Here is a 57,671-nt window from a genome sequence, read left to right as displayed (position 1 = left end):
AATTAACGTTGAGGCAACCGAGCGTCAGGCTCCCGTCTTCCGCAATTTTATTGGGCAATCCGAGAATTCTAATCATCCGAAAAAGAAAAAATATGGTCGCATTGAAATTTTGGGACCTTTTCCTATCCGAGATGGCGAAGATCATTACCAAATTTATCTTGTGAGGGCAGCGAGCAGCCCGCAATCAGACTTTATTAATTTAATGTTTGACCGCCCATTTTTGCTACCTGCTGCAACTATGCTCATCAGCGCCCCACTACTATTATGGCTGGCATGGAGTTTGGCAAAGCCTGCCCGCAAATTAAAAAATGCCGCCGATGATGTCGCAAGAGGAAACTTACGGCAGCATCCAGAGCTAGAGTCTGGCCCACAAGAATTTTTGGCTACGGGCAGCAGCTTCAACCAAATGGTCAGTGCACTGGAAAGAATGGTTACCGCCCAGCAACGGCTAATTTCCGATATCTCCCACGAACTTCGCACCCCCCTGACCCGCCTGCAATTGGCAACCGCCTTACTGCGTAGACGTCACGGTGAAAGCAAAGAGCTGGAACGTATTGAAACGGAAACCCAACGCTTAGATGGGATGATTAATGACCTGCTCGTACTTTCCCGCAACCAGCATAAAAACGAATTGCTCCGCGAAAATATTAAAGCTTGCGATATATGGCACGACATTCTGGATAATGCCAAATTCGAAGCTGAGCAGATGAACAAAAAACTGGATATTGTCTCTCCTCCCAAGAACTGGATCATTTACTGCAACCCGTCAGCACTTGGCAGCGCGCTGGAAAACATCGTCCGAAACGCCCTTCGCTACTCCAGCAGCCATATCGCCGTTGCATTTAAGGCTGATAATCAAGGTGTCACGATTACTGTTGACGATGACGGCCCTGGTGTAAGCCCAGAAGACCGAGAGCAAATTTTCAGGCCGTTTTATCGGACAGATGAAGCAAGGGATAGAGAATCCGGAGGTACTGGGCTGGGATTAGCGATAGTTGAAACAGCAATCAGCCAGCATCGTGGATGGGTAAAAGCTGAAGATAGTCCTTTGGGCGGGTTACGGTTGGTGATTTGGCTGCCATTACATGGGAGGTAGACGGCTTTCAGCTTGAGATTTAGTTAGTTACAGGGTGTAACAATTAAAGAAAAAAAGCTATTATACTTGACCTCTGGATGTCGAGGGACTAACCTCGTCGCAGCTTAACATAAATCGTTTACATGTTAGTTTTTGTTAGATGGAAAAATCCTTTTATCCTAAGAGGATAAGCAAAATCATTGGACGTAGCTGGCGCTCTGGGAGCCATAACCTAGTGCGGTAGCTTTGATCAAATATAACAATATTTATCCCATAAAAATTAACTGAAAAACTCCAAAAATGAAGTCTATTTAAACTCTTGTTGGTAAAAATACAATCAACATTACGTTAACATATGGCTTTTCTGTACGAACCATTTTTCATTCTACAATCAACATCCTGAAAGAAAAATATCTTATCGGGAAATAGTTTACTCAACGCATATACCCAATAAACTTGAAGGTGGATGAGTAACCATTGCTTATCAAGTTGATTTATAACAATTAATTATAGAATCAATCATGCATCCTGAAGTGCGATGAGTATAGAAAGTGCTAATTAGAATCCTGCGCACAATTAAAAAAGCTGAAGAGAAGAACACCTATCCATTCCAAGTCAGAAGAAATGAATAACTGGGCAGTTTTATCAAACGCGAATACTGAATTTTGTAAAGCATCTAATTTTTAAAACATAACTATTTCATGGAATATTTCCAAAATATTTATGTGTAGCTCTGGGTATATCCATTTATTTTTTTAACCGTGAAATAGTCATTATATCTTAGAGTGTTTCAAAAGCTACTATTCTAGCTAACTAGGCGTGCTGATGTTTAGTATTCATAAATTAATCATATACAGTATCTTAAGAATTAAGCCGTTCATAACACCCATCCAATATATTGTTTTTACATTATTTCTTTGCGGTGTTTTGAACTCGTTCTAGTATAAATAGATTTTTTCTTTTTCCAGCCCAAAAAACGTTTCCGACCAGACCCCTTGGAAAAGATTTTCTATTATTGACTTTAGCCAGATTTCAGTATTTTGAGCTGCTTTAAGTAATGAAACCGCAGAAAATAGTCGATTTCCCAGTGAATGTCTGAGTAACAAAGCCAGCAAGCTCAGCCAGATAAGTCCTGTGACTAACGTTTCTTGCCGGGTGGTAAATTCGTGCCAGTTCGTGTGCGATTTTAACTCTTTGAACAGCAACTCGATTTGCCAGCGGCAACGATAAATATCCATAATGTCGTGGGCCGTAAATGTCTCCACCGATAAATTGGTCAATCAGAGGCAAAAACGTTTTTCTTCAGCAAACCAGCGACGGATAAGGTGAAGTTCATAGCCATTACGTCGCCAAAAATTCAGAGCGGTTGATTCTCTGGGTCACTGATTTCAGCGGGTTACCGGACAGTTTGAGCAATAATTTTCCCTGACCGTTGCGCGCCATCGCTATTGAGGATTAAGCGATCCCCTCCGGGCAATAAACGAATCGCCTGAGCGTGAGATTTACTCAAAATAATCAAAATCGACATAGCTCGCATCAGCCAATAATAATTAGTCACGTAATGCCTCCGGTGCAGGCAGATAAGCGCGTTCAGGCGCAGTATCGGCAGAAACAACCATATTCACGGGAGATTGGGGGAATAATGACAATGTCATGTGACATTCCGCCGCCGAGCTCGCCTTAAATCGATAAGAAAAAAAACCCAGAGAGGGCAGAATGGACTTTGAATGAACAGCCATTCTGTAAAATCATATTTTGAAACATCGATAATTTTTGAGGCTGAGAGAGGGTTTTCTCTACCCATTGTGCCATGACAAACTTGGTCAATATTTTGACAAATTCGACAAAGGCCTCTTTTCACGGTTGGTTATAAAAGGGTTGGTAACTGACTTATTGCTTTTGATCGGGGCACAGGCCATTAAATTTTTGATGTGGCTGCGCAATAGACGTACTCCTACCCGAACTCAAACTCAGCGCGGCGATAAGACCGAGGATGAGTGCATGGGGCTCGATATTTCTCACGCGTCGAATAACTCCACATCGAAAGGCCATCTTTTTCAAAGAAACGTCACTGAAGAATTGCATTAACTGGTGTTTTATAGCGATAATCGTCACAGGCTTCATCCGTGGTTTTGGTATGCGTTTGGCGACGATTATCAGATCATAAATGAAGCTTTTTTTCTATCTAAAATAAACGGTTATTGCTTAAGAATGTAATGAACACATCCCAACCACTTATCCCACAGCAGAGTGCTGGAATTGAGAGATGAAGCGTGGATCCTCTCAGATTTTCGGCCTTATAGTACCTAAAAGTGGGAGGTTGTTGCTCTCCGATGACTGGAGAATCCACTCATGAAATATACTCCTTATTGGCATTGATATTGCGAAACATTTGATGCAGATTCATTTTGTTAATGAATTTACCGGAGAAATCATTGATAAGCAGCTACAACGGAATGATTTTTTCGCTTTTTTAGTAATCGCCAACCTTGCCTGATTGGGATAGAAGCCTATGGCGGGTCGCATTATTGGGCACGGGAACTGAGAAAACAGGGGCATGAAGTGCGTTTACTTCATACCCGGTTTGTCCGGGCATTCCGAATGGGCAACAGAAACGATGTTCAGGATGCACGAGCCATCTGGATGGCTGTTCAGCAACCCGGTAAATCGGTGTTTGCCAAAAATGAAGAACAACAGGCCATTCTGTCATTACACCGGATACGCAGCCAGTTAGTGAAATTCCGAACTGCCCAAACCAATGCACTACATGGTTTGTTGCGCGAGTTTGGTGAAACCGCGCATAAAGGGCGGACTTCTCTGGATAAAGCGATGCCTGAGGTGCTTGAGCGACTAAGGGAAAAACTGGCACCTTTCCTGCTCAGTCTTCTTGAAGAACAGTACCATCGTCTGAGTGAAATTGATGCTCAAATCGCACAGGTAGAAGACCACCTGAAAGCGTGGGCGAAACAGAATGCCGATTGCCAGCGAATTATGAAAATTCCCGGTGTCGGTGTCCTGATTGTGACGGCTACCCTTGCCACAATGGGCGACCCCGGCGTTTTTCGGTCAGGCAGAGAATTTTCCGCCTATCTAGAGCTGGTGCCGAAGCAGACGGGAACGGGAGGTCGAGTCAAGTTATTGGATATCAGTAAACGGGATGATGTTTACCTGAAAACCTTATTTATCCACGGTGCAAGAGCGACCACTTTACTCACGAAAACGCCGTCGCCTTGGGTAACGGAACTAAAAAAACGACGTCCGCTCTGTGTAGCCATAGTCGGAATGGCGAATAAACTGACTCGAGCGGTTTGGGCACTGGTCGCCCACCAACGGAACTGGACTACCTGCAAGATTACGTCAGTGTCAGGCCTTATTGAGGTGTTTCGCTGGTTAACTTTAAACGCTTAACGACAAGGATGGATACAGAAAGATTGCTGAGGCAAAGAGTAACGATGACAAAGGCAGGTTAGACCGTGACTTGCTAAACCTGAATACAGGTGTGAGCGTAAAACTCGTTCTAAGAATGAGCCGCAGGCCAGCGGATTACATCGAGACCCGCAGTGCTGTGGCTGCAATAAGGCCTAATATAGAGCTGCAACCTACCGTCGAGTCAACGTGATTTTTGTCTTGCAACCAGGATGTGTTCATATAGATCCTGTATATGATAAATCAATAAATTGTTGTCACTACCCAATTTTCGTACACAAGCAGCACTGACAGCTAATAAATTTGTAATCAACAATTATTCACATCTGTATAAACAGATTATTTTAAATTAAAACGCGCAATAGGAAATTACTTATGACTAAAGTCGCTCTCATTACTGGCGTAACCGGACAGGATGGTTCTTACCTGACAGAACTTCTGCTGGAGAAAGGTTACGAAGTTCACGGTATTAAGCGTCGCGCGTCATCTTTTAATACTGAGCGAGTGGATCACATTTACCAGAATCCGCACACCAGCAATCCGAAATTCCATCTGCACTACGGTGATCTGACGGATTCATCAAACCTGACCCGCATCCTGCAGGAAGTGCAGCCAGATGAAGTCTACAACTTGGGCGCAATGAGCCACGTTGCGGTCTCGTTCGAATCACCAGAATACACCGCCGATGTGGATGCGATGGGTACGCTGCGTCTGCTGGAAGCAATTCGTTTCCTAGGACTAGAAAAGAAAACCCGTTTCTACCAAGCCTCCACTTCTGAATTGTACGGTCTGGTGCAGGAAATCCCACAAAAAGAGACCACTCCGTTCTACCCGCGTTCTCCGTATGCTGTTGCCAAACTCTACGCTTACTGGATCACCGTTAACTACCGCGAATCTTACGGTATCTACGCCTGTAACGGCATCCTGTTTAACCACGAATCCCCGCGCCGTGGCGAAACTTTCGTGACCCGTAAAATCACCCGCTCTATTGCCAACATCGCTCAAGGTTTGGAGTCCTGTCTGTACCTCGGCAACATGGATTCCCTGCGTGACTGGGGCCATGCCAAAGACTATGTCAAGATGCAGTGGATGATGCTGCAACAGGAACAGCCGGAAGATTTTGTTATTGCCACCGGGGTGCAGTACTCCGTACGTCAGTTCGTGGAAATGGCGGCGGAGCAGCTAGGTATCAAACTGCGTTTTGAAGGCGAAGGCGTGGAAGAGAAAGGAATTGTAGTTTCCGTGACCGGGCATGATGCACCAGATGTGAAGCCGGGTGATGTGATTGTCGCTGTTGACCCACGTTATTTCCGTCCGGCGGAAGTGGAAACCCTGCTGGGTGACCCGAGCAAAGCACATGAGAAACTGGGATGGAAACCGGAAATCACGCTCCAAGAGATGGTTTCTGAGATGGTCGCGAAAGATCTAGAAGCGGCGAAGAAACACTCATTACTGAAATCTCACGGATTTGATGTCAGTTTATCTCAGGAATAATTAATGACTAAACAACGTATATTTGTGGCGGGCCATCACGGGATGGTGGGCTCTGCCATAGTGCGTCAGCTGGAACAGAGAAGATCCGTGAAACTTGTGCTGCGCACCCGCAAGGAACTGGATTTACTTGACAACAAAGCTGTACAGGAATTCTTTGGGACAGAGCGCATTGATCAGGTCTATCTGGCCGCAGCGAAGGTTGGCGGTATTGTCGCTAACAACACCTATCCGGCAGATTTCATTTATGAAAATATGATAATTGAGAGCAACATCATCCACGCCGCACATCTGCACAACGTGAACAAACTGTTGTTCCTCGGGTCATCCTGTATCTATCCGAAGCTAGCGAAACAACCGATTGCGGAAAGCGAACTACTGCAAGGAACGCTCGAGCCAACCAATGAACCGTATGCTATCGCCAAGATTGCCGGTATTAAACTGTGCGAGTCCTATAACCGTCAGTATGGCCGCGATTACCGCTCGGTGATGCCAACCAACCTGTACGGCCCGCATGACAATTTCCACCCGAACAATTCGCACGTTATCCCGGCGCTGCTGCGCCGTTTCCATGAAGCGACCGAGCAAAACGCGCCAGAGGTAGTAGTGTGGGGCAGCGGGATGCCAATGCGTGAGTTCTTACATGTCGATGATATGGCTGCCGCCAGCATCCATGTGATGGAGCTGGATCCCAAAATTTGGCAGGAAAACACCCAGCCAATGCTCTCGCACATCAACGTAGGAACTGGCGTAGACTGTACTATTCGTGAGCTAGCGCAAACCGTGGCGCAAGTAGTGGGCTATAAGGGTCGTGTTATCTTCGACGCTACGAAACCGGATGGTGCCCCTCGTAAGTTGCTGGATGTCACACGCTTGAATAATCTAGGATGGCGATACAGTGTGTCGCTGGAAACGGGGCTTACTAAAACCTACCAGTGGTTCCTTGAGAACCAGCACCAGTTCCGAGGGTAAACATGTTCTTACGTCATGAAGATTTTGCCACCGTAGTGCGTTCCACACCGCTCATCTCCATCGATTTGATCGTAGAAAACGCGCGGGGGGAATTTCTGCTGGGTAAACGTCTGAACCGGCCGGCGCAAGGCTTTTGGTTTGTCCCCGGGGGGAGGGTACAAAAAGATGAGCCGCTGCATGTGGCTTTCGAGCGCCTGACGCTAACAGAGTTAGGTCTGCGTTTACCACTGTCCGCAGGTAAGTTTTATGGTGTCTGGCAGCACCTTTATGACGATAACTTCTCCGGGGAGGAATTTTCCACCCATTATGTCGTGCTCAGTTTTCGTATCTGCTTGCAGGAAAACGACCTGCAGTTGCCGAATGCGCAGCACAACACCTGGATGTGGTTAACACCGCAGGCGCTTCTGGCGAACAGCGATGTGCATGATAACAGCCGCGCCTATTTTCAAATCGGGAAGACTGATGTTGTTGGTTTAGACAAAAAGGGAATCAATTATGTCTAATGTGCCGCTAATACCTGTAATTATGGCTGGAGGCACGGGTAGTCGTTTATGGCCACTATCGCGTGCGCTTTATCCAAAACAATTTTTACAACTTTCTGGTGACAATTCTTTACTACAAACGACCTTGCTAAGATTATCTACGCTTTCCTGTAAGGCTCCTTTGGTCATAACGAATGAACAGCATAGATTTGTAGTTGCAGAGCAATTGCGGCAGATTAATCAACTTAATAATAATATTATACTTGAGCCATGTGGGAGAAACACTGCACCTGCAATCGCCCTTTCCGCGTTTTCAGCACTTAAGCGGAATGAACAAGAAGACCCATTATTATTAGTGCTCGCAGCAGATCATATTATAAAAAAAGAAGATGTTTTTTGTAACGTCATTCAAAAAGCAATGTCAATAGCTGACGCAGGAAATATTGTAACCTTCGGGATAATTCCCGAATATGCTGAAACAGGTTACGGTTATATCGAGCGTGGTCAGTCTCTAATTCAAAATACAACTTCATGCGACACCATATTTTATCATGTTAATAAATTCGCGGAAAAACCAAATCGTCAAGTAGCAGAGAAGTATGTCGCATCTGGAAAATACTTTTGGAATAGCGGAATGTTTATGTTTAAAGCCTCTGTATATTTGGATGAATTAAAAAAGTATCGCCCAGATATTTACACAGCTTGTGAACAAGTAATGTCGTCATCTTTTCATGATTTAGACTTTATCCGTTTGTCTAAGAATATGTTTAAAGAATGTCCTGCAGAATCTATCGATTTTGCAGTAATGGAAAAAACAGATCGTTGCATTGTGGCTCCTATTGATATCGGCTGGAGTGATGTTGGTTCCTGGCAATCGTTATGGGATATTAGTGAGAAGACACAAACAGGTGATGTCTGCAAAGGGGATATACTCACTTACGGTACAAAAAACAATTACATTTATTCTGATTCGGCATTGGTTGCTGCCGTAGGAATAGAGGATATTGTGATTGTACAAACGAAGGATGCAATTCTAGTCTCAAAAAAATCTGAAGTGCAGGATGTAAAAAAAATTGTTGATATGCTCAAATCCCAGAAACGCTCAGAGCATATCACTCATCGAGAAGTATTTCGCCCTTGGGGCAAATTTGATGCTATAGATCAAGGCGATAGATACAAAGTCAAAAAAATTGTAGTGAAGCCTGGCGAAGGTCTTTCATTGCGTATGCACCACCACCGCTCAGAGCACTGGATTGTTCTTTCAGGTACGGCAAAAGTAACTTTAAATAATACAACAAAATTATTAACTGCTAATGAGTCAATTTACATCCCTCTGGGGGCGACCTATAGCTTGGAGAATCCTGGACTCATACCCTTAAATCTTATAGAAGTAAGCTCTGGGGATTATCTTGGTGAAGACGATATCGTACGGCAGAAAGAACGTTATAGAAAAGATGATTAACTTATGCAGAGATTAACCTGTTTTAAAGCCTACGATATTCGCGGCAAGCTGGGTGAAGAGCTGAATGAAGATATCGCATGGCGTATTGGACGCGCGTATGGCGAATACCTGAAACCGAAAACCATTGTACTGGGCGGCGACGTGCGTTTGACCAGCGAAGCTCTGAAACTGGCACTGGCAAAAGGATTGCAGGATGCGGGGGTTGACGTGCTGGACATTGGAATGTCGGGCACCGAAGAGATTTACTTTGCTACCTTCCACCTTGGCGTGGATGGTGGCATTGAAGTGACCGCCAGCCACAACCCGATGGACTACAATGGCATGAAGCTGGTGCGCGAGGGTGCGCGCCCCATCAGCGGCGATAACGGCCTGCGCGACGTGCAGCGTCTAGCAGAAGTCAATGACTTCCCACCAGTGAATGAGATGAAGCGCGGTAGTTATAAGCGAATTACTCTGCGCGATGCTTATATCGACCATCTGCTGGGTTACATCAACGTCAAAAACCTTAACCCATTGAAACTGGTGATTAACTCAGGCAATGGCGCGGCTGGTCCGGTGGTGGATTCCATTGAAGCCCGCTTTAAAACTCTGGGTGTACCGGTCACGTTCATTAAAGTACACAACACCCCGAACGGAAACTTCCCGAATGGTATTCCTAACCCTCTGTTGCCGGAGTGTCGTGATGATACCCGCAATGCGGTGATTAAACATGGAGCAGATATGGGGATTGCCTTTGACGGCGATTTCGACCGCTGCTTTCTGTTTGATGAAAAAGGCCAGTTTATCGAGGGCTACTACATCGTCGGCCTGCTGGCGGAAGTGTTTCTGGAAAAACACCCGGGGGAGAAAATCATCCACGATCCGCGCCTATACTGGAACACCGTTGATGTGGTCACCGCTGTAGGCGGCACACCGATAATGTCAAAAACTGGTCACGCCTTTATCAAAGAACGCATGCGCCATGAAGACGCCATCTACGGCGGGGAAATGAGCGCTCATCACTACTTCCGTGACTTTGCTTACTGCGACAGCGGGATGATCCCATGGCTGCTGGTGGCGGAACTGATATGCCTTAAGGGTAAGTCGCTGAGTGGGCTGGTATGCGACCGAATAGCGGCATTCCCTGCTAGCGGGGAAATCAACAGCAAGCTGGCGGAGCCGGCGGCGGCGATTGATCGCGTGGAACAATACTTTGCTGGCGAGGCACTGGCGGTGGACAGAACCGACGGTATCAGTATGTCGTTTGCGGACTGGCGCTTCAATCTTCGCTCCTCCAACACCGAACCAGTAGTGCGTTTGAATGTAGAATCACGCGGAGGCAAAAAAATCATGCTTGAGAAAAAAGATCTAATTATCAGTATATTAAAAGAAAAATAATTTAGAAATTATCCATATCTTAATAACATTAGTATCATTTGAAATGCTGAAAATACTCTTTAGTGCATCTTTTTTTAAGATAATAGTGATTTTTTTGAATTTAATTATCCCTGCAATAGTTATAAGATTTTACTCTGCATATGATTTTGGTATTTATTCATATTTTTTAGCATACGCGATTGTAGTATCTATTTTGCAAAATGGGATGACTGCTAGTTTTCGAAATGTGATTTCAAATCTTCCAGAGAAAGAAATTCTTTACTATTTACTATTTACTGTCAAAAAAATATCACGTCCTATTATTTTGACAATGATTTTGGTCGGTGGAGCCACAATTTTAATTGTTGGATATAATTCCATTTATGCAAAAATAATAATTTTTATATTGTCATCCTTAGTGAATTTATTTTATCCTTTGGTGTCTTCATATTTTGATACAAAGGGCTCTACGGTAAAATTTGTTTTATATGAGATTCTGTTTTCCATACTATCATTACTGGTGGTGTATATATTAAGTTTCCTTGGGTTAGGGATTTTTTTAATTTGTATTATCACTGTAAATTATCGAGGGGTGTATGCTATATCAATACTAATTTATAACGCTGTTAAGTTATATAAAACAAGGGAAAAATCGGTAAACTGTGGTAATTATATTATATTTGGGTTTAATGATATCCTTTTTTCTGCAATTCAAATAGTAAATGTTCTTAACTCATTGCTATTTATGAACATGCTTGCTCGACACTATGGCATCATTGCTTTTGGTATTTTTTCATTATATTACAGGTTTGTTTCTTTTCCGCAACAAATTGTTGGTTTTTCATCATCGTTAATTTGGATTAAGTTTAGGCAAGTATATTTTTCTAATATTGAAACGTCTCGAAGTTTTATTAAAAAATTATTTTCTTCATTTATTATTTCATTGATGCTTTGGGCTATCTTAGTCCATTTTTCAATGGATAAAGTAATTCAGATTTACTCATCAAAGGATTTGGTATATCCAGGACATTTAGCCTTATTAAATGTAATGATTTGCCTTATCTTGTTTAAAGACTTTTCAAGTATAATTTTAAATGCATTGAATATCTATAAGATTCAGTTGATTTTAAATTTTATATTACTATTATTAAATTTTTATTTTTGGAATCTAGTTGATACAACATCATTTGACTCTCTATATATAATTGCGATATCTGCTCTGAATTTTATATGTGTAATAATGAATTTATATCTAATTAAAAAAAAGGTTTTCAATAAATGTTAATAAATATTTTATATATTTGTACCGGTGAGTATAGGAATTTTTTTGATAAGTTTTATGATTCATGTGAGAAACATTTTATTCCAAAGTGGAATAAAAAATATTATGTTTTTACAGATAGCGAAGATTTTTATTTTAAAAAATATCCAAATGTTGTAGTAATATACATTGAAAAAAATTGCTGGCCACTTAATACGTTACTCAGATTCTCTTATTTTTCAAAAATTATTTCAGATTTAGAACCTGATACCTATACCTTTTTCTTTAATGCAAATGCGTTGATTGTTAAAGATGTATCATTAGATATTTTTCGTGATGCCAAATTAGTAGGAGTTGAGCACCCTGGGTATAAAAATAAATTATCAATATTTTATCCCTGGGAGAGAAGAAGAAAGTCCTCTTGTTATTTAAGCCACATAAAAACTGGTACGTATTTTCAAGGGTGTTTTAATGGTGGTCGAACTAATTATTTTTGCGAATTAATTAATTATTGCAATACAATGACAATTAATGATCTTAAAAGAAACATTATAGCAAAGGTTCATGATGAGTCATATCTGAATTATTATTTCCATTTAAACGAGCCTATGTGTCTTTCCGAATTATATGCTTGGCCTGAAAAATATGGTGATAATCCTGAAGCTATAATTATTATGCGTGATAAGGAAAGGGAAAATTGGTATGCAAACCTCAAACATTAAAGTGAATTCTAAAATTGCTATTTTTATTGCATACATACTTGTTCTCCTAAATATAATTTCAATTTTAACATTTAATATTTTTGATAATAATTATAACGTTAGTTTTTCAATACTAGCCACGGTTACTATTATTTCTTGCCTTTTTGTAATCTTTTATGAAAGAAAAACCGGATTTATAAATCCAATTTCGTTTTTTATTATCTCAATGTTTTTCTTTATATTGGTTAGGCCAGTTTTTTATTCATGGAATATATCGACTGAATTGGATAAGGTTATTACAGCAGGTTTTAAACCAGATAAAGACTATGTTTTTTTTTCCTTTTTTATAATAAACATATCCTTGGTGTTGACATTATTATTCTATTTTATCTGCAAGCCATTAAGTTATTCTATAGCGAAATACGTACCTAGCGTATATTTTTACAATAAACATCTATGTGGTTTTTTTTTAATTTTAGGAATATTTTTTACTGGTATTTTTCTAATAAAATCTTATTATAAATTTATTTTGCTGGGAGAGGTTTCAGTCTTTGAAGCAGAAAAATATGGGTTACATGATGGGCTTTATTGGTTTGTGCTTGCAAAATATTCATATATAGTTTCTTTATTGTTGTCGAAGAATAAGAATTTTATCTTATACTCTTTTTTAATATTTATTGCATCTATAGGTTATATCTTAGTTGGATTGCGGGGATATACTATTGCATATTTTTTTTTATTATTGTTTTTTTTTGATTTTAAATACACATTAAAAATAAAACATTTGCTATGCATAGTTATTTTAATAACCACAGCATCATCATTTATTTTAAACTATAGAATAGGCATTGAGGTAAATAAAGGTTTTCTTGAGATGATCTTTAATCCAATGTTGCAGCAAGGTGCGTCTTTCGAAACAGTTTATGGCGCTTTAAAATATAAAGAAAGCTTAACAGCATGTATTTCATATTTCGATTATTTTTTTTCTAATAAAGATATAGGCTCTTGTATTGATAATGTTAGAGGTGTTTATTTTTCTGAGGGTGGAAGTTTTGCAACAAGTTTTTATAGTGAGATGATTTTTTTTGGTGTTATTTTTGGGGGAGGGATATTATTTCTCTTTTCATTTGTATTGTCTTTCGTGCAAGTATGTTATGATCAGACTATAAATAGTTCTGGATCTTCGTCTTATTCGTTTAAGCTAATTTTATTTCTATCGATCCCCAATTTAATATATTTTGCAAGATCTTCCATTTTTGATTTTATTATAAAAGTGATAATGGTTGTTTGCTTTATATATCTACTATTATTTTTTAAAAAATGTTTAACCATATGGAATAATAGCATTTGATTTTAAAGGAGGAAAAATGATATCGGTTGTTATGGCAGTAAATAGATACGATAAACATGTCGATTTATCAATACAAAGTATTTTACAGCAAACTTTCCAGTCGTTTGAGTTAATAATTGTAGCGAACGGTTCAAACCACATTGAAATAACTAATAAATTAAATTTCCTGTGTAAAATGGATAGTAGGATTAAGGTTCATTTTTCTCCAATAGGGCAATTAGCATTTGCACTAAATTATGCAATTTCAAAAAGCAGTTATGATATTATTGCAAGAATGGACTCTGATGATATTTCTGTGCCAGAAAGACTTGAAAAACAGTTTGCATATCTTGAGAAAAATCAACTCGACTTAGTTGGTTCGGCAATCAATTTGATTGATGATAATGATAACTTCTTGAGAAAAAGATTATATCCTCATAAAGATAAAATAAAAAAACAGTTACCATTTAAAAATTGTTTCGCTCATCCATCTTTAATGTTCAGAAAAGATTTTTTTTTAAAATTTAGAGGTTATAATGGTGGATTCAATTCGGAAGATTATGATCTTTGGTTAAGAATGCAAGAAGCCAATCCTAGCTGGGACAATATGGACGAAGCTTTATTAAATTATCGGATACACTCAAACTCGACACAAAAATCAAAACTTGCTTATTATGAATGTGCAGGTTATTCGCTACGAGAATTCTTGAAAAATAAAAAACTTAGCAATTTCATTGCGTGTGTTTATCATTTTGCTAAAGCATTGTTCAAATAAAAAGGTGAGATAGTGTATAGTTGTTTATCTGGCGGTTTGGGAAACCAAATGTTCCAATATGCTGCTGCTTACATTCTTAAGCAATACAGACCTGAGGTAGAATTAGTACTTGATGATAGTTACTACCATTATCAACCTAAAATTGATACTCCCAGAAACTTAGAACTAAATCAATTTAACATTGTATATGACAGGTTCACCTCTGTTGAAGAAAAGAAAAAAATTAATTCATTAAGGAATTTTAAAAAAATTCCACTTCCTGCTAATATATCAAACTTTATTGCTCTTTCGTTGTTTAATAAATATGTTTTGTCCGACGATTTGCTTTACTACCCACAGTTAGCTAACAAGCTTGAAAAAGCATGTTTATTTTCATTTTATCAAGATTCAACTTTACTCAATAAATATCGAGAATTGATTCTCCCATTGTTTGATATTCGTGATGATCTTCTTTTATTATGTAAAAATTTAAATGTTTATAAATTAATTGTTGGGCAAGATAATATTACAGCGTTGCATATCCGTCGTGGTGATTATGTGACTAATTCCCACGCCGCAAAATTCCATGGCACACTAAGTATGGATTATTATAATAAAGCCATGGATTATATTGAACAAAAAAAAAGCAAACAATTATTTGTTGTTTTTTCAGATGATGTACAATGGGCTTTAGAAACTTTTTCTAACCGTGAAAATTGTTATGTTGTTAATAACCAAGAGTGTGAATTTAGTGTAATAGATATGTATTTGATGTCATTGTGTAATAATATTATTATAGCTAATAGTACGTACAGTTGGTGGGGAGCCTGGCTAAATAAGTCTGAAGATCAAGTAGTTATTGCTCCTCAGCAATGGTTTGCTAATAACAATAAAACAACATTGAAAAATGAAGACTGGGTTTATATTTAATTATTTCTTGGATTCGTCTAAATAAGAGTTCCTAATAGTAGATCACTTAAAGGGGAGTTAGTCTGATTTTTACGATTTGATTAATGACTAAAAATCACAAGTCACCAAATAGACGGTCATGATTCCATAGTGCTGAGTTAACATATTAAGTGCAATCGGCGGGATATTAAAAGGCGTGAGTCAACTGTGGTACATTTCATGGTTCTCACACCTGAAATCATGGTCTGATATGCATAAACAAACCAGACACTACCGACAGTTAACTTCCGAGAAAAGATATCAACTTCAAGTCCTGTATAACAAGGATTTTCCACAATATCAGATCGCTCAATCGTTTGATGTACATTCCAGCACGATTTCACGTGAGCTGAAACTGAAACGGAATGCAAACAATCATCAATATTGTGCAAAGTCTGCTGAAATATTGAAGAATAGTCGAAAAAAACGGCTTTTAAGTGTAAAAAGTACCCTCCCAGCATGAGAATATCTTGTCTGAGGGATTATCAATGGGTTGGTCGCCAGAGAATATTCACTACCGAATGCGTCTGGAGTATCCGAAGATAGCCCTTAGCCACAGCACGCTTTATCGGCGTATCCATAAAGGTCATGACGCCGGTGGTTCGCTTCACAAGCGGTTACCTCGCTTTGGTAAAACGCACTGGAAAGTGCGGGGAGCGTAAGGCTGACCAGAGCCACATCCGCGGGTGGATATCAGTCAACGTCCTGCTATTGCGGATAAACGTGCTCGCCTCGGCGATTTTGAAGGGGACACGATATACGGTCAGAATGCCTATCTGGTCACGCGGGTTGATCGGAAAAGTCGATTATTGTTAATGGCAAAAACACGGGATAGAACGGCAGAAACGGTATCCAACGTTGTGAGTACATTGTTAAATCGTGTTTCGTCGGTTCACACGGTTACACTGGATAACGGTGACTAATTCGCCCGGCATAAAAAGGTCTGTCAATCAACGAAGGCTCAAATCTACGTTGCCTGACCTTATGCCAGTTATCAGCGAGGAGCGAATGAAAATACCAATGGTTTAATTCGACGTCAACGGCCTAAAGGAACGGCTTTTGGTTCGCTCACTCAGGGCGGGATATCACATTTTTCACATGGTTATTATGGATAAAAATCACTCTTTTTGAGTTTCATAAATATACAATGCAGATGCTAAAACCTATCAATAAAATCGTATTGAATGTGTAGAATTATCAGTATTTATACAATGATTGATTTTTGCACAAAGTAGAATTCCGTCCTATTCACTCACAGAGCAAGATGTCGATGTCAGTGAGTTGGAATTAAGATTAAATATGACACCAAGAAAGGTTTTAAATGGATTAACCCCCATCGAAGCCTATACGGGGCGTATGTTGCACTTATTGTGTTAATCCAGCATCCTTTTCATGTCCTTTAATATCTTCTGCTTTGTGGCAATAACTAAAACTCACATCAATTTTAGCCGTATCTCACCAATAATAAAAAGGGAGTAGCTTATAAAAATATCTAATTATTGGAATAATTACCTAATTATGAAGGAAAGATACCGAATAATTTTTTAAAGAAATATGTGCACGTCTAATTACAGAATAACAATATTGCAACCATTATTCCCGAGCTACTATGAAGAAAATAGTTTTTATTATTACAAAGTCAGAAGTTGGTGGAGCCCAAATGTGGGTTTATGAAATAAAAAAAATGTTAGAAAAGGAATACGAGTTTTATCTTATTACGTCAGATTATGGCTGGCTTACCGATAAGTTTGAAGAAAAAAACGTTTTCATTATCCCAAATATAGCAAAATTATACAAACCATTCACTTTTATATCTATTGCAAAAATTTTGAGAAAATTATCTGCTGATACGGTCATATCTAGTTCAGCAAACGCAGGGATTTATGCTAGACTGTCAAAATTACTATATTCACATAAAAGCATATATGTCTCACATGGGTGGTCATGTATATATAATGGAGGAAAGTTTAAAAAAATATTTTGTTTTGTGGAAAAATATTTATCATATATGACTGATAAAATACTCTGTGTTTCTAAAAGCGATGTAGATAAAGCAATTGACACGATAAGAATAAAACCTAATAAAATAACAAAAATAACTAATTCGATATTTCCAAAGAGCTTAAAAGAAAACATTAACGAAATAAAGAGAATAATCTTCGTCGGAAGGTTAACTTACCCCAAAAGGCCAGAGTTAATTATAAATGTAGCCTCTAAGATCCCCAACATAACGCTATATATTGTTGGGGATGGTGATTACCTTTTTTCATTGAAGCAGCAATATAAAAATTCGGAAAATATTTTTTTCACTGGGGAAATTGCTGATTTTGATGATTATAAAAATTTTGATATATTTGTTTTATGCTCTGATAGCGAAGGCTTACCTATGTCCGCTATTGAAGCAGGTTCAGCCGGTTTACCCTTACTGCTTAGTAATGTTGGTGGTTGTCACGAATTAATCTTTGATCAAGAAACACCTAATGGCATTCTTTTTGAAAATAACCAAGAATCGTTAGAATACTCTTTACATAAAATTCTTGACAATTACAATCTGTTTTTTGACTCAGCACAAAACAAAAAACACTTATTCGACATATCCAATAATAAAGATGCTTATATTAATTTTTTTGAAAAATAAAGCCATAAGGTATATATTATGCTCGCAATAGTTGGTGGTTCTGGTTTTATAGGAAGCCGTCTTTCTAAAATATTAATTGAAACAAACATTCCTTTTAAAATAATTGACATAAAAAAAAGTAACAAATTTCCAAGATGTTGGGAATACGGCGATGTTACAAAACCAGAAACATTATTAAAACCACTAGAAAACTCTTCCATAATAATAAATTTAGCTGCTGAACATAAAGACAATATTAACCCAATTAGTCTTTATTACGATGTAAATGTACAAGGAGCAAAAAATGTCTGTGATATTGCAGAACAATTAAACATTAAACATATTGTTTTCACCTCATCTGTCGCAGTCTATGGCTTCGTAGAAAAAGAAACTGCTGAAGATGGCTCTTTCAATGCTTTTAACGATTATGGGAAATCGAAATTAGAAGCTGAGCACATATACGATGCTTGGCAAGCAAAAGAAACAGATAGAACATTAGTAACCATTCGTCCAACCGTTGTCTTTGGTGAAAATAATAGAGGCAATGTCTATAACCTATTCAAGCAAATAGCTTCTGGGCGTTTCTTAATGATTGGTTCAGGTAATAACAAAAAGTCGATGGCATATGTTGAGAATGTTGCGACCTTCTTAAAATTCTCAACAACTTTTGATTCAGGACGACATGTTTTCAACTATGTAGATAAACCTGATTTTACTATGAATGAATTAACAGATGTCATCTGTAATTCATTAGGAAAAAAGAAATCTAATATTCGAATTCCATATACAATTGGGATATTAGGTGGTTATTGTTTCGATATTTTGTCTAAGGTAACAAAAAAAGAATTTCCAATAAGTAGTATTAGAGTTAAAAAATTCTGTGCCCGTACACAATTTAAATCTGATTCCATAGCTCAAACAGGTTTTATACCTCCAGTCACGCTCGAACAAGGTATTGCTAACACAGTACGAACTGAATTTAAACACCTATAATTCATTTGATTCCCCATTTTTAGTTTTTCCATTTTGGAATTCAAACTAGCAATCATAACTCCCTTAATTGGGAGACAACCATGCTAAACATCGTCCTATTCGAACCAGAAATCCCGCCTAACACAGGCAACATTATCCGCCTCTGCGCCAACACTGGCTGCCAGCTTCATCTTATTCAACCTTTAGGTTTCACATGGGATGACAAGCGCCTGCGTCGCGCAGGATTGGATTACCATGAGTTTGCCAATATCAAGCAGCACCATGACTACAATGCATTCTTGGAAAGTGAGAGGCTCAGCTCAGTCAATTCACAATCTCCGTCTGGCGCACGTCTGTTTGCTTTAACGACAAAAGGCACACCAGCGCACAGTAATGTAAGTTATCGTGATGGTGATTATTTGATGTTTGGCCCAGAAACTCGTGGGTTGCCATCTTATGTGCTGGATAATATGCCACCTGAACAGAAGATCAGAATTCCGATGCTGCCGGATAGCCGGAGCATGAATTTATCCAATTCTGTTTCTGTGGTTGTATTTGAAGCGTGGCGGCAACTGGGTTATCCAGGAGCGTTATTGCGGGATTAAATTGATAATAATTAACCACATTCAGCGCCTAACCCGCGCTGAATGTTCTACTTAGTGACTATAAGAAGAAAACAGAATTTCAAATCCCATCCCCATTCTCAAATCCATTATTGGCACCATTAAAATGCTGATCCATATCCAGTGATGGTTTATCACTCTCCGGTTTTCCAACAACCCTGGCCGGCACACCTGCTACGGTGGTATGAGGTGGAACGGGTCTTAATACAACCGAACCTGCCCCAATTTTAGCACCGCGGCCAATTTCAATATTCCCTAGGATCTTCGAACCCGCACCAATCATTACTCCTTCACGCACTTTAGGGTGACGATCGCCCCCCGCTTTACCGGTACCACCAAGTGTTACAGATTGCAGAATAGAAACATCATTTTCCACCACCGCTGTTTCACCAATGACGATACCCGTTGCATGGTCAAGCATGATGCCACAGCCAATTTTTGCAGCAGGATGAATATCTACGCCAAATGAAACTGAAATCTGGTTTTGCAGGTAAATCGCCAATGCCTGGCGATCTTGCTTCCACAGCCAGTGGGCGATGCGGTAAGCCTGTAGTGCGTGGAAACCTTTAAGATACAGCAGAGGTGTTGAGTATTTGTCTACTGCAGGGTCTCGCAGCCGAACAGCTTTGATATCACGTGCTGCCGATTCAATCATGTGTGGGTCACTGCAATACGCGCTTTCAACAACTTCCCTGACCTCAATGGGAGGCATAATCGGTGTAGCCAGCTTATTTGCCAGCATATAGCTCAGAGCACTACCCAGATTTTGATGCTTGAGTAGTGTCGCGTGAAAAAAACTGGCTAATAACGGCTCGCAATCTGCCAGCGCTTTTGCCTCGCTTTTTATATTTTTCCAGACTTCGTTCAGCTCTTCTCGCGACATAATCTGTGTTCTCATTTTTTTAGATTGATACCCGTCGCCTTTCAAGTTACAGCTTTATTGGCTCACTCGCCCCAGTCACCATTTTTATAAATATACGGCTATCTATTGTGCTCTTGGGGATTGATAAAAGGCTCTTGCCTCTCGACCTCTGGCCAGCATTTTGCTGGGCAAATGCGTTTCCGACGAATTTGTCATTCCTTTACCGCTGCCCTACAACTTGAAATTCATAGGGTAGATCCGTCACCCTCATCTCTTGTAGCTCTTCCCAATAATGCTTGGGCCGCCTCAATCACATTTTTATTGCAGTACAGTATCTGGTAGATCTGTTCTGTGATAGGCATTTCAACACTCACACTTTCTGCCAGCGCCCTGACTTCTTTGGTGTTGCGATATCCTTCAACAACTTGCCCGATTTCACGCTGAGCGTCATCAACATTGATACCTTGTCCCAGCATCATACCAAAGCGACGGTTACGGGATTGATTATCTGTGCACGTCAGCACTAAGTCACCCAGCCCAGCCATTCCCATGAATGTAGACGGATCTGCGCCCAACGCCACGCCGAGACGGCTCATCTCAGCCAACCCGCGGGTAATCAGCGCCGTACGGGCATTCGCCCCGAACCCCATACCATCAGAGATCCCCGCACCGATTGCAATAACATTTTTTATTGCTCCGCCAAGCTGCACTCCAATGAAATCTGGGTTTTTATATACCCGAAAGCTTTTGCCACAATGGAAAAGTTGCTGAAGCTCCTCAGCAAACTCAGGAGTTGTCGCAGAAACAGCTATCGCGGTCGGTAAACCTGCTGCCAGCTCTTTAGCAAACGTCGGGCCAGAAACTACCGCCAAGGGGATTTCATTACCTAATATCTCACGAGCCACATCTTGTAATAGGCGACCAGTCTCTGCTTCAAGCCCTTTTGTAGCCCAAACAATGCGGCTATCATGTTGTAAATGCGGCTGTATTTTCTGTAAAACGTCACCAAAAACATGGCTTGGAACGACAATCAGAATATTGCGGCTTGCTGAAACAGCATTCTCCAGATCAGCCTCAAGCCGTAAACTATCAGGAAAAGAAACATCCGGCAAAAATGCCTGATTACAACGCGCCTGCTGCAAGGAATCTATGTGCTCTGGATTATGTCCCCAAAGAACAACGTCATATCCATTGCGGGCCAAAGTAATCGCTAAAGCGGTGCCGTATGAACCGGCACCGATTACTGTCATAGAAGCAGTATTCATTAGGCTTCCTGTGCAGCCTCATTAGGCTGAGACTCAGCCTGCTGTTGCAGGTAGTTCATGAACAAAGCATCAAAGTTAACGGGTGCCAGGTTCAGTTGTGGGAAAGTACCACGGCCTACCAGGCTGGTGATGCATTCACGGGCATATGGGAACAGGATGTTCGGGCAGTATGCACCTAAGCAATGTGCCAGCTGGGTTCCTTCAATCCCGTCAATGGAGAAAATACCCGCCTGCTGAACTTCACACAAAAATGCGGTTTCTTCTCCTAATGCTGCGGTTACAGTAACACGCAGAACAACTTCATAAACGCCCTGAGCCAGCTCATTGGATGCCGTATCCAGATCCAATTTCACTTCCGGCTGCCATTCCTGTTGGAAAATCTGTGGGGCTTTTGGTGCTTCAAAAGAAACGTCTTTCGTGTAAATACGTTGGATCTGGAAAGCCATTTCTGGGGTGTTTTGTTCTGACATAATAATATTTACCTTTTTCAGATGTCCTTATTAAACTTTACTGATGCAAGCATACTGCTCGCACCTGAGTTCGTTATTTTTTGCCTCGGGATAGCGGCAGATTCTCACCTGACCATCCGGCAATCCCTTCTTTCAGGGAGTAAACTTGCTCAAAACCGAAACGCACCAGATTTTCAGCTGGCGTTCTCGATTCCATCCCATTCGCTGACACAACAATGACAGGCTGTTTTTTATGTTTTTCCAACTCACCCAGATTATTGTCTTTAATCTCAGATGGCGTCAGGTTAACGGAACCAATGATATGCCCTCTGCGGAAATCGTCACGGGAGCGTAAATCCACGACGACAGCATCTTCCTTGTTGATAAAATGAATAGCTTGTGCACGGGTGATCTCTTTACTCTTGGAGAACACACTTTTCACCGTCATGACAATGACAGCCACCAGCAATGCAATCCAGGCAAGGCTCAGGATCGTGTTCCGGCTAATAAATTGCATGATTTCTTGCAGCATGGAGGGCAACAACTCCCGTTAGTTAATAACAAATATCTAAGGTAGCAGAGTATACCTGTGTGTTGCGTCAATTACAGCCAATTAGCACCAACACTATGCACATTTGTGCAGATTTTGCGGAGAGTTTCGAGAAAAAACAAAAAATCTGCTAACAATCACGGGGTTGTGATGCAATATCAAAATATTTCATGCAACACTAAGACCAAAGCAGGATCTTCGACAATAAATGAACTAAATTAACTAAAACTTATATTAATGATAAAAAACAGGTTGTTCTCTGGTCAGGTGAGATTCCTCATGAAATAATCGAGCACTATATGGCTATATAGCAGCAAGGTATTCAATAAGATGGCTGAAAATAAGGATTTGAAGAGCCGCAGTAGTCGGCATAAACAATATCAGTGGCAGAATAAAAGCAGAATATCGCTGCTTTGTGCCTTGTTGTTTGCTTTTTTCAGCTTAAGTGCAAGTACCTTCGCAAATCAGATTTCAGATAATAAGAACCAACTGAAGGATATTCAGCAGGATATTGCCGAGAAAGAAAAAAGCGTAAAACTACAGCAAAAACAACGCACTAATTTACTCAGTCAATTAAAGGAACAAGAAGGCATTATCTCAGAAGTAGGACGTTCACTACACACTACACAAGCTCGCCTGAACAAGCTGGGAAATGAAGTTTCATCACTGGATGCAAATATCAAGCGCCTGCAAACGCAACAAAAAGAACAGCGACAATTACTTGCCAAACAATTGAATGCCGCATTCCGGCAAGGAAATCACCAAGGATTAGAATTGTTGCTCAATAGGCAAGATACTCAACGTAAAGAACGCATTCTTGCTTATTACAGTTACTTAAATCAGGCCCGGCAGGAAACTATCGCCAAATTACAGCAAACAACCATAGAGCTTAACCAGCAAAAAAAGTTGCAGCTACAAAAGCAAAGTGAACAAAAAGAGATACTCATAAGCAAAAAACAACAAAAGCAACAAATGGAAGTGGCCCGTACAGCCAGACAGAAGACGTTAACTGTTTTGGAATCTTCACTGAAAAAAGATCAGCAGAGCCTGACAGAGCTTCGACAAAACGAAATCAGTCTGAGAAATAAAATTGCCAAAGCTGAACGGGAAGCCAAAGCTCGCGCTGAACGGGAAGCTCGTGAAGCCGCCCGTGTTCGCGCTCAAGTTGCCGCGAAGCAGAAGCAAGCTAAACAAAAAGGTTCCAGTTACAAACCGACAGAAGATGAGCGCGCCTTGATGGCCAGAACAGGAGGACTTGGGCGTCCGGCTGGGCAAGCCGTTTGGCCAGTCCGCGGTCGTGTCATTCATAATTTTGGCGACACAATACAAGGGGAACTACGCTGGAAAGGAATCGTTATCTCTGCGGCTGAGGGAACCGAAGTGAAGGCTATTTCTGATGGGCGTGTACTATTGGCAGACTGGCTACAAGGCTATGGCTTGGTTGTCGTTATTGAACACGGTAAAGGTGATATGAGCATTTACGGTTACAATCAAAGTACGCTGGTCAAAGTTGGTCAACAGGTTCGGGCAGGCCAGCCAATTGCATTGGTCGGTAACAGTGGTGGACAGCAACAACCTTCCCTGTACTTTGAAATTCGTCGTCAAGGACGGGCTGTTAATCCATTGCCGTGGTTAGGAAAATAAGGGACAAGAAAAAGATAGGATGAATATTCTAATGGTGAAGGTGCAAAACCGGTCAATCAAGCGTACCAGTCCGTTCATGCTGTGGTTGTGGATATTTTCATTCTTCACCTTATTGTTTATCAACCTAAATGCCCAAGCGGCTCGTTTAGCCATTGTTATTGATGATGTTGGCTATCGCGTTAATGAAGAAACTAAAATATTGCAAATGCCCACTGCGATTTCTATCGCAATCCTTCCTGATTCGCCACACGGCAGAAAAATGGCAGAAAAAGCGCATCAGCAGGGACGGGAAATTTTGATCCACCTGCCGATGGCGCCACTGAGTAAACAACCTTTGGAAAAAAATACTCTGCATCCCGCCATGAGCCGAGAAGAAATTGAACGTATCATCCAACATGCCATACAGAAGGTTCCCCATGCAGTGGGCATGAATAACCATATGGGCAGCGCAATGACATCTAATCTCGCGGGCATGGAGAAAGTGATGCAGGTGTTATCGAACCATCACCTATATTTTCTGGATAGTGTGACTATCGGTAATACCCAAGCTACCAAAGCAGCGATGGGAACATCAGTTCCAGTGATCCGCCGGAATGTTTTTTTGGATAATGTCCAAACTGAGGCAGAAACACGGCATCAGCTCAATCGTGCGATGACTCTTGCACGCAAGCAAGGTTTTGCCATCGCCATCGGGCATCCACACCCAACAACCATCCGGGCTTTACAGCAAACACTGGCGACATTACCCAGCGACATTGAGTTAGTTACCCCCGGCATGTTACTCGCCCCAATACCGACAAGTAGAAATGACAAGCAGACGGCCCTCAAGTGTATAAAGCATCAGGGAGCAAAACCAGCGCCTAGGACTCCAATGGATTATCTCAAGATGGCAGCAAACGCGCTGACGAATAATGTCATCGTGAATACCTTCAATCAGCAAATTCAAAATGTATTGGGCAAGCTCCCAGAACAAACAGCACCAGATAACCGACCAGAAAACGCTAAAACAGACGCCTCTAAAAAGACAGGCGCCTGTTCCGGCTTTTAGCTATTTGACTTTTAGCTAGTTAAACTCAGATTACATTCACTCATTAATCCCAATTCAGGATAACTTTGCCAGATTGCCCTGACCGCATGATATCAAAGCCTTTTTGGTAGTCATCAATTGAAAGCTGGTGAGTAATAATTGGTGTCAGATCTAAACCAGATTGGATCAAGGCTGCCATTTTGTACCATGTTTCGAACATTTCACGCCCATAGATGCCTTTGATAAATAGGCCCTTGAAAATGACCTGATTCCAATCTATTGCCATATCTGAAGGTGGAATGCCTAACAAAGCAATGCGTCCGCCGTGGTTCATGGCATTGAGCAGTGAACGAAATGCAGGCGGTGCACCCGACATTTCCAGCCCAACATCAAAACCTTCCGTCATGCCCAGTTCATGCATCACATCAGTCAAATTTTCTTTACTGACATTCACAGCTCGGGTTACACCCATTTTACGAGCCAGTTCAAGTCGGTATTCATTGACATCCGTGATGACAACATGGCGGGCACCTACATGCTTACATACTGCTGCTGCCATAATACCGATAGGGCCAGCTCCGGATACCAGAACATCCTCCCCAACCAAATCAAAAGACAGGGCTGTATGTACGGCATTACCGAACGGATCAAAAATAGCTGCCAGCTCATCAGGAATATTGTCTGGAATTTTGAAAGCATTAAATGCAGGGATCACCAGATATTCAGCGAAGGCTCCCGCTCGGTTTACACCGACACCTGTAGTATTGCGGCACAAGTGAGTTCTTCCACCCCGGCAGTTACGACAATGACCACAGGTAATATGACCTTCACCCGATACACGATCGCCAATCTTGAACCCTTTCACTTCCTGGCCAATCGCAACCACTTCCCCGACATACTCATGCCCGACGACCATCGGAACAGGAATCGTTTTTTGAGACCAGTCATCCCAGTTATAGATGTGAACATCCGTCCCGCAAATGGCAGTTTTGCGGATTTTAATCATCACATCATTGTGCCCAAGTTCTGGTTTGGGCACATCTGTCATCCAAATCCCTTCTTCTGACTTCAATTTTGACAGTGCTTTCATAGGGATACCTTAGGCAATGACGTTCAGTTTTTTGCCAATGCGTGTAAATGCAGCGACTACATGTTCAATTTGTTCTTCTGTATGGGCTGCTGAGATTTGAGTTCGGATACGAGCCTGACCTTTAGGAACAACCGGATAGAAGAAACCAATCACATAGATGCCTTCTTTCAGCAATTCAGCCGCGAATTCCTGTGCCAGTTTCGCATCCCCCAGCATGACAGGAATAATGGCATGATCAGCCCCCGCCAAAGTAAAGCCTGCGGCAGTCATTTTTTCACGGAATAAATTTGCATTTTTCCAAAGGCGTTCGCGCAGATCATCACCATTCTTCAGCATATCCAGAACCTTAATGGATGCCGAAACAATAGCGGGAGCCAAAGAGTTTGAGAACAAATAAGGACGTGAACGTTGGCGAAGCCACTCTACAACTTCTTTACGTGCTGCTGTGTAGCCACCAGATGCTCCACCCAGCGCCTTGCCGAGTGTACCAGTGATAATATCAACGCGTCCCATGACATCACAATATTCATGCGTGCCACGACCATTTTTACCAACAAATCCAACCGCATGTGAATCATCAACCATGACCAGTGCGCCGAATTCATCAGCCAGATCACAGATGGATTTCAGGTCAGCAATGACGCCGTCCATAGAGAATACGCCGTCAGTTGCGATCACTATATTTTGCGCCCCCTCAGCTTTTGCCTTCTCCAGCTGCGTTCTTAATTCCTGCATATCGTTATTGGCATAGCGATAACGTTTTGCTTTGCACAGACGGACGCCATCAATGATGGAAGCGTGGTTCAAGGCATCAGAGATAATCGCATCTTCCGGCCCAAACAAAGTTTCAAATAAACCGCCGTTCGCATCAAAGCATGATGAGTACAGAATGGCATCTTCCATACCCAAAAATTCAGCTATCTTATTTTCTAATTCTTTATGGGAGTCTTGTGTACCACAGATAAAACGGACAGAAGCCATACCGAAACCGTGGCTATCCATTCCTGCTTTTGCGGCCGCGATCAGGTCAGGATGATTGGCCAAGCCTAAGTAGTTGTTGGCACAAAAATTAATGACTTGGTTACCCTCAGTAACAGAAATATTGGCATTCTGGGCAGAAGTGATAATACGTTCACTTTTGAATAACCCTTCGGAACGGGTTTGCTCTAATTGTTCATTAATTTTCTGGTAAAACGACGCTGACATTTTTCTCTCCTGAGTACCTAATAAAGTGAAAGGCGGATGTATTTTACTGATAGATCCTGCCAGTGACGACACAACGGGAAAGATAATATCAACTTTGTAAGGCTGATCACGGCTCAGAAACTGCTATCCGATAATGTTTCAGGATATTCCCCTGTTTAACCAGCTGTCGTCAGTAGGGTTAAGTGGTATTATACGCCCCCAAAGATATACCCGATAAAATTCTCATTGCGGCCGGAAGCGCAGTTACTTGAAAGGCGACAGCTATAGGGTATAAAGTGAACAGACTATTTAGAGGTGAGCCAAATGATTATTGTCACTGGTGGCGCAGGGTTTATTGGCAGCAATATTGTCAAGGCACTGAATGATGAAGGCTATAAGGATATTCTGGTTGTTGATAACCTGAAAGACGGCACAAAATTTGTCAATTTGGTTGATTTGGATATCACCGATTACATGGATAAGGAAGATTTTATCGCCAGTATCGTTGCAGGTGACGATTTAGGTGACATTGATGCCATCTTCCATGAAGGTGCTTGCTCATCCACAACAGAGTGGGATGGTAAGTATATGATGGACAATAATTACCAATATTCCAAAGACGTACTGCATTATTGCCTTGAGCGTGACATTCCGTTCCTGTATGCCTCTTCTGCTGCAACTTACGGTGGCCGCAGTGATAATTTCATTGAGGAGCGTCAGTACGAAAAACCCCTCAATGTTTATGGCTATTCCAAGTTCCTGTTTGACCAGTATGTCCGTGATATTTTACCTCACGCCAATTCCCAAATCTGTGGCTTCCGTTATTTCAACGTGTATGGGCCTCGCGAAGGGCATAAAGGCGGCATGGCGAGTGTTGCTTTTCATTTAAACAACCAAATTCACCAAGGGCAAAATCCAAAACTCTTTGCAGGTAGCGAAAATTTCCGCCGCGATTTTATCTACGTGGGTGATGTTGCTGCTGTTAACTTGTGGTTCTGGAAAAACAGCGTTTCCGGTATTTTTAACTGCGGCACTGGCCGGGCAGAATCTTTTCAAGCTGTTGCTGATGCTGTCACGGAATTCCATAAAGAGAAATCCCCGGAGCTAGAATACATTGATTTCCCGGAAAAATTAAAAGGCCGCTACCAGAGTTTTACTCAAGCTGATTTGACAAAACTTCGGGCTGCTGGTTACGAAAAACCATTCAAGACCGTTGCCGAAGGTGTCGCTGAATATATGCAATGGCTCAATCAGGATAATTAATCGACTTCTATGAAGATATTGGTGATCGGCCCATCATGGGTAGGTGACATGATGATGTCACAAAGCCTCTACCGCACGTTGAAAGCTTTGTACCCCAATGCAGAAATTGATGTGATGGCACCCGCATGGTGCCGTCCATTACTGGCAAAAATGCCGGAAGTGAATCAGGCATTAGCCATGCCACTTGGTCATGGCGTCCTTGCTTTAGGGGAACGCCGCCGGCTTGGCGTCACATTACGGGAAAGTAAATACGACCGAGCCTATGTACTGCCCAATTCATTCAAATCTGCGCTGGTGCCTTTCTTCGCCAATATCCCACTGCGCACAGGCTGGCGCGGTGAAATGCGTTATGGATTGCTGAATGACGTCCGGATATTGAATAAAAGCGCTTTCCCTCTGATGGTTCAACGCTATGCAGCTCTCGCGTATGAAGGGAAGAAAATTCGTGGTGCCGAAGATCTTCCTCAACCACTGTTATGGCCACAGTTGAGTGTTAATGACGAAGAGATTGCAGAATCAACCACCGCATTCAATATTGCTGATCATCGCCCGATTATTGGCTTTTGCCCGGGAGCTGAATTCGGCCCAGCCAAACGCTGGCCACATTATCATTATGCCGCTCTGGCCGAACAATTAATCGCCCAAGGCTATCAAATATTGCTGTTTGGCTCTGCCAAAGATAATCAAGCAGGGGAAGATATTCGTGCACTGTTAGGCGATGATGCCCGTGAAGAATGTCTCAATCTGGCAGGGAAGACATCACTTGAACAAGCCGTTAATATCATCGCAGCCTGTGATGCAATCGTCACGAATGATTCGGGTTTGATGCATATTGCGGCAGCATTAAACCGTCCTTTAGTCGCGTTATATGGCCCAAGTAGCCCAGATTTTACGCCTCCGCTCTCCGATAAAGCCGAAGTGATTCGCCTGATCACGGGATACCATAAAATCAGGAAAGGTGACCACGACGGTGGTTATCACCAAAGCTTGATAGATATTCAACCCGAGATGGTTTTAGCTTCGTTAGACAAATTATTACAGCCGGAGAACCAGGATTAATGCGTGTTTTAGTGGTAAAAACATCTTCAATGGGGGATGTGTTGCATACTCTGCCGGCATTAACTGATGCAAGAAAACAGTTTCCTGATATTCAATTTGATTGGGTGGTCGAAGAAGGATTTGCGCAAATTCCGACTTGGCACGATGCTGTAGAAAACGTCATTCCTGTCGCCATTCGCCGTTGGCGAAAAAATTGGTTCAGAAAAGATATTCGCCAAGAGCGAGCTCAATTCCGACAAAAATTACAGCGGCACCAATATGACGCAATCATTGATGCACAAGGGCTGCTAAAAAGTGCCTTTCTGGTAACTCGGCTGGCGAACGGCCCGAAACACGGTTATGACAGAAAAAGCATCCGAGAACCCCTTGCAAGTTTCTTCTACGATAATTGCCATGCTGTCAGCAAACAACAACATGCAGTTGAGCGCATTCGAATTTTGTTTGCTGAAAGCCTGGGTTATAAAAAACCATTAGAGCAAGGTGATTACGGCATCGCCCGCCACTTTCTGAACCCAAAAACAGGCAACCAAAGCGACTATTTGGTATTTCTCCACGCAACAACTCGCGATGAAAAACATTGGCCTGAAAATCACTGGCGGCAACTTATCGCAGAGATTGAATCAACAGGCATGCGAATCAAACTGCCGTGGGGCGCAGAACATGAGCACCAACGAGCAATCCGATTAGCCGAAGGATTTTCCCATGTTGATATATTGCCGAAATTGACGCTTGCTGAAGTCGCTCAAGTCCTTGCGGATGCAAAAGCGGTGGTATCCGTTGATACCGGGTTGAGTCATCTGACTGCGGCACTTGATCGGCCCAACATTACGCTATTCGGGCCGACAGATCCGGGACTGATTGGGGGATACGGGAAAGAGCAGCATCCTTTGAAGTCCGTGGATTGCACGATGCAGGGTGTTGCTCCATTGGAGGTTAGCTGCTGGTTGAAAGATAAATTAAAAAAGCACCTTCCCTAGTGGGAATATTTCACACCATCGATTTTTATATTCAAAAGTTGGATTACCCAGAGAGTAACGCATGGTTTTATCGCCTTGTTGACACCATGCCTTTGCTTCCTGAATATTCACCCACATCATTTAGTTCATGCGATTAGCTTCATATTTAAGAACACGTTTAATAATAGAAGCTCAGTTTATGACCTGCATGTGGCGCATGTTGATTGCAATGAACTAAAGTAGACATAAAAATAACTTATTTATCAGCCAGCATAGAAGCTAGTTTACTTGGGTAGATGTTAATAAACTTATGTTTGGTGTCCATGGCAGATTTGAACCAGCACAAATTTACAGTTGAGGGATTTTAAAAATTAACTCTCTGGTAAATCAATAGGTTAAATAAAAACTCTTAATATTAGTAACCATTATCCCTAGAAAAAAACAGTTATAGGTTCCATCCGTTAATTATTACGAACAGGAAAGGCCTAAGTGACATTTTATACCTTATTTTTGTTAAATGTTTTTTTATGAAACACTCGAATACAAAGATATAAACCAAAGAGCTGAGCCTGTCGGTAAGAGCGATCACAATCACAACTATTCATTTGTTATAAAAGATCACATATTCTTTTGTTTAAAATATTAACACATGTATAATCGCATGTTTTATACCGCTATAAAACAGTATACTCTATGAATTTAATGAAAAAAACATCATACAAATACATTTTGACCATTCTTTCAGTATTTAGTTTATCTTACCTATTGAATCTCTTTATTTTTCAAAAAGATTCAAGCATTCCTCACTTATCAACGTTTGCTCTACTCTTATCAATTTTATTTTTAATTAAGGAAAAGAATAAGATTCTGATTGGCATTGGTAGTTTACTGCTTTTTTTCCTAATTATTCAAACAAACTATGCTCTTATTTTTGGTGAAAGAGTATCAGTATCAGTTCTAGATTCTTTTATTGAAACAAATAAAGAAGAATCGTTATCTATGGCTGGACATTTATTTTTTATAATGTTATTGCCGTCTTTATTAGTTACAATAGTTTTATTTTATTTAATAAGAAAAAAAACAAAAAACATTCAGTACCATTTGGCGTTTAAAATATTACCTATATTTATTTTTATCACTACACTTTATCTTAGTACATCTGCCGTAGACAAACAATTATTGTCTGACATCCGCGAAGAAGATAAAACAATAGGTCGTTTTATAAGAGATAGATATCCTGCGGTTATTGGTGACTTTGTATATTTATATATTTCAAGCCATTCAAATAATAAATATGCAAATATCAGTGAAATAAGTGAATTTAATAAATCAATAATAGGAAAGAAAAATTCTAATATTAATGTTGTTATCTTAATAATGGGTGAATCATCATTATCGACACATTATAGCGCATATGGATACAAACTAAACACAACACCAAATATGGCTCATATATTTTCTTCCAATGGAGGATGTATAATAAATAATGCACATTCTAGCGCACCAATAACAAGAAATTCTGTTTCTATGTCCCTTGCTTTTCACGACCCTGAAAGCGAAGAAAATTTATTTAAGAACAAATCAATAATAGATATGGCTAAATCAAATGGCTATAAAACGTATTGGTTGGGGTCTCAAGAATTAAATGGCTTACATTCATCTAAGTATGGTTTTATTGCGAAAAAATCTGATGTAATAAAACTTACAAATTTTAAAGACGACAACCTAGCCTCTCTATTAGATACAGCTCTCTTAGATAAAGAAGGAAAAAAATTCATTGTAATTCATTTGCATGGTAGTCATATGCCTTATAATAATTACGATGACACAGATAAAATAGCACTACCTAATGCTAATAACTATGACTTAACTATCCATCATACAGATAGAGTTATAAAGAGAATATACGATGTAATTGATAAAAAAAGTATTAATTATTCTCTGATATATACATCTGATCATGGGGAAATTGTTAATAAGGGACATGGTTATCAAAAAGGCAGAGATCAATATCTTGTACCATTTATGTACAAATCAAATAGTCAGCATTTTGGCTGCCAATTTATAGAATCATTCCGAAATAAAGATGGCTACCTTAGCGGATTAATGAATAAGTATATATTATCAAACCTTATTGGCTATGATATCAATCCATTAACCCTAAGCATAGAAAGAGATAATGATAGAGTGTTAACAGCAGACGAATCCGTTTTGCTATTTTCACAAATAGAGTAAAAACCTATTGCTGCCCACCTGCAAAGCAGGTGGATTCAATACTACACCCTAAAAGGGGGTTACTGATGGTTATGAGGCTGTAATTTAAATTATTATTGGATTCGAATATAAATCATCTTTGGCGGTAGAATTACGTAAGAAGTTAACGCCTCCAGCAGGTGAAACAAAGCCATGCTGGAGTAATTTACTAAACTGGAAATATCTTCTTTACTGATTCAGCAATAATATCATCAATATCTTTATTTTCATGTAACTTTCCATGCGTTGCTAATATCTGAATTGCTTCATCATATCCAGGCTCCCACAATTTTTTATTTGATTTAAAATCCTGGTAAATTGCAATTAGCGGCTTTTTATATGCTGCAGATATATGAACAATAGATGTATCAGGCGATATAATAAGATCCGCGTGTGATATAAGAGATATGGTATGATGTAATGACTCAGATTGGTATTTATATACATCAGAAAATTCAGCTATATCAATTTTATCCTCATGATCCAAAAAAACCATACTGATATCTTTATAGCTATTCCTTAATTTTTCCGTTATTTTCTTAAGTTGAACTATAGATAAACAACGTTCAGCATCTCCTGCGAAAGAGTTTATAACTATTATTTTTTTTGATTTTAATCTTAATTCATTAATAAATTTTTTTATTTTAATATTTATTTCATTTGGATAATATAACTCATAATTAAAATCACCAACGTTTTTATTCAAGAAATGCATTATTTCTCTAGATGTCAGCTTCACATGATTTTCATTAAAATCAAACTGTATATTTTTAGTATAGCAGTTTAACCATTTTTCCTTATTAAACCCAACTACATTTTTTGCATTAATTTGTTTAAACAAATTTAATCTGTGAATAGGAGTATCAAACAAAGACGTATCAATGACAAGGTCATAATTGTTACTTTTTAGAACATTTATTGTTTCTGACGGTATATTATGAAAATAATTTTTTATAAAAGATGGAGTATCAATATTATCAGCAAGATAAACATCTCTAACATAGGGGTTATACTTTAATATAATACTATTGGTCACCGTTGCCAGTACATCAACCTGATACCCTGATTTACTCAATTCTCTCAGCAAGATAGTATCAACTATCATATCGCCAATTTTTCCCTCATTTCGTAATAACAGTACAGACTTGATGATATTAATATCAAGAGCATTCTTCCTGTTTTTATCCCATATAAATTTCGCAACAATTAATCGCACATAATATCTCAAATCTTTCATTAGATAGTTTCGTTTGCGATTCCAAGCTCTTAATGTTGAAAATCTTTTCTTTTTCATTATGTTCTTCTAAATTAATTTATTAATAGTGAGGGTGTATTAAATATCAACTAATCTACAGTTATATTTTAAACAAAAAAACACCCTTAACTAAATAATGTTAATTACATTTGAAGATAATTTATTTTCCATAATAAAATCAAGAGATTAACTATAATGCAATTCGTCCATGAATCTTAATTTCTCTTCCTTTATGTTACTAAATAGCTAATGAAGGATAAAATCACCGCTCGTATATTAGCTGGTAATACTCTGCCAACGTCATCCCTTGAGTCTGTGGCTTCAAAAACTCAAATAATCCTTCCAAATCCTGATACAACTGTTCTATACGTTCTTCATTCTGAAAAGTCGGGCTTCCACCCGGCATAAATTCAGATGAATGCAGCATAAATTCAACATAATCACTGCCAGATGCTAACGTTTTCTGAACCACTTCTTTCATTTGTTCTAAGTTTCCACCTTTTGGACGCAGCCAATTGACCGATGGTGAACGCTGTTTACCCCGCAAGTGATCATATTTTTGCTTAATAAAATTCATAAACGGAGAGTGCTTATATTGAATGCTCATTGGCACTTGCAGCAGAGAAGAATCGCCGTCTTTGGAAATATCCTGAAGATCCATAAAATAAGCATGGGTTGGAAAACGGCTATAATCGGTTCCTCCCTTTCCGCTAGGGTCACCTTTAGTTAAGCTCCAATTAACCTTTGGAGTCACAGAACAATCTACCTGATAACCATATTCGAGCAACAATTGTGCATAGTATTCATTGAAAGCCCAACGACCAGCACGATGACTTAGCATTTTAGTTTGAAGTTTTTCTTCCAGCAGATTGGTCATTAGCGCTATTTTTGCCTTGATTTGCTCTTTCGGATATTCAATCAAATAAGGCTTATAATGCATGTCGTCATCCGTGAGAGGAACAATGGGAGGACTATTCCATGCATGCAAATGCATGCCAATTTCTCCCGTATTTTTGGCAATCACATCTTTAGCAAATTCGATGTAACTATCATCCATTGCCATTTCATAGTTGGTTAACCAAACAGGCTTGAACCCAAAACACTCGCAGAGATTTTGAAATCTTGGTAGATAACGCGTATTTTTTGTCGAAATGTTTTCGCGGTTCTGCCACAGATCATCACCTTCGGTGTCGATCGTGATAATAAAAGCAGGTAATGACATTGATATACACCAAAATGTGATAATAATAGTTGCCTTAATGGTACGCATAGCCGATAAATAGCGCAATTAGAGAAAGGCAGCTATCTGATAAAATGTAAGCGCTATCCAGCACAAACACTTTGTCAAAGTTAACATTGGAAGTTCACGAAGATTAGCGCGTTATGATTTTCACATTAAGATCACCATTTACACAGATATTCTAAAGAACTCGGCATATGGTTTCAAAAAACAAAAAAATTAAACGAATTTTGGTGATAAAACTGCAACATCATGGCGATATGTTACTGATAACTCCCGTTATCAGCACACTCGCCTTCCACTATCCAGATGCCAAAATTGATGTACTGCTTTATCAAGAAACGCTCCCCATGCTGGAAAACTCAAAAGATATTTCCCGTATTTTTTCGATAGACAGAAAATGGAAACAATTAGGCACAAGAAAAAAATTATCCCATGAGTGGGCGTTACTAAAAGCATTACGGCAGCAACACTATGATTTAGTAGTTAATATTGCTGATCAATGGCGAGGGGCCTTTATCACTCGTTTCACTGGCGCACCAACGCGTCTGGCCCTTGATTTCCCAAAAAGACAAAATTGGAAATGGCGCTTTTTTCATACTGACGTTGCCTCTACCGATGACCATGATTCTCTGCATACGGTAGAACAAAACCTTTCTATCCTGAAACCGTTGCAACTTCCTTCCCTTATTACCAAAGTAACAATGAGTTATGATAGTGAAGATTTACGTTGGGTAAATAAGACACTTGCTGAGCATAATTTTTCAGAAAAATATATCGTTATCCAACCTACGTCCCGATGGTTCTTCAAATGTTGGGATGAAAAGAAAATGGCAGAAGTGATCACTTCACTATTGAATGACGGGCATAATATTATTATCACTTCTGGGCCAGATGAGCGCGAATTGGAGATGGTGAAAACCATTCTTTCATATTGCCATGATAATAAAGAAAAGATCCTCTCTCTTGCAGGAAGCTTAACTTTACCTAAACTTGCCGCTCTGATTAACCAAGCTAAACTATTTATTGGCGTAGACTCAGTCCCTATGCATATGGCTGCTGCGTTAAAAACACCTTGTATAGCATTATTTGGCCCATCTAAACTAACATTCTGGAAACCTTGGGAATCTATTGGCGAAGTCATTTGGGCCGGTGACTACGGCACTATTCCTCATCCAGACGACATAAAAACTCACACAAATGAACGTTATTTAGATCTTATCCCCGTAGATGCCGTCATTTCAGCAGCAAGGAAATATATTTCATGAAGCCATTGCGGTTAGCTATTGTTCGCCAAAAATATCGCCCGGATGGCGGGGCTGAACGTTTTATTTCTAGGGCTCTGGAAGCACTGGAACACGAGCAGCTGGAGCTCAATGTCATTACACGTTCCTGGTTGGGAGAAAATAACCCTAATTGGCGTATCCATCTATGCGACCCGATTAAATATGGCAGAATCAGTCGCGAAAAAGGTTTTGCCAAATCAGCGCGAAAATTATGGCAACAAGAACAGTTTGATTTAGTTCAGAGCCATGAACGCATTGCGGGTTGCGATATTTACCGGGCCGGAGATGGCGTACATAAACGTTGGTTGCTCCAACGCGCGCGTATTCTGCCAGCATGGAAAGCAAAATGGCTGTTAAACGATAGGTATCACCGCTATGTGATGAATGCAGAAGCAGAAATGTATGCAGATCCTGCATTAAAAAAGGTGATTTGTAATGCCGAAATGATCAAAAAAGAAATTATCGACGAATTTGGCGTAGCCGAAGATAAAATCGCCGTCATCTATAATTCAATTGATAACACAAAATTTTTTCCTGCCGATGAACAATTGCGTTTGCAACTCAGACAACAATATCAAATCCCTTTCACTGCCCAATGCTTGATTTATGTCGGTTCTGGATTTGAACGAAAAGGGCTATCCGCAGCCATTCAAACCGTGGCAAAAACAGAGAGCTATTTATTAGTCATAGGCAAAGACAAAGAACAGAAAAAATATCAGGAAATGGCAAAAACACTGGGGTGTGATCAGCGTATCCGGTTTATGGGATTGCAAAAAAATACCTTACCTTTTTATCAGCTGTCTGATGCTTTATTGTTACCAACACTCTACGATCCATTTCCCAATGTCGTTTTGGAAGCGATGGCTTGTGGGTTGCCTGTCATTACGAGTACAACCTGCGGAGGAGCAGAGTTTATCACCGAAGGGAAGAACGGTTTTATCTGCGATGCCCTTGATATTACAAAATTAAGAGATGCAGTCTATGGTATCCCTGATAATATATTTGGAACAGATATGTCTATTGCGGCCAGAAACCAAATAATGACAGTCACTCCTGAAAATTTGTCTCGACAGTTAACTGAACTTTATCAACGAGTTTTAGCATAGTGAAAGAACACATTCTTTTTATTATTGATGGATTGCCCGGCGGCGGAGCTGAAAACGTTACACTTCGCCTCGCGTCTGGTTTGAATAAATCGGGCTATCAAATTTCATTACTTTCACTCAATACTCAGTTGGATTACATCATACCTGAAGGGATTCATTACATTGTAAGCGTTGATAATTACCAAGGGCCATTGAGAAAACTTAAAGAGATCAGCCGCAGAGCGAAAGAAATGGATAAAGTTTTGCTTGAGCTTTTCCAGCAAAAAGGCAAACCTGCTCTTGTGATTTCTAATCTTCATAAAACTGACCGTATTGTTGTTAAATCAAAAAAATTAAAAGAATGCAACGTATGGCATTGTATTCATGGTATTTTTTCTCAATCATATTTAAGCAATAAAAGCGGGTTTTCATATTGGATAAAAAAAGAAAAAATAAAAAAAGTTTATGAGAATAGAAAGCTCGTCTGTGTCTCCAATGCAGTTGGTGACGACCTACTAAAAAATATTTCGATACAACCCCAGAAGATAAAAACCATCTATAATCCTTTTGATTTTACTGAAATAAGAGAAAAGGCATCAGAAAAAAACCCGTATCATGGCTTGGACTACATACTGCATGTGGGTCGTTTTCATCAAGTAAAACGTCAGGATAGGCTAATCGATGCATTTGCTAAGGCTAAACTTCCATGTAAGTTGCTCATTGTGGGACAGGGTTCCAAGACAATGGAAGAACAGCTCAAAATGAAAATTCATGAACATAAGTTAGATGATAAAGTCATTTTGGCGGGTTTCCACGCCAACCCACACCCCATCATCAATGGTGCAAAAGCAGTTGTTATCAGTTCAGATAGTGAGGGGTTACCAACGGTCTTAATTGAAGCGTTAATTTGCCATACCCCTATCGTCAGTACTGATTGCCCCGGAGGGGTCAGGGAAATAATGGCTGGCGAGTTGAAACAATATTTGTCCGCACTCGATTCCGATGCTTTGGCAGAAAAAATGCAACTCGTTTACGATTCGCCACCACAAATTACAGATGAGATGTATGACAAGTTTGATGCACGCTATATACAGAAACAATATATTGAATTAATAGAGGAATAGCCAAGCGTTGCTTGGTTATGGCTAACTAGGGTTGCATTTTACACACTTTCTTCAAGTCAATGTGATATTATACCCGCAGTCTATGTCAGTGAATTTGATAGAATGTTGCTTCGTTTATATCAGGTACTTCTCTACCTTATCCAGCCAATTATCTGGTTACGTCTGCTGCTGCGCAGCCGCAAATCCCCTGCGTACCGTAAACGCTGGGGAGAACGTTATGGCTTTTGCGCCAAGAAAGTGACTCCTGGGGGAATTTTACTTCACTCCGTTTCTGTTGGAGAAACACTGGCCGCCATTCCGTTAGTGCGGATCTTGCGGCATCATTACCCTTTTTTACCCATTACTATCACCACCATGACGCCAACAGGCTCTGAAAGGGTTCTCTCTGCGCTTGGTGCTGATGTTAACCATGTATATCTTCCCTACGATTTACCGGGTTCAATGAACCGGTTTCTGGATAACATCAACCCGAAGTTGGTGATCATTATGGAAACCGAACTGTGGCCCAATCTGATTACACAATTGCACCAGCGTGAAATTCCTCTGGTTATCGCCAATGCCCGCTTATCTGCCCGTTCGGCTGCGGGATACCAGAAAATTAACGGATTTATCAAAACAATCTTAAATAAAATAACCCTAATCGCTGCGCAAAATCAGGAAGATGGTGAACGTTTTATCGAGCTCGGTTTAAGGCGTTCCCAACTGTCTGTGACAGGGAGTCTTAAATTTGACATTTCCGTTACGCCGGAGTTGGCAGCAAAAGCACTCACATTACGCCGGCAATGGGCTCCTCACCGTCCGGTATGGATAGCAACCAGCACTCATGATGGCGAAGAGAGCATTATTCTGGAAGCCCACTGCAAACTGCTCAAGCAATTTCCTGAACTGTTGCTGATTTTAGTTCCTCGCCATCCTGAACGTTTCGGCAAAGCCGCAGAGTTAACACAAAAAGCCGGATTGAACTCGATCTTGAGAAGTACCGGAACGGTCCCTGATGCCAATGTACAAGTCGTTATCGGTGATACCATGGGTGAGCTCATGCTCCTGTATGGTATCGCTGACTTAGCTTTTGTCGGTGGCAGCTTGATAGAACGTGGTGGCCATAACCCATTGGAAGCAGCAGCGCATGCTATCCCGGTGATTATGGGGCCGCATACATTCAATTTTAAAGATATCTGTGCCAAGTTGGACAAAGCTGATGGGCTTATTACTGTCACCGATAGCCAATCGTTAAATTCAGCCATTTATAGCCTGCTGACCGATGAAGACTATCGCCGCTATTATGGGCATCATGCCGCAGAAGTACTGCACGAAAATCAGGGAGCTCTTCAGCGCTTACTAAAACTACTGGAACCTTATCTCCCGCCAAGGAGCCATTGATGAGTGCCAAAAAACGTCTGTCAGTGGTCATGATTGCCAAAAACTCAGCCGATTTGATTGCAGATTGTCTGCTTTCCGTAAGTTGGGCTGATGAAATCATTGTGTTGGATTCCGGCAGTACAGATGCAACCTGTCAAATAGCCAGTGAGATGGGGGCAAAAGTTTACACCAATACACAATGGCCCGGTTTTGGTCGCCAACGACAGCTAGCGCAATCCTATGCCAGCGGCGATTATGTTTTTATGATCGATACCGACGAACGCGTGACGCCAGAGTTAAGAACATCCATCGAGCACATTCTGGCCGCTCAGGATGCTGATTCGGATAACAGCAAGAAAGTTTATAGTTGTGCCCGCCTCAATCTGTTTATGGGGCGATTCATGAAGCACAGCGGTTGGTACCCTGATAAAGTTATTCGCCTCTATCGCCGCGAACATTACCAATATAATGACAATCAAGTTCATGAATCCCTTGATACTCAAGGTGCGGCCATCGTGACATTAAAAGGTGATTTGCGTCATTTAACCTGCCGCAACCTGATGGAGTTTCAGCAAAAACAGTTAAATTATGCGAGGGATTGGGCAAAACATCGTTATGAGCAAGGCAGAAAAACCCATTATTTTTCGATCATAAGCCATACTTTAGGTGCATTTTTCAAAACCTGGCTGTTAAGAGCGGGGTTTCTTGATGGCAAGCAAGGGCTAATATTGGCAGTCGTAAATGCTCAGTATACATTCAATAAATATGCTGCACTTTGGGAACTGACTCAAACAAAGAGTAAAAAACGATGAAAAGAAAAGCGATTTATCCCGGCACCTTTGATCCCATCACTTACGGTCACCTTGATATCGTCACCCGCTCCGCAAACATGTTTGATCATGTTTTACTGGCCATCGCCAATAGCGACAGAAAAAAACCGATGTTCAATCTGGAAGAGCGTGTTGCTTTAGCAAAAGAAGTCACAGATCATCTGGAGAATGTCGAAGTGGTCGGGTTTAGTGAACTCATGGCTAATTTTGCCAAAAAAGAACAAGCGACCATTTTGATTCGTGGCGTGCGCTCTGTTTCTGATTTTGAGTATGAATGCCAGCTTGCCAATATGAACCGCCACTTTACACCAGAATTGGAAAGTGTCTTTTTATTGCCATCCCAGAATCTGTCTTTTGTCTCATCATCCTTAATCAAAGATGTTGCATACCATGGTGGCGACGTCTCATCCTTCCTGCCTAAGCCTGTTAAACAAGCAATGCTGCAAAAATTAGGCAAATGATACGGCTGGTTATTGGGGGCAATTTTGGTTCTTATTATCAGCCCCTATATAACTAATGCTGACACTGGCGGCAAAAAAACGTACTACGCTGCCCCAACTTTATACTCTCAATCTTTTCACCACACTGCGGACAAAGTTCACCTTTTTTGCCGTAGACAAACAATTCCTGAGCAAAGTATCCCGGCTTACCGTCAGATTGCAGAAAATCTTTCAGTGTCGTTCCGCCTTGTTCAATGGAACGGCGCAAAATTTGCTTGATAGTTTCAGCCAATAAATAGGCTTCTTGTTGTGTCAGTGAACTCACGGGGCGTTCGGGTAGGATACGTGCAACGAACAAGGCTTCGTTGGCATAAATATTTCCGACACCAACGACAACTTTATTATCCATCAACCAAGGCTTGATGGCGGTTTTTTTATTGCGGGAAAGAGAATACAGATATTCACCATCAAACAGCTCAGAAAGGGGTTCTGGGCCTAAGTGAGCCAGTACAGAACACTCATCCAGATTATCACTCCATAGCCATGCGCCAAAACGCCGGGGGTCGGTATAACGGAGAATTTTACCATCAGCCATAACCAAATCGACGTGATCATGTTTTTCCGGCAGAAGTTCATTCAACAAAATGCGCAAACTCCCAGACATTCCCAAATGAATAATTATCCATCCTTCTGGCAGTTCAAGAAGCAAATACTTTGCCCGTCGCTGAACGCTGAGAACCGGCCTCTCCGAGAGTTTCATGATCTGTTCAGAAACAGGCCAGCGTAAACGCGAATTTCTGACCTCGACATATTGAATGACATTACCAACCAAGTGAGGCTCGATTCCCCTCCTGCTGGTTTCCACCTCTGGCAATTCCGGCATACCGACTCCTTGAATAAATTATCTACAACATTACATCTAGGCAGATAACAATACCGTTTTCATGTATTATTTGCAGCCAGATTTGATGGACATAGAAAAGTAGATATTTATTGAGACAATTTTTCTGTCATCACACCCGTAATCAGTTTTGCACGTTGATCCCAGTTAAAGCGTTCTGCAATTAATTGTTGAGAATGAGCAACTTTGGCTGTCAGTTCAACAGGATGATGAATCAACCATCGGATCTGTTCAGCAAAACTTTCTGCATTTTCGCTATCAGCAAAATTGACGGCTCTTTCATCGACGGCATCTCGAATGGAAGGGAGATCAGAAATAACAACAGGTTTACCCATTGCCATATATTCAAAAAGTTTGAGAGGCGATGTATAGCGGCTGCCGATACTGGTTCTTGTCAGTGGCAAAACACAAATATCATTATCAGCAATAATCTGAAAGCGATTTTTAGGTTGAATAAAACCAAGGAAATTAACTTTATCACTGATGCCAATCTGCTCAGCAGTATGCTTCAATTTTGTGATCTGTTCAGAAGTACCACCTGCAATGTTCAGTACAGCGTCATCAAGGTAAGACATCGCTTTCAACACCGTAGGAACTCCTTTCCAGCGATGTAAACTCCCCAGATACAACACTTGGGTTGGGTGTTTATTTTCCCCGCTAGATAACGATAACGTCTGTTTCACCGACTCAACCGCCAAGATATCAACACCATCAGGAGCCACAACAATCGGTGTTTTGACACCATATTCCTGATAGATATCCTCCTTCAACAACGAAGTCAGGGCAAAAATAACCTGAGAGTTACCGTAAACCCGTTGTTCAATTTTCTTTAATTTTTGATATTTGTGTTGGTTTCGGCGCCTGGTCAGATCATGGGATTCTTTAAATGATTGAGCAAAGACTTCATGGCTTTCAAAGAAATGGGGGATCCCCGGGTGCTTACACAATAAATAATTTGCCATTTTAATGTTGCGGGTAAAAATGGCATCCACTTTATGCGTTTTAAGCCATTTAGTTACCTGAAAATAGAAAAGTTTTTGTGTATTCAGCGGGAAATACCATTTTCTACGAATATTATGTAAAGAAATTAATTCCACAGAAGGTGGCAATGGCCTGCCAATAATCTCCTCTACATGATTTTGTCCTTTGGGCGTAATTAGACAAACATGATGACCCTGACGTGCAAAAGCATCTACATTTTGCAAAATCTGCAATGACGCCACTCGGTAATCAGGCACAGGGTAAGGATCAATATAGGCTATTTTCATTGTTTTTTTATAGCACTCAATAAGCGAATAGCAGAATGTTCCCAAGTATACAGGGACTCAATCCTCTGGCGAGCACATGTGCCCATACGTTTTCCTCTATCTGGCAAGGATAAAAGGCGGTTGACTGCATCAGCAATGGATTTGGCATCACCCGGAGTGACCAAAACACCTGCATTATTCTCATTGCCAACGACTTCAGGTATCCCACCAATATAACTGGCGATCACCGGACGCCCACATGCCATTGCCTCAGCAATAGTAATACCGAATGCTTCATCACCAATACTGGGGAAAATACCCGCATCTCCTGCTGCGTAAAATTCGGATAATTGATCATGATTGACTGATGGATGGAAAACAACCGATTTTTCCAATCGTAGAGCGGAAACCCGTTTTTTCAGCGAAGGCAAATCCTCACCATGACCAATAATCAATAGCTTCACATCCTGTTCCCGCAGCAAAGCCATTGCATCAATAGCCACCTTCATGCCTTTCCAACCCACCAACCTGCCGGCAAAAGTTAGCAAAAATGTTTCTTCACTAATACCCAGTCGTGTTCTGACATCAGTGTCAGCGGGCTTGAATTTATCAATATCTACACCATTATAGATGACTTTTGGAAATCGCTTAAAATGGTGCTGGATCTGCCAGGCATTAAAATGGCTGCATGCAACCCATGCGGATATTTTTTTGCCTAAGATTCGATCCCCTTTAAAAAAACTGGTTCCGCCACTCATATAGCAAAATTTTGTCTGCGAGGTTTTAGGCATCATTCCAGGCCAGAAAAAATCAAAGGGCTTGGTTAAAATCACCCAGTCGAATTCTTCAGCAATCACTGTTTCACGGGCATGGCGGGCAAAAGAGTAACGTTCAACAATGCGTTGAAAACGACGCCCAATATTAATTACCCGTTCTCTGGGAGTAAATGGGAATGTGTGCACATGAATGTTCCGCTCGCCCAATGCAGGCCGAACATCTCCCGTGCCACCGAAAATATGGATTTCATGCCCCGCATCTGTCAATGCTTTAGCCAACTCCCAAACAGCCGTTTGAATTCCGCCATAAGACATCGTAACGGTAACATCGATAAACCCTATTTTCATTTTATTCATTATCCTTTCGTTCACTTTCCAGCAGTCTCTGCACAGAATGCCAAACTTGCTCTACCGTTATTGCTGACATAGTGTCTTGACGAGTTGCCTGCTGATAATCTACCGGATGTTCAATTACCATTAGCCTAGGATGTTGCTGGGGAGCAAGAAAGCGGCCCGGATGGAAGCTATGATACAAAGCAACCATAGGTATCCCCAATGCCCCAGCCAGATGTGTCGTCCCGGTATCCACACCTATGTAGAGATCGAGCTGACTCATGATTGCCGCATTCTGCCGCATTGTCGTTTGACCCGCCAACGACGTACATCTGTGGGATCCCAGTTTTTCAACCAGCGTTTGGGCACTGGCTTCCCCCTCTTTGCTGCCCAACAACAAAATGTGGGCATGCGGATAATCACAATAAATACGCTGGGCAAGTTCGTGAAAATACTCAACAGGCCAATCACGATAGGCTTTAGCCGGAAAACTTTGTAACTGAAAGCCTATCCGCAGTTGTTTAACCAATCCTTGTCGCTGAAGAAAATCTCTGGCGTATTTCTCTTCATGTGGTTTGACACAATACTGCAAACGCCAATCATTGATTTCAACATCCAGCGCATTGACTAATAGTGCTCTTTCCTGCTGCGCTGGCATAAGTTCCAAAGGTTTTGCCACTGTATATTCATTTGATTTTTTCTCAGGAATATCCGAGAAATACATGGTCAGTTTTGCTTTACGCTTGGCATACTGCACCAATGATTTATCGTGACCATAAACCAACGCCAATTCGTACTGCTGACGAGAAAACCACCCACACCATTTGGCCTTTCCTTTTGAAAAAGCCTTCAACTCATTAATCGCATCAATGTGTTCTAGGATTTCTTTTGTTTTTTTATGTGCCAATACATCAATATTGGCTGACGGCCATTTTGCTTTCAATGCACGAATAACCGGCGTTACTAGCAAGGTGTCTCCAAAACGGGCTATATTTATGATCAGAATGTTTTTGGGTTGCATAATAATGAATATTAAATAATCAGCTCAATCACTGGCTTAAATGCACTATATCGCACGCACTATATCGCAAAGTAATTAAATGTTCTATTCACTAACAGAGAGCGTTCATCAGCAACAAAAAACAAAATCATTATATTTTAATTAACTCAACTAATCAGTGCTCGCTAATAGAATATCCTGATGAGTTTCAACTTGCTGTTCATCAACGCTTATTTTCTATACTTTGATAAAAAATAGACTCCATTTTTTCTAACATATTATTCATGCCAAATAAGTCAGTAGCCCGTTCCAATGCTGAACATCCCATTCGTAAACGTAGTTCATCATCACTCATCAGAAATGCTAATTTTTCCGTTAACTGCTCGACATGCTTGGGTTCAATAACGTATCCCGTCTCCCCATCAATAACAGCCTCTGCGATAGCGCCTACAGAGGTAGAAACAACCGGCAATCCACACGCCATCGCCTGCATGATGCCTTGCGGAACGCCTTCATTACCAAACGAAGGTAAGGCGAAGATATCCATTGCATTCAGGCAATCAGGAACATCCTGACGATTACCAAGAAAAATAACGCTCTCGCTCAATCCTTCCTGCTGAACTTGTGGCTCTAAATTCTTTCTCTGCGGCCCATCCCCCACAAACAACAACTGCCAGTCAGGATAACGCTGATGAAGGATTTTCCAACTTTCAAGCAGATAACGATGCCCTTTCCAAGTTCTCATTGTGGCAACAATGCCAAGCGTGGGTTTATCCTTAATGCCGATACGCTGACGATTCTTCTGCTTATTTTCGGGGCGAAAGCGCGTCAAATCGATCCCGGTCGGCACAGAAGTCATATGGGAGAGTGGATAAGCGTTATGGGTATGCAGGTATTGCCGCAGTTTTTCACCGGTTGTCACAATATGCTGGCTGGCATTCAAATACAACCAACGCGTTGCTATAGATTTGGACACATGAGTGGAGACATGACGTGTGCGGACAATCGGAGGGGTGCCCTTTAATGTGGCACATGCCGCTGCAACCAACCAGGAATCCGTAGAACTGTGTGTATTAATAACATCAAATTGACCACCTTCTGCCTTTAGCCAGCGACGCATTGCCCGCAAACAAGCAAGGCGCTTTTTTTCTATCGGGAGCGCGACGACGGGGACGCCATAACGATGGGCTTCACGATAAAGGGTAGAAGTAGGACAACAAACGATAACCACATGGTGACCACGCTGTATCATGCCCTGAGATTCGGTCAGGATACGGATCTCCTGCCCTCCCCAGCCACACGACGATTCTGTGTGTAAGATATTCAAGGTCTTTTTAGCCATTTTCCTTCAGTCACGCCCGATGGTTAATAGTGAAAAAGGCGTAGTATAGCTGAACAATGGGTTACGTCTACGAATATACCCTTCGTCTTTCAAGTTGCCTCTTTGTTGGCTGCACTCATTCACCTCGGTCACATAGTTATCTATGCTCCCGGGGATGAATTCCCTTGCCGCCGCGATGCAACTCGAAATCCATTGGGTATAACCTGATTTGTCTCAAGCATTCGAAACCCTATCAATAGGCATAAAAAAACCCAGCAGCGCTGGGTTTTTTCAATCCACTAAAATTATTTAATTTTAGCTTCTTTATAGATCACATGCTGGCGAACAACTGGATCAAATTTTTTCAATTCCAGTTTTTCAGGCATGGTACGCTTGTTCTTCGTAGTGGTATAGAAGTGACCAGTACCAGCAGAAGAAACCAGCTTAATTTTATCGCGAATACCTTTAGCCATTTTTCAGCTCCTTAGTACTTCTCACCACGGGCACGCAGTTCAGAAAGAACTGTATCAATACCCTTTTTGTCAATCACACGCATACCTTTAGCAGATACACGCAGAGTTACAAAACGCTTCTCAGACTCAACCCAGAAACGGTGAGAGTGCAGGTTAGGCAGAAAACGACGCTTAGTCGCATTTAATGCGTGCGAGCGGTTGTTACCACTCACTGGGCGTTTGCCAGTAACTTGGCAGACTCGGGACATGTCTATTCTCCAAAAATCAAATCAGCTCGAGCTTCGTATTGGGAGTGGCCGCCTCGTCAGGCTTAGGAGCCCATCTCAGTACATTTTTGTACCGAAAAAACGTCTTTGACCTAAAAGACCGTCACTGAAAAGACTCACATTTTCCCAGTAAAAAAGCTACTGAGATAGGCTCTTCTCGCCAAACCCAAGATCCTCAAAGGTGGCGTAGTATACGCCCTCATTCGTCGATGCTCAAGTCCCGAACAACTAAGATCTGACAGGATCGTTAAAAAAACGTTTTAAATCCAACCTCTTTCCAGAAATGAAACACAATATTGTTTACCAATGACTATATGATCCAAAACCTTAACGCCGACCAAATCACAAGCTGCAATAATTTTTTCTGTTACTAATTTATCTGCCAAGCTCGGCTCCGGATTGCCGGAAGGGTGATTGTGAGCAAGAATGACGGCAGCAGCATTAACCTTAACCGCTTGTTTCACAATTTCACGCGGATGAATTTCAACTTTGTTTATGGTTCCTTTAAACATTTCTTCATGGCAAATGACTTTGTTTTGGTTCGTCAAAAACAGCACTACAAATACTTCCCTATCTTGCCAAGACAATAAATTCTGTAAATAACTCTGGGTCATCGTCGGGCTGCTCATGATATCTTCATGAATAAACTGACCGGAGAAAAAACGTTTTGCCAATTCTGAAACTGCCTGCAGTTGAACATACTTGCATAGCCCCATGCCCTTATGAGAGCAAAAATCAGCGTAATCGGCAGATAATAGATGGTAAAGAGAGCCAAATGATTTCAGTAAATTTTCTGCCATTTGCACGACAGGCACACCTCTGGTTCCTGTACGCAAAAAAATAGCTAACAGTTCGGCGTCTGTCAGGGAAACAGCACCATAAGCCAGCAATTTCTCCCGAGGGGCAAGATTTGAATGCAATTCATCGTCTTTTTCCATGATATCCATGACACTTTCTCCTCTCCATGTCCCTTGCCCGATACGGGCCATCCTATAATGCCCATTAATCAAGCATCATCCCTAATCCCGGGTGGCAAACGCCCTCTTTGCAATATTTACCCGCTCAATATCCCATGATGAAAAAATCACCGCCAGCACCATTTTCATAGCCTGCGCAGCGCTTCGCAAATTCGTTAATTTTAGATGCCGCAACTCGAGGGATTCTCAACTCAATATTTTCTTATGATAGAATACTAAGGAACCGTCACTTACATCTGGGCAATCAAAATGACAGTATCTTCCGGCCAACAAATATCTGGTCATCAACTTTCTGGTAAACACATCGTACTCGGCATCAGCGGAGGCATTGCGGCTTACAAAACCGCCGAACTGGTACGTCGTTTACGTGATCGCGGTGCTCAGGTACGTGTCGTTATGACGTCCGCAGCTAAAGCCTTCATTACTCCACTCACCCTGCAAGCCGTGTCCGGTTATCCGGTTTCAGACGATCTGTTGGATCCGGCTGCTGAAGCCGCCATGGGGCATATTGAACTGGCAAAATGGGCGGACTTAATCATTCTTGCCCCCGCTACTGCCGATCTGCTGGCACGCTTGGCCGCAGGGATGGCAAATGATTTATTGACCACAATTTGTCTGGCTTCTGCTGCGCCGATTGCGGTTGCTCCGGCGATGAATCAACAAATGTATCGTGCGCACGCTACCCAACATAACCTGAATGTTCTGAAAGAGCGCAATGTGATGATTTGGGGCCCAGATGAAGGAAATCAGGCATGCGGTGATGTCGGGCCGGGAAGAATGTTAGAACCTATGGCGATTATTGAACAGGCAGCGCAACATTTCAGCACCCAACAAGATTTTGCTGGCCTGAGCATCACAATCACCGCAGGCCCAACCCGTGAAGCCTTAGATCCCGTTCGTTTTATCAGTAATCACAGCTCCGGCAAAATGGGATTTTCTATTGCACAAGCGGCAGCAGAGCGCGGGGCAAAAGTTACGTTAATCTCCGGCCCGGTTAATCTGCCAACGCCAGCCGGAATCAGGCGCATTGACGTGACAAGTGCACTGGAAATGCATGAGCAAGTTCAGGCAACAGCCACTTCACAAGACATTTTTATCGGATGTGCAGCCGTCTCTGATTACCGTTCCAAACAAATCGCGCCTGAAAAAATCAAAAAACAGGGTGACGAAATGACATTCACCCTGATAAAAAATCCTGACATTGTAGCGAGTGTTGCAGCACTGGAAAAAAATCGTCCATTCGTCGTTGGATTTGCAGCCGAAACCCAGAATGTGGAAGAATACGCGCGCGGAAAACTCAAGCAAAAACACCTAGACTTGATTTGCGCGAACGATGTATCCCTGTCCGGACACGGTTTCAACAGTGATACCAATGCATTACATCTATTCTGGCATGATGGTAGTGTTCATTTGCCCCACAGTGGTAAATTACAACTCAGCCACCGCTTATTAGACGAGATATTCAAACGCTATGATGAAAAAAATCGACGTTAAAATCCTTGATCCCCGCATCGGGCAAGAATTTCCTTTACCGACTTATGCTACACCTGGCTCTGCGGGTTTAGATTTACGTGCTTGTCTGGATAATGCTGTGGAGCTGGCTCCCGGTCAGACTGAACTTCTGCCAACCGGGATCGCTATCCATATCGCGGATGAACAACTGGCTGCGGTTATTCTTCCTCGCTCAGGGCTGGGTCACAAACATGGTGTAGTTCTGGGAAATTTGGTCGGTCTCATCGATTCCGATTATCAGGGGCAATTGATGGTTTCTGTCTGGAATCGTGGAAACACAACATTCACCATTGAACCAGGTGAACGTATTGCTCAAATGGTTTTCGTTCCCGTTGTACAAGCTGAATTTAATGTGGTTGAAGATTTTGAAACCAGCAAACGCGGCAGTGGTGGTTTTGGTCATTCCGGTCGTCAATAACTTTCCGTAAAGCCTGATACCGTCAACCGATTTTTATATTTTTTGCCCACAGGGTGATTGATGAAAACCGTTTTCAGCAATCATGTTGTGGGCAAAAATAGCAGGGTTTGTTTTGCTGTTTTACAGGGGTTTTATCAGATATGGCAGAAAAAGAACGTACAAAAAAGAAAAATAGACGCGAAGAAATCTTGCAGGCACTGGCACATATGCTTGAATCCAGTGATGGCAGCCAGCGCATTACTACTGCAAAACTCGCCGCAAACGTTGGCGTTTCTGAGGCAGCACTTTACCGTCATTTTCCGAGCAAAACCCGGATGTTTGATAGCCTGATTGAGTTTATTGAAGATTCTTTAATTTCACGCATCAACCTAATCCTGCAAGATGAAAAAGATACCATCACGCGCATACGGTTAATCCTCACTCTGATTTTAGGCTTTGCAGAGAAAAATCCAGGTTTAACCCGGATCATGACAGGTCATGCCCTAATGTTCGAACAAGACAGGTTGCAAAATCGAATCAACCAATTATTTGAACGAATTGAAGTGCAGCTTCGTCAAATTTTAAAAGAGAAAAAGATCCGTGATGGGCAAGGATTCAGTTATGAAGAAACCGTGCTGGCCTCACAACTGCTGGCATTTTGTGAAGGAATGCTTTCCCGCTTTGTTCGCTCCGAATTCCGCTATCGCCCGACAACAGAGTTTGAAGTACGCTGGCCATTGATCTTGACCCAATTGCAATAAGTTATCTTTCTACTGCAACCTTCCTTTTTATGTAGTGAATGATGATAACGTGCGGTTTTTTTATTGAGTTGTGTTAACATACCACAACTCATTGAGTTCACTATAAAGTAGCTCAATAATGGTATCCCAGCCATATGTATCCCTACATATATATATAATGTGCGGTACCATTTCTACTACTCACCCCGCCCACTTTTGGGCGAGGGATTTTTTTCAAACTTTTTTCACAGCTACTTTTTCACCGCTAACTGTGCCGCTATCGGCATTCAGTCTGCTTCCCCGTCAGATGCCGTATTCTTTACGATACGCTTCAACTGCATCCAAATGCGATTGCATCTCCGGATTTTCACGCAAGTAGCTCACCAAGTCATTCAGGGTAATGATGGAGAAAACCTGACAATGATAGTCACGTTCTACTTCCTGAATGGCAGAAAGCGTTTCCCGTCCACGCTCTTGGCGATCCAGACACAAAATAACTCCTGACAGGGTGGCGCCGTGCTGCTTAATAATTTCCATTGATTCACGGATAGCCGTTCCTGCCGTAATCACATCATCCACAACCACAACATTGCCTTGTAGCGGGCTGCCAACCAGCGTTCCACCTTCACCATGATCTTTGGCTTCCTTGCGATTAAAACAATAAGGCATATCGATATCATGATGTTCTGCCAGTGCCACCGCGGCGGTCGTTGCAATAGGGATCCCCTTATACGCAGGCCCAAACAACAAATCACACTGAATACCACTATCCAGCAATGCTGCTGCATAGAAACGACCAATCAACGCCAAATCACGCCCGGTATTAAACAACCCCGCGTTGAAAAAATACGGGCTTTTACGGCCAGATTTCAGCGTAAACTCGCCAAATTTCAGCACCTGTTTCTCCAGTGCCAGCTCAATAAATTCGCGCTGATAGGCTTTCATTGGGGTTCTCCTCTTCGGTCTTTGCTATTTTTCTTTACTATATTGCAGGTATTGCAGACATAAAAAAGGCGACTCTTCAGCCGCCTGATAAATTCTTTATCTTGATAGGTCTTGCGCTAGCGCGTCTCTTTGCGCTTCAAAAATAGTTTCCAATCCCTCTTTTGCCAGCGAAAGCAGTGAGAGCAACTCATCATGACTGAAGGGTTCGCCTTCTGCGGTACCTTGTACTTCAATCATTCTACCGTCATCCATCATAACGATATTCATGTCTGTTTCCGCTGCCGAATCTTCAACGTACTCCAAATCACAGAGGCCTTCTCCTTCAACGATACCGACAGAAACTGCCGCAACCATCGATTTCAGCGGGCTTGCTTTTAGTTTTCCATCTGCAACCAGCTTATTCAAGGCATCAACCAATGCCACACAGGCACCGGAAATAGCCGCTGTACGAGTACCGCCATCCGCTTGGATCACATCACAGTCCAGCGTAATGGTAAATTCGCCCAGCTTCTTCAAATCCACAGCGGCACGCAATGAACGTGCAATCAGACGCTGAATTTCCATTGTCCGGCCGGTTTGCTTGCCTCTGGCGGCTTCACGTGCGTTACGGCTATTGGTCGCCCGTGGCAACATACCATATTCCGCCGTGATCCAACCTTGCCCCTGACCTTTCAGGAAGCGTGGAACACCTTCTTCAACGGAGGCATTGCACAACACTTTGGTATCCCCAAATTCCACCAGAACTGAGCCTTCAGCATGTTTGGTGTAATGACGGGTCATTTTAATAGGACGCACCTGTCCTGCTGTTCTTCCTGCCGGACGCTTGCCTACTAAGCTCATGGTGTGGTCTCCGTTGTTAAAACATTATTGGGGGCGCATTATACGGCCTAACTCGGCGAATGCCTATCCTGCATCTACATGGGACGCTATAATCTGCCCATCATTTTATAAATTGGGAACGAGTTATGATCCGTAGTATGACCGCTTTTGCACGGCGAGATATCAAGGCAGATTGGGGAAACGCAGCATGGGAACTGCGTTCCGTCAATCAACGTTATCTGGAAACCTATATTCGCCTGCCAGAGCAATTCAGAAGCCTTGAACCTGTCATCCGTGAGCGCATTCGTTCCCGCCTGACTCGCGGAAAAGTAGAATGCAACCTACGTTTTGAACTGGATAGCCGTGCTCAAGGCGCTTTAATGCTGAATGAGAAACTGGCGAAACAACTGGTTGAATCAGCAAAATGGGTTAAATTGCACAGTGGTGAGGGTGAAATCAACCCCGTAGATATTCTGCGCTGGCCGGGCGTGATGTCCGCTGAAGAGCAAGATTTGGATGCTATCAGTACACAATTGTTGGCAGAATTGGACTTGGCACTGGATGCCTTTATCCAAAGCCGTGAGACCGAAGGGCAGGCACTTAAGACACTTATCGAGCAACGTTTGGATGCTGTCACCGTAGAAGCGACTAAAGTCCGCGAACAAATGCCGGCAATCCTGCAATGGCAGCGCGAACGCTTGCAGACCAAGCTGGAAGAAGCCCAAATTCAGCTGGAAAATAACCGTCTGGAGCAAGAGCTGATTTTGTTGGCACAGCGCATTGACGTAGCGGAAGAATTGGATCGCCTTGATGCACACGTTAAAGAAACACGTAATATCCTGAAGAAAAAAGAAGCTGTTGGCCGTCGGCTGGATTTTATGATGCAGGAATTTAACCGCGAATCAAATACATTGGCTTCCAAATCGATTAATTCCGACGTCACTAACTCTGCCATTGAACTGAAAGTACTGATTGAGCAGATGAGAGAGCAGATCCAGAATATTGAATAACGTTTCTTAGCATTTCAGAGAAAATCATAAAGCCAGATATACATTGTTATATCTGGCTTTTTTGTATCAGGGGATTGTATGGCTTACCAGAAAAGTACGTCATGTTTTATTTCCGCTGGGATTTCGACATATTGATACCTCAATAAATAATTTCGTTATAACAACAGCTTATTAAAACAAGACAAGAAAAGGTAACTCACTATGCCAATCCCTCAGCGATTAATGCCCTATAAACCAAAGGTAGAAGAATATGAAAGAATGGATGCGCTGCTGACTCAAATCGAAGATAAGATATTCGATCATAACAATAAGAATGCTCCGGAGACTCAAGAGCTCATCAATGAATGGAATAAAAATGCCAGCCGAGAGTTTGAATTTCATGAGTTCCGAGATTTGCATTCCTACACTGACAATGAAAGTTTTATTCACTCCGCGTTTTATAAAATAAAATATATTGAAGACCTGAGCTTTCATGAAGCCATTGAGCTAATCAATGTCTTCTTTGAAACAAGCAATCCTGATCCCCATGTGTATTACGCGAAAGATTTACTGGAAATAAATTTCTCGAATATCAATATTTCAGATCTTGTTTTTTGGCCTAATGATTGGTTTCAAGATGACGAATTAGATGTTGAGCTCACTCCAGAAGAAGTATTAGGTTACGCAATGGCGCGTTCAGGCAGGTTTTTACCCGACGCTCCTGAAATTGAACTGAAATATCCAATTCCTCAGCATTAATCTCTTTTCAGCCTGATTTTCTCACTGAATCGGTGAAAAGTAACATTAACCCCACTTGAGCGTTGCATGACTCTCTTGTTGGGGATTTTTATTTCCGGTATAGGAAATTAAGCTATGGCTTCAACAATTGCTTGTTTTGCTGCCAGAAGATATCTAATTGATTACCTATCAACTTAATCGTTTCTGCTTTTATACCCAGTTGTGCAGCAACATGCTTAAATTCAGAAAGTGACTCTACCACTTCTCCAATAGCTAATTGCGCTTGTTTCCAGCTGGAAAAACCAGCATGGGTGGCGAGTTTCTGTATGGTTCTTAATGGAGGGCTCTTACCGAAGCCTGCAAATGCTGTGGCATGTTCACCAAACGGGTGTGGACTAAACGTTGCATCATAAAAAGGAGCCGGCTCCCAATTGCCATCATCGTCCTGCAAGAAAGACCAATTTTTACTATGGTCATCTTGATTCCCAGCAAATAAATTAAACATGGATCGGCTAAATTGTAGTTGCCCGGCAGCGGGAGATTTACAAAGCTGACGGCTTGCTTTTATCAAGTCTTCATAATCCAATGTCGGTGCACGAAAATCCGCATCTAATAATCCACAGGCACTGTGCATGTGATAACGTCCTGCTGATATTGCATTATTCACCCAATCGAAACGCTTCACAGCCAACCAATGCCTGATACCATTTGATGTCGGTACAGAAAACAGTTGCCAATTTGGTGGTTCAAGCCCTGCTTTTTCAGCCATACTTAAATAGGCCGCCTCACACAAGCCTTCTTCATGTCCTAATGGCAGGTTCTGTGAAGTAAACTTGATCAACCACGCTTGATCACCTTGATTGGCTCTCGTGCGACAGTGCGTTATATCACCCTGTGATAAGTAAATTTGGGCTTTCGGTCGGGCACCACCAGAACTACCGGCGGCAACTAATGCAGAAAGTACTTCATCTGTCTGACCATCAAATAGAGCTTGTGCTTGCAGCCCCATCGTTGCCAAATCAATGTCACCAGTTTGCTCGATAGCGAAATCAGAAATCGGCTCAAAAGATAATGCGCCAATGGCATGATGACCAACAAAAGCTAACCGATCCATTGCCGTGATTTGAGTCGGTAGCATACCATGTTGGCGAAAAATGCGGTCTTGCAATAACATTCCCCATCCATCAGGTAAACAGTCCCCAAATACACCATGAATACCTTGATGTGGCGTTCTAGGTGCAATCTGTAATTCTGTAGTCTTTTTCAGCGAAAAAGGAGATAAATTACCGTATTGCTCAATATATTGCGCATCATATTGAAAAAACACTTCCTTGCTGTTTTGCGCCATCACGCCAACATTTATACGCTCACCCGATGATAGCGTGCGCATAACATCTAATTTTTGAATTGGCTTAAACGTCATATTTTAATACCTCTTCAATTGAGGTTGGCATGAAGGGTTTGTCGCTCTGCGCTTGTGTCAGTTCAAAAAGGCGTTGTAAATCATCCAAACTTTGCCAAAGCAACAATAGCTGGCGAAAGGATATCTGCCCGGTCAGCTCGAATTTTTTAATGGTTGCAGCAGGTACGCAACTCCGTTTAGCCAACGCCTCTCGTGAGAGTTTAGCTTGCTTACGGAGGCCGCGAAGGTGTTTGGCAAAAGCATGTTGGACATCGACATCATCCAGGAGCAAGAAACGGCTCATGGCTTCCCCAATATTGGATACTATAATATCCATTATAGCTTTAAAATGGCTTTTATGGATACTATTGTATCCATAAATAGGGATGCGTGTTGCTGACAAAATTCAGATGATGAACACGTTACAGGTAGATAATTTCAAATGCGCCGTCATTTCAAATGCACGTTTGAAATCCTGAACGAAGGTTATTTCAGCCCCGAAAAATATTCACGGTTTAGAAATGTTCTGGCTGAAATCTGTGCAAAGTAAGGCATTCAACTCCGACATATTCTCAACACGTTCAGCAACTTCAATTAACTTAGGGCAATGCTGTTTAAACCAACTCCGACCCGGTTTCCAATTACACATCACCGTTATGTATAGATCCAATGCACTGAAGTTTTCACCGAGAAACCACGGCCCTGAGTGGCTGGAAGCGGAAGCAAGCTGCAACCATAATTTTTGACGATGAGGAGAAATTCCTTCTTCCAATTGTTCTGGATGCGTATTTTGGGGCAGCCATTTAGCCGGAAAATCCCCATACGTAAAGGTTGGATAAATTGCGGTATTGATAAACATCAGCCAGCGCAAAAAATAGGGATACAGGCTTGAGCCGCGGGAAGGTACTAATTTGGCCTGCGGGGCTTGTTCATGTAACCACAAGATAATTGCCGCACTTTCTGTCATAATTTCATTATTTGGCAATACCAACGTCGGAACCTGACCAAGAGGATTTAATGCAAATAGTCTGTCTCTTGCAGGGCTATCCACATCATAGTCAGCCTCTTCATAATTCCACGCCAATCCGGTCAATTGCAATGCTGCTGCAACAATAGTTGAGCCACAATTCTGGCAACCAAATA

At 41.5% G+C, this 57,671-nt stretch carries 58 protein-coding genes and 1 pseudogene (2 of these 59 running past the window's edge); 35 read left to right on the top strand and 24 right to left on the bottom strand.

From position 1 onward, the window contains the following. A protein-coding gene (gene cpxA / locus FE392_RS03610; protein ID WP_319928859.1) for an envelope stress sensor histidine kinase CpxA crosses the window boundary here: on the top strand, positions 1 to 1,096 show its 3' portion. Its footprint begins 281 nt before the window's first position; 1,096 of the gene's 1,377 nt are visible here — the last part of the coding sequence; its start codon lies beyond the left edge, outside the window; its stop codon occupies positions 1,094 to 1,096. A 917-nt stretch (positions 1,097 to 2,013) separates the two neighbouring features. Here the strand turns inward: cpxA and FE392_RS03605 are convergent. Both FE392_RS03605 and FE392_RS03600 read right to left on the bottom strand, forming a co-directional pair. Beyond that, complete coding sequence (locus FE392_RS03605) at positions 2,014 to 2,313, bottom strand: transposase (RefSeq protein ID WP_319928858.1); 300 nt, start codon at positions 2,311 to 2,313, stop codon at positions 2,014 to 2,016. A gap of 158 nt (positions 2,314 to 2,471) precedes the next feature. Further along, positions 2,472 to 2,633: a hypothetical protein gene (locus FE392_RS03600; protein ID WP_319928857.1), complete on the bottom strand. Its 162-nt coding sequence runs from the start codon at positions 2,631 to 2,633 to the stop codon at positions 2,472 to 2,474. Positions 2,634 to 3,470: 837 nt separating this feature from the next. Here FE392_RS03600 and FE392_RS03595 point away from each other — a divergent pair. From FE392_RS03595 to trmL, 17 genes and pseudogenes are all read left to right on the top strand, one after another. Continuing rightward, positions 3,471 to 4,483: pseudogene (locus FE392_RS03595) on the top strand (IS110 family RNA-guided transposase). 393 nt (positions 4,484 to 4,876) lie between these two features. Continuing rightward, entirely contained in the window at positions 4,877 to 5,995 is a 1,119-nt protein-coding gene (gmd, locus tag FE392_RS03590; RefSeq protein ID WP_319928856.1) for a GDP-mannose 4,6-dehydratase, read from the top strand. Positions 5,996 to 5,998: 3 nt separating this feature from the next. Continuing rightward, positions 5,999 to 6,964 carry a GDP-L-fucose synthase gene (gene fcl / locus FE392_RS03585; RefSeq protein ID WP_319928855.1) on the top strand — a complete coding sequence of 322 codons (966 nt, stop codon included), beginning with the start codon at positions 5,999 to 6,001 and terminating at the stop codon, positions 6,962 to 6,964. Positions 6,965 to 6,966: 2 nt separating this feature from the next. Beyond that, complete coding sequence (locus FE392_RS03580) at positions 6,967 to 7,467, top strand: GDP-mannose mannosyl hydrolase (protein ID WP_319928854.1); 501 nt, start codon at positions 6,967 to 6,969, stop codon at positions 7,465 to 7,467. Then, positions 7,460 to 8,908: a mannose-1-phosphate guanylyltransferase/mannose-6-phosphate isomerase gene (locus tag FE392_RS03575; protein WP_319928853.1), complete on the top strand. Its 1,449-nt coding sequence runs from the start codon at positions 7,460 to 7,462 to the stop codon at positions 8,906 to 8,908. The genes FE392_RS03580 and FE392_RS03575 overlap by 8 nt, the downstream gene beginning before the upstream one ends. 3 nt (positions 8,909 to 8,911) lie before the next feature. Next, on the top strand, positions 8,912 to 10,285 hold the full coding sequence (gene cpsG / locus FE392_RS03570) for a colanic acid biosynthesis phosphomannomutase CpsG (RefSeq protein WP_319928852.1): 1,374 nt from the start codon (positions 8,912 to 8,914) through the stop codon (positions 10,283 to 10,285). 85 nt (positions 10,286 to 10,370) lie between these two features. Then, entirely contained in the window at positions 10,371 to 11,549 is a 1,179-nt protein-coding gene (locus FE392_RS03565; RefSeq protein ID WP_319928911.1) for a polysaccharide biosynthesis protein, read from the top strand. Then, complete coding sequence (locus FE392_RS03560) at positions 11,543 to 12,247, top strand: family 6 glucosyltransferase (RefSeq protein ID WP_319928851.1); 705 nt, start codon at positions 11,543 to 11,545, stop codon at positions 12,245 to 12,247. Before FE392_RS03565 ends, FE392_RS03560 begins: the two co-directional genes overlap by 7 nt. Next, positions 12,228 to 13,577, top strand: coding sequence for a hypothetical protein (locus FE392_RS03555; protein WP_319928850.1), 1,350 nt, complete (start codon positions 12,228 to 12,230; stop codon positions 13,575 to 13,577). Before FE392_RS03560 ends, FE392_RS03555 begins: the two co-directional genes overlap by 20 nt. Before the next feature lie 16 nt (positions 13,578 to 13,593). Then, positions 13,594 to 14,331, top strand: a complete 738-nt coding sequence (locus FE392_RS03550) for a glycosyltransferase (protein ID WP_319928849.1) — start codon at positions 13,594 to 13,596, stop codon at positions 14,329 to 14,331. Positions 14,332 to 14,343: 12 nt separating this feature from the next. Next, a complete protein-coding gene (locus FE392_RS03545; RefSeq protein ID WP_319928848.1) occupies positions 14,344 to 15,240 on the top strand; it encodes an alpha-1,2-fucosyltransferase in 897 nt (298 codons plus the stop codon). 229 nt (positions 15,241 to 15,469) lie between these two features. Next, positions 15,470 to 15,721, top strand: coding sequence for a helix-turn-helix domain-containing protein (locus FE392_RS21250; protein ID WP_369292868.1), 252 nt, complete (start codon positions 15,470 to 15,472; stop codon positions 15,719 to 15,721). Positions 15,722 to 15,728: 7 nt separating this feature from the next. Then, entirely contained in the window at positions 15,729 to 15,920 is a 192-nt protein-coding gene (locus tag FE392_RS03540) for a hypothetical protein (protein WP_319928847.1), read from the top strand. Between the two features lie 24 nt (positions 15,921 to 15,944). Next, the gene (locus FE392_RS03535) at positions 15,945 to 16,181 is read left to right on the top strand and encodes a hypothetical protein (RefSeq protein WP_319928846.1); all 237 of its coding nucleotides are present in this window, start codon (positions 15,945 to 15,947) and stop codon (positions 16,179 to 16,181) included. 686 nt (positions 16,182 to 16,867) lie between these two features. Next, complete coding sequence (locus FE392_RS03530; RefSeq protein WP_319928845.1) at positions 16,868 to 17,896, top strand: glycosyltransferase; 1,029 nt, start codon at positions 16,868 to 16,870, stop codon at positions 17,894 to 17,896. 18 nt (positions 17,897 to 17,914) lie between these two features. Continuing rightward, positions 17,915 to 18,868 (top strand): NAD-dependent epimerase/dehydratase family protein, encoded by a 954-nt coding sequence (locus tag FE392_RS03525; RefSeq protein WP_319928844.1) that lies wholly within the window; start codon positions 17,915 to 17,917, stop codon positions 18,866 to 18,868. An 80-nt stretch (positions 18,869 to 18,948) separates the two neighbouring features. Continuing rightward, positions 18,949 to 19,452, top strand: coding sequence for a tRNA (uridine(34)/cytosine(34)/5-carboxymethylaminomethyluridine(34)-2'-O)-methyltransferase TrmL (trmL, locus tag FE392_RS03520; protein WP_319928843.1), 504 nt, complete (start codon positions 18,949 to 18,951; stop codon positions 19,450 to 19,452). A 79-nt stretch (positions 19,453 to 19,531) separates the two neighbouring features. Here trmL and cysE read toward each other — a convergent pair whose 3' ends face one another. The 4 genes from cysE to FE392_RS03500 form a co-directional block, all read right to left on the bottom strand. After that, positions 19,532 to 20,353: a serine O-acetyltransferase gene (gene cysE / locus FE392_RS03515; protein ID WP_319928842.1), complete on the bottom strand. Its 822-nt coding sequence runs from the start codon at positions 20,351 to 20,353 to the stop codon at positions 19,532 to 19,534. Positions 20,354 to 20,577: 224 nt separating this feature from the next. Beyond that, positions 20,578 to 21,597, bottom strand: coding sequence for an NAD(P)H-dependent glycerol-3-phosphate dehydrogenase (gpsA, locus tag FE392_RS03510; RefSeq protein WP_319928841.1), 1,020 nt, complete (start codon positions 21,595 to 21,597; stop codon positions 20,578 to 20,580). After that, the gene (gene secB, locus FE392_RS03505; RefSeq protein ID WP_319928840.1) at positions 21,597 to 22,067 is read right to left on the bottom strand and encodes a protein-export chaperone SecB; all 471 of its coding nucleotides are present in this window, start codon (positions 22,065 to 22,067) and stop codon (positions 21,597 to 21,599) included. The genes gpsA and secB overlap by 1 nt, the downstream gene beginning before the upstream one ends. Before the next feature lie 73 nt (positions 22,068 to 22,140). Beyond that, complete coding sequence (locus tag FE392_RS03500) at positions 22,141 to 22,578, bottom strand: rhodanese-like domain-containing protein (protein ID WP_319928839.1); 438 nt, start codon at positions 22,576 to 22,578, stop codon at positions 22,141 to 22,143. 348 nt (positions 22,579 to 22,926) lie between these two features. On the opposite strand from FE392_RS03500, the gene envC reads away from it, so the two are divergent. Both envC and FE392_RS03490 read left to right on the top strand, forming a co-directional pair. Continuing rightward, positions 22,927 to 24,240, top strand: coding sequence for a murein hydrolase activator EnvC (gene envC / locus FE392_RS03495; RefSeq protein WP_319928838.1), 1,314 nt, complete (start codon positions 22,927 to 22,929; stop codon positions 24,238 to 24,240). 76 nt (positions 24,241 to 24,316) lie between these two features. Next, a complete protein-coding gene (locus tag FE392_RS03490) occupies positions 24,317 to 25,288 on the top strand; it encodes a divergent polysaccharide deacetylase family protein (protein ID WP_319928910.1) in 972 nt (323 codons plus the stop codon). Positions 25,289 to 25,331: 43 nt separating this feature from the next. On the opposite strand, the gene tdh is transcribed toward FE392_RS03490, so the two are convergent. After that, complete coding sequence (tdh, locus tag FE392_RS03485; RefSeq protein WP_319928837.1) at positions 25,332 to 26,357, bottom strand: L-threonine 3-dehydrogenase; 1,026 nt, start codon at positions 26,355 to 26,357, stop codon at positions 25,332 to 25,334. A gap of 9 nt (positions 26,358 to 26,366) precedes the next feature. After that, positions 26,367 to 27,563: a glycine C-acetyltransferase gene (gene kbl / locus FE392_RS03480; protein WP_319928836.1), complete on the bottom strand. Its 1,197-nt coding sequence runs from the start codon at positions 27,561 to 27,563 to the stop codon at positions 26,367 to 26,369. A 303-nt stretch (positions 27,564 to 27,866) separates the two neighbouring features. Between kbl and rfaD the strand changes: the two genes are divergently transcribed. From rfaD to rfaC, 3 genes are read left to right on the top strand one after another with little or no spacing between them, the layout of a single operon-like run. Next, positions 27,867 to 28,805, top strand: coding sequence for an ADP-glyceromanno-heptose 6-epimerase (gene rfaD / locus FE392_RS03475; RefSeq protein WP_319928835.1), 939 nt, complete (start codon positions 27,867 to 27,869; stop codon positions 28,803 to 28,805). Positions 28,806 to 28,814: 9 nt separating this feature from the next. Beyond that, positions 28,815 to 29,864: an ADP-heptose--LPS heptosyltransferase RfaF gene (gene rfaF, locus FE392_RS03470; RefSeq protein WP_319928834.1), complete on the top strand. Its 1,050-nt coding sequence runs from the start codon at positions 28,815 to 28,817 to the stop codon at positions 29,862 to 29,864. Beyond that, positions 29,864 to 30,841 (top strand): lipopolysaccharide heptosyltransferase RfaC, encoded by a 978-nt coding sequence (gene rfaC / locus FE392_RS03465; RefSeq protein ID WP_319928833.1) that lies wholly within the window; start codon positions 29,864 to 29,866, stop codon positions 30,839 to 30,841. Before rfaF ends, rfaC begins: the two co-directional genes overlap by 1 nt. On the opposite strand, the gene FE392_RS03460 is transcribed toward rfaC, so the two are convergent. Further along, the gene (locus tag FE392_RS03460; RefSeq protein WP_319928909.1) at positions 30,821 to 30,904 is read right to left on the bottom strand and encodes a hypothetical protein; all 84 of its coding nucleotides are present in this window, start codon (positions 30,902 to 30,904) and stop codon (positions 30,821 to 30,823) included. The two genes, rfaC and FE392_RS03460, sit on opposite strands and share 21 nt — an antisense overlap. 618 nt (positions 30,905 to 31,522) lie before the next feature. Here FE392_RS03460 and FE392_RS03455 point away from each other — a divergent pair. Continuing rightward, on the top strand, positions 31,523 to 33,055 hold the full coding sequence (locus tag FE392_RS03455; RefSeq protein WP_319928832.1) for a phosphoethanolamine transferase family protein: 1,533 nt from the start codon (positions 31,523 to 31,525) through the stop codon (positions 33,053 to 33,055). A 187-nt stretch (positions 33,056 to 33,242) separates the two neighbouring features. Here the strand turns inward: FE392_RS03455 and FE392_RS03450 are convergent, their stop codons facing one another. Together FE392_RS03450 and FE392_RS03445 are read right to left on the bottom strand one after the other, a co-directional pair. Continuing rightward, positions 33,243 to 34,367: a glycosyltransferase family 9 protein gene (locus FE392_RS03450; RefSeq protein ID WP_319928831.1), complete on the bottom strand. Its 1,125-nt coding sequence runs from the start codon at positions 34,365 to 34,367 to the stop codon at positions 33,243 to 33,245. 223 nt (positions 34,368 to 34,590) lie between these two features. Next, positions 34,591 to 35,550, bottom strand: a complete 960-nt coding sequence (locus tag FE392_RS03445) for a polysaccharide deacetylase family protein (RefSeq protein WP_319928830.1) — start codon at positions 35,548 to 35,550, stop codon at positions 34,591 to 34,593. A 215-nt stretch (positions 35,551 to 35,765) separates the two neighbouring features. Between FE392_RS03445 and rfaQ the strand changes: the two genes are divergently transcribed. From rfaQ to coaD, 6 genes are all read left to right on the top strand, one after another. Continuing rightward, on the top strand, positions 35,766 to 36,836 hold the full coding sequence (rfaQ, locus tag FE392_RS03440; protein WP_319928829.1) for a putative lipopolysaccharide heptosyltransferase III: 1,071 nt from the start codon (positions 35,766 to 35,768) through the stop codon (positions 36,834 to 36,836). Beyond that, positions 36,833 to 37,960, top strand: a complete 1,128-nt coding sequence (locus FE392_RS03435) for a glycosyltransferase family 4 protein (protein WP_319928828.1) — start codon at positions 36,833 to 36,835, stop codon at positions 37,958 to 37,960. The genes rfaQ and FE392_RS03435 overlap by 4 nt, the downstream gene beginning before the upstream one ends. Then, positions 37,960 to 39,063 (top strand): glycosyltransferase, encoded by a 1,104-nt coding sequence (locus tag FE392_RS03430; protein WP_319928827.1) that lies wholly within the window; start codon positions 37,960 to 37,962, stop codon positions 39,061 to 39,063. Before FE392_RS03435 ends, FE392_RS03430 begins: the two co-directional genes overlap by 1 nt. Positions 39,064 to 39,165: 102 nt before the next feature. Further along, positions 39,166 to 40,443: a lipid IV(A) 3-deoxy-D-manno-octulosonic acid transferase gene (gene waaA / locus FE392_RS03425; RefSeq protein WP_319928826.1), complete on the top strand. Its 1,278-nt coding sequence runs from the start codon at positions 39,166 to 39,168 to the stop codon at positions 40,441 to 40,443. Beyond that, a complete protein-coding gene (locus tag FE392_RS03420) occupies positions 40,443 to 41,234 on the top strand; it encodes a glycosyltransferase family 2 protein (protein WP_319928825.1) in 792 nt (263 codons plus the stop codon). Before waaA ends, FE392_RS03420 begins: the two co-directional genes overlap by 1 nt. Then, complete coding sequence (coaD, locus tag FE392_RS03415; protein WP_319928824.1) at positions 41,231 to 41,713, top strand: pantetheine-phosphate adenylyltransferase; 483 nt, start codon at positions 41,231 to 41,233, stop codon at positions 41,711 to 41,713. Before FE392_RS03420 ends, coaD begins: the two co-directional genes overlap by 4 nt. Positions 41,714 to 41,765: 52 nt before the next feature. On the opposite strand, the gene mutM is transcribed toward coaD, so the two are convergent. The 8 genes from mutM to radC form a co-directional block, all read right to left on the bottom strand. Beyond that, entirely contained in the window at positions 41,766 to 42,575 is an 810-nt protein-coding gene (gene mutM / locus FE392_RS03410; protein ID WP_319928823.1) for a bifunctional DNA-formamidopyrimidine glycosylase/DNA-(apurinic or apyrimidinic site) lyase, read from the bottom strand. Positions 42,576 to 42,682: 107 nt separating this feature from the next. Then, entirely contained in the window at positions 42,683 to 43,861 is a 1,179-nt protein-coding gene (locus FE392_RS03405; RefSeq protein ID WP_319928822.1) for a glycosyltransferase family 4 protein, read from the bottom strand. Continuing rightward, positions 43,858 to 44,964: a glycosyltransferase family 4 protein gene (locus FE392_RS03400; protein WP_319928821.1), complete on the bottom strand. Its 1,107-nt coding sequence runs from the start codon at positions 44,962 to 44,964 to the stop codon at positions 43,858 to 43,860. The genes FE392_RS03405 and FE392_RS03400 overlap by 4 nt, the downstream gene beginning before the upstream one ends. A gap of 1 nt (position 44,965) precedes the next feature. After that, a complete protein-coding gene (locus FE392_RS03395; protein WP_319928820.1) occupies positions 44,966 to 45,970 on the bottom strand; it encodes a glycosyltransferase family 9 protein in 1,005 nt (334 codons plus the stop codon). A 202-nt stretch (positions 45,971 to 46,172) separates the two neighbouring features. Further along, positions 46,173 to 47,291 (bottom strand): glycosyltransferase family 4 protein, encoded by a 1,119-nt coding sequence (locus FE392_RS03390; RefSeq protein ID WP_319928819.1) that lies wholly within the window; start codon positions 47,289 to 47,291, stop codon positions 46,173 to 46,175. A gap of 284 nt (positions 47,292 to 47,575) precedes the next feature. Next, positions 47,576 to 47,743: a 50S ribosomal protein L33 gene (gene rpmG, locus FE392_RS03385; protein ID WP_092512042.1), complete on the bottom strand. Its 168-nt coding sequence runs from the start codon at positions 47,741 to 47,743 to the stop codon at positions 47,576 to 47,578. Positions 47,744 to 47,754: 11 nt separating this feature from the next. Then, complete coding sequence (gene rpmB, locus FE392_RS03380) at positions 47,755 to 47,991, bottom strand: 50S ribosomal protein L28 (RefSeq protein WP_092512040.1); 237 nt, start codon at positions 47,989 to 47,991, stop codon at positions 47,755 to 47,757. A 278-nt stretch (positions 47,992 to 48,269) separates the two neighbouring features. Then, positions 48,270 to 48,947 (bottom strand): RadC family protein, encoded by a 678-nt coding sequence (gene radC, locus FE392_RS03375; protein WP_439153458.1) that lies wholly within the window; start codon positions 48,945 to 48,947, stop codon positions 48,270 to 48,272. Positions 48,948 to 49,235: 288 nt separating this feature from the next. Here radC and coaBC point away from each other — a divergent pair, with 288 nt between their 5' ends. From coaBC to slmA, 3 genes are all read left to right on the top strand, one after another. Then, entirely contained in the window at positions 49,236 to 50,480 is a 1,245-nt protein-coding gene (gene coaBC, locus FE392_RS03370; RefSeq protein ID WP_319928818.1) for a bifunctional phosphopantothenoylcysteine decarboxylase/phosphopantothenate--cysteine ligase CoaBC, read from the top strand. Continuing rightward, the gene (gene dut, locus FE392_RS03365) at positions 50,458 to 50,916 is read left to right on the top strand and encodes a dUTP diphosphatase (RefSeq protein WP_319928817.1); all 459 of its coding nucleotides are present in this window, start codon (positions 50,458 to 50,460) and stop codon (positions 50,914 to 50,916) included. Before coaBC ends, dut begins: the two co-directional genes overlap by 23 nt. 140 nt (positions 50,917 to 51,056) lie before the next feature. After that, the gene (gene slmA / locus FE392_RS03360; RefSeq protein ID WP_319928816.1) at positions 51,057 to 51,656 is read left to right on the top strand and encodes a nucleoid occlusion factor SlmA; all 600 of its coding nucleotides are present in this window, start codon (positions 51,057 to 51,059) and stop codon (positions 51,654 to 51,656) included. Between the two features lie 282 nt (positions 51,657 to 51,938). Here slmA and pyrE read toward each other — a convergent pair whose 3' ends face one another. Further along, positions 51,939 to 52,580 carry an orotate phosphoribosyltransferase gene (gene pyrE, locus FE392_RS03355; RefSeq protein WP_319928815.1) on the bottom strand — a complete coding sequence of 214 codons (642 nt, stop codon included), beginning with the start codon at positions 52,578 to 52,580 and terminating at the stop codon, positions 51,939 to 51,941. A 96-nt stretch (positions 52,581 to 52,676) separates the two neighbouring features. Continuing rightward, positions 52,677 to 53,420: a ribonuclease PH gene (gene rph / locus FE392_RS03350; protein ID WP_319928814.1), complete on the bottom strand. Its 744-nt coding sequence runs from the start codon at positions 53,418 to 53,420 to the stop codon at positions 52,677 to 52,679. A gap of 125 nt (positions 53,421 to 53,545) precedes the next feature. On the opposite strand from rph, the gene FE392_RS03345 reads away from it, so the two are divergent. Beyond that, positions 53,546 to 54,409 (top strand): YicC/YloC family endoribonuclease, encoded by an 864-nt coding sequence (locus FE392_RS03345; protein WP_319928813.1) that lies wholly within the window; start codon positions 53,546 to 53,548, stop codon positions 54,407 to 54,409. Positions 54,410 to 54,610: 201 nt separating this feature from the next. After that, entirely contained in the window at positions 54,611 to 55,147 is a 537-nt protein-coding gene (locus FE392_RS03340) for a hypothetical protein (protein WP_319928812.1), read from the top strand. A gap of 112 nt (positions 55,148 to 55,259) precedes the next feature. Here FE392_RS03340 and FE392_RS03335 read toward each other — a convergent pair whose 3' ends face one another. The 3 genes from FE392_RS03335 to FE392_RS03325 form a co-directional block, all read right to left on the bottom strand. Next, the gene (locus FE392_RS03335) at positions 55,260 to 56,549 is read right to left on the bottom strand and encodes a type II toxin-antitoxin system HipA family toxin (protein WP_319928811.1); all 1,290 of its coding nucleotides are present in this window, start codon (positions 56,547 to 56,549) and stop codon (positions 55,260 to 55,262) included. Further along, on the bottom strand, positions 56,539 to 56,865 hold the full coding sequence (locus tag FE392_RS03330; RefSeq protein ID WP_439153455.1) for a helix-turn-helix domain-containing protein: 327 nt from the start codon (positions 56,863 to 56,865) through the stop codon (positions 56,539 to 56,541). The genes FE392_RS03335 and FE392_RS03330 overlap by 11 nt, the downstream gene beginning before the upstream one ends. 171 nt (positions 56,866 to 57,036) lie before the next feature. Then, positions 57,037 to 57,671: the 3' portion of a glutathione S-transferase family protein gene (locus FE392_RS03325; RefSeq protein ID WP_319928810.1), read on the bottom strand. 19 nt of this gene lie beyond the right edge of the window; only the last 635 of its 654 coding nucleotides appear in the window; its start codon lies off the right edge, out of view; its stop codon occupies positions 57,037 to 57,039.

Origin of the sequence: Xenorhabdus santafensis (assembly GCF_033949405.1) — a bacterium.
Taxonomy (GTDB): Bacteria; Pseudomonadota; Gammaproteobacteria; order Enterobacterales; family Enterobacteriaceae; genus Xenorhabdus; species Xenorhabdus santafensis.
Note: the sequence above shows the minus strand (reverse complement) of the source record. Positions and strands in the feature narration are given on the sequence as shown.

What these genes read in the sequence shown, in the direction of transcription:
- FE392_RS03345 (WP_319928813.1), top strand. Translation starts at nt 53,546, where the DNA reads ATGATCCGTAGTATGACCGCTTTTGCACGGCGAGATATCAAGGCAGAT.
- FE392_RS03500 (WP_319928839.1), bottom strand. Translation starts at nt 22,578, where the DNA reads ATGCTGCAAGAAATCATGCAATTTATTAGCCGGAACACGATCCTGAGC.
- FE392_RS03340 (WP_319928812.1), top strand. Translation starts at nt 54,611, where the DNA reads ATGCCAATCCCTCAGCGATTAATGCCCTATAAACCAAAGGTAGAAGAA.
- FE392_RS03405 (WP_319928822.1), bottom strand. Translation starts at nt 43,861, where the DNA reads ATGAAAATAGCCTATATTGATCCTTACCCTGTGCCTGATTACCGAGTG.
- FE392_RS03390 (WP_319928819.1), bottom strand. Translation starts at nt 47,291, where the DNA reads ATGGCTAAAAAGACCTTGAATATCTTACACACAGAATCGTCGTGTGGC.
- FE392_RS03530 (WP_319928845.1), top strand. Translation starts at nt 16,868, where the DNA reads ATGAAGAAAATAGTTTTTATTATTACAAAGTCAGAAGTTGGTGGAGCC.
- rfaQ (WP_319928829.1), top strand. Translation starts at nt 35,766, where the DNA reads ATGGTTTCAAAAAACAAAAAAATTAAACGAATTTTGGTGATAAAACTG.
- rfaC (WP_319928833.1), top strand. Translation starts at nt 29,864, where the DNA reads ATGCGTGTTTTAGTGGTAAAAACATCTTCAATGGGGGATGTGTTGCAT.
- coaD (WP_319928824.1), top strand. Translation starts at nt 41,231, where the DNA reads ATGAAAAGAAAAGCGATTTATCCCGGCACCTTTGATCCCATCACTTAC.
- FE392_RS03330 (WP_439153455.1), bottom strand. Translation starts at nt 56,865, where the DNA reads ATGGATATTATAGTATCCAATATTGGGGAAGCCATGAGCCGTTTCTTG.
- rpmB (WP_092512040.1), bottom strand. Translation starts at nt 47,991, where the DNA reads ATGTCCCGAGTCTGCCAAGTTACTGGCAAACGCCCAGTGAGTGGTAAC.
- gpsA (WP_319928841.1), bottom strand. Translation starts at nt 21,597, where the DNA reads ATGAATACTGCTTCTATGACAGTAATCGGTGCCGGTTCATACGGCACC.
- coaBC (WP_319928818.1), top strand. Translation starts at nt 49,236, where the DNA reads ATGACAGTATCTTCCGGCCAACAAATATCTGGTCATCAACTTTCTGGT.
- FE392_RS03490 (WP_319928910.1), top strand. Translation starts at nt 24,317, where the DNA reads ATGCTGTGGTTGTGGATATTTTCATTCTTCACCTTATTGTTTATCAAC.
- FE392_RS03555 (WP_319928850.1), top strand. Translation starts at nt 12,228, where the DNA reads ATGCAAACCTCAAACATTAAAGTGAATTCTAAAATTGCTATTTTTATT.
- FE392_RS03550 (WP_319928849.1), top strand. Translation starts at nt 13,594, where the DNA reads ATGATATCGGTTGTTATGGCAGTAAATAGATACGATAAACATGTCGAT.
- FE392_RS03445 (WP_319928830.1), bottom strand. Translation starts at nt 35,550, where the DNA reads ATGTCATTACCTGCTTTTATTATCACGATCGACACCGAAGGTGATGAT.
- FE392_RS03420 (WP_319928825.1), top strand. Translation starts at nt 40,443, where the DNA reads ATGAGTGCCAAAAAACGTCTGTCAGTGGTCATGATTGCCAAAAACTCA.
- FE392_RS03435 (WP_319928828.1), top strand. Translation starts at nt 36,833, where the DNA reads ATGAAGCCATTGCGGTTAGCTATTGTTCGCCAAAAATATCGCCCGGAT.
- FE392_RS21250 (WP_369292868.1), top strand. Translation starts at nt 15,470, where the DNA reads ATGCATAAACAAACCAGACACTACCGACAGTTAACTTCCGAGAAAAGA.
- FE392_RS03460 (WP_319928909.1), bottom strand. Translation starts at nt 30,904, where the DNA reads ATGCGTTACTCTCTGGGTAATCCAACTTTTGAATATAAAAATCGATGG.
- radC (WP_439153458.1), bottom strand. Translation starts at nt 48,947, where the DNA reads ATGGAAAAAGACGATGAATTGCATTCAAATCTTGCCCCTCGGGAGAAA.
- FE392_RS03455 (WP_319928832.1), top strand. Translation starts at nt 31,523, where the DNA reads ATGAAAAAAACATCATACAAATACATTTTGACCATTCTTTCAGTATTT.
- FE392_RS03575 (WP_319928853.1), top strand. Translation starts at nt 7,460, where the DNA reads ATGTCTAATGTGCCGCTAATACCTGTAATTATGGCTGGAGGCACGGGT.
- FE392_RS03605 (WP_319928858.1), bottom strand. Translation starts at nt 2,313, where the DNA reads ATGGATATTTATCGTTGCCGCTGGCAAATCGAGTTGCTGTTCAAAGAG.
- mutM (WP_319928823.1), bottom strand. Translation starts at nt 42,575, where the DNA reads ATGCCGGAATTGCCAGAGGTGGAAACCAGCAGGAGGGGAATCGAGCCT.
- FE392_RS03335 (WP_319928811.1), bottom strand. Translation starts at nt 56,549, where the DNA reads ATGACGTTTAAGCCAATTCAAAAATTAGATGTTATGCGCACGCTATCA.
- rpmG (WP_092512042.1), bottom strand. Translation starts at nt 47,743, where the DNA reads ATGGCTAAAGGTATTCGCGATAAAATTAAGCTGGTTTCTTCTGCTGGT.
- FE392_RS03580 (WP_319928854.1), top strand. Translation starts at nt 6,967, where the DNA reads ATGTTCTTACGTCATGAAGATTTTGCCACCGTAGTGCGTTCCACACCG.
- FE392_RS03525 (WP_319928844.1), top strand. Translation starts at nt 17,915, where the DNA reads ATGCTCGCAATAGTTGGTGGTTCTGGTTTTATAGGAAGCCGTCTTTCT.
- dut (WP_319928817.1), top strand. Translation starts at nt 50,458, where the DNA reads ATGATGAAAAAAATCGACGTTAAAATCCTTGATCCCCGCATCGGGCAA.
- rfaD (WP_319928835.1), top strand. Translation starts at nt 27,867, where the DNA reads ATGATTATTGTCACTGGTGGCGCAGGGTTTATTGGCAGCAATATTGTC.
- FE392_RS03395 (WP_319928820.1), bottom strand. Translation starts at nt 45,970, where the DNA reads ATGCAACCCAAAAACATTCTGATCATAAATATAGCCCGTTTTGGAGAC.
- envC (WP_319928838.1), top strand. Translation starts at nt 22,927, where the DNA reads ATGGCTGAAAATAAGGATTTGAAGAGCCGCAGTAGTCGGCATAAACAA.
- rfaF (WP_319928834.1), top strand. Translation starts at nt 28,815, where the DNA reads ATGAAGATATTGGTGATCGGCCCATCATGGGTAGGTGACATGATGATG.
- cysE (WP_319928842.1), bottom strand. Translation starts at nt 20,353, where the DNA reads ATGTCGCGAGAAGAGCTGAACGAAGTCTGGAAAAATATAAAAAGCGAG.
- cpsG (WP_319928852.1), top strand. Translation starts at nt 8,912, where the DNA reads ATGCAGAGATTAACCTGTTTTAAAGCCTACGATATTCGCGGCAAGCTG.
- fcl (WP_319928855.1), top strand. Translation starts at nt 5,999, where the DNA reads ATGACTAAACAACGTATATTTGTGGCGGGCCATCACGGGATGGTGGGC.
- FE392_RS03400 (WP_319928821.1), bottom strand. Translation starts at nt 44,964, where the DNA reads ATGAAAATAGGGTTTATCGATGTTACCGTTACGATGTCTTATGGCGGA.
- secB (WP_319928840.1), bottom strand. Translation starts at nt 22,067, where the DNA reads ATGTCAGAACAAAACACCCCAGAAATGGCTTTCCAGATCCAACGTATT.
- FE392_RS03450 (WP_319928831.1), bottom strand. Translation starts at nt 34,367, where the DNA reads ATGAAAAAGAAAAGATTTTCAACATTAAGAGCTTGGAATCGCAAACGA.
- slmA (WP_319928816.1), top strand. Translation starts at nt 51,057, where the DNA reads ATGGCAGAAAAAGAACGTACAAAAAAGAAAAATAGACGCGAAGAAATC.
- tdh (WP_319928837.1), bottom strand. Translation starts at nt 26,357, where the DNA reads ATGAAAGCACTGTCAAAATTGAAGTCAGAAGAAGGGATTTGGATGACA.
- trmL (WP_319928843.1), top strand. Translation starts at nt 18,949, where the DNA reads ATGCTAAACATCGTCCTATTCGAACCAGAAATCCCGCCTAACACAGGC.
- waaA (WP_319928826.1), top strand. Translation starts at nt 39,166, where the DNA reads ATGTTGCTTCGTTTATATCAGGTACTTCTCTACCTTATCCAGCCAATT.
- gmd (WP_319928856.1), top strand. Translation starts at nt 4,877, where the DNA reads ATGACTAAAGTCGCTCTCATTACTGGCGTAACCGGACAGGATGGTTCT.
- pyrE (WP_319928815.1), bottom strand. Translation starts at nt 52,580, where the DNA reads ATGAAAGCCTATCAGCGCGAATTTATTGAGCTGGCACTGGAGAAACAG.
- FE392_RS03560 (WP_319928851.1), top strand. Translation starts at nt 11,543, where the DNA reads ATGTTAATAAATATTTTATATATTTGTACCGGTGAGTATAGGAATTTT.
- rph (WP_319928814.1), bottom strand. Translation starts at nt 53,420, where the DNA reads ATGAGCTTAGTAGGCAAGCGTCCGGCAGGAAGAACAGCAGGACAGGTG.
- kbl (WP_319928836.1), bottom strand. Translation starts at nt 27,563, where the DNA reads ATGTCAGCGTCGTTTTACCAGAAAATTAATGAACAATTAGAGCAAACC.